General features: G+C 73.0%; 44 protein-coding genes and 1 pseudogene. 16 read left to right on the top strand and 29 right to left on the bottom strand.

What is annotated here, in order from left to right; all coding sequences use genetic code 11:
• From AB0C78_RS42830 to AB0C78_RS42815, 4 genes are all read left to right on the top strand, one after another.
• Window positions 1-567 (top strand): aldehyde dehydrogenase family protein (locus tag AB0C78_RS42830; RefSeq protein ID WP_360759770.1); only part of this gene is annotated, 567 nt, incomplete at its 5' end.
• A gap of 84 nt (window positions 568-651) precedes the next feature.
• Window positions 652-1,581 (top strand): hypothetical protein, encoded by a 930-nt coding sequence (locus AB0C78_RS42825; RefSeq protein WP_360759767.1) that lies wholly within the window; start codon window positions 652-654, stop codon window positions 1,579-1,581.
• Between the two features lie 105 nt (window positions 1,582-1,686).
• On the top strand, window positions 1,687-1,938 hold the full coding sequence (locus AB0C78_RS42820; RefSeq protein WP_151545014.1) for a DUF2630 family protein: 252 nt from the start codon (window positions 1,687-1,689) through the stop codon (window positions 1,936-1,938).
• Window positions 1,935-2,879: an LLM class flavin-dependent oxidoreductase gene (locus AB0C78_RS42815; RefSeq protein WP_225992294.1), complete on the top strand. Its 945-nt coding sequence runs from the start codon at window positions 1,935-1,937 to the stop codon at window positions 2,877-2,879. Before AB0C78_RS42820 ends, AB0C78_RS42815 begins: the two co-directional genes overlap by 4 nt.
• A 5-nt stretch (window positions 2,880-2,884) precedes the next feature.
• Here the strand turns inward: AB0C78_RS42815 and argS are convergent, their stop codons facing one another.
• Together argS and plsX are read right to left on the bottom strand one after the other, a co-directional pair.
• The gene (gene argS, locus AB0C78_RS42810; RefSeq protein ID WP_360759762.1) at window positions 2,885-4,645 is read right to left on the bottom strand and encodes an arginine--tRNA ligase; all 1,761 of its coding nucleotides are present in this window, start codon (window positions 4,643-4,645) and stop codon (window positions 2,885-2,887) included.
• Between the two features lie 275 nt (window positions 4,646-4,920).
• Window positions 4,921-5,961, bottom strand: a pseudogene (plsX, locus tag AB0C78_RS42805) (phosphate acyltransferase PlsX); the annotation flags it as partial.
• A gap of 253 nt (window positions 5,962-6,214) precedes the next feature.
• Between plsX and AB0C78_RS42800 the strand changes: the two are divergent.
• Entirely contained in the window at window positions 6,215-6,610 is a 396-nt protein-coding gene (locus AB0C78_RS42800; RefSeq protein ID WP_360759759.1) for a hypothetical protein, read from the top strand.
• Window positions 6,611-6,638: 28 nt separating this feature from the next.
• Here AB0C78_RS42800 and AB0C78_RS42795 read toward each other — a convergent pair whose 3' ends face one another.
• Genes AB0C78_RS42795 through AB0C78_RS42785 form a run of 3 tightly spaced genes read right to left on the bottom strand, consistent with a single transcriptional unit; the run spans window position 6,639 to window position 8,703 of the window.
• On the bottom strand, window positions 6,639-6,992 hold the full coding sequence (locus tag AB0C78_RS42795; RefSeq protein WP_360759756.1) for a hypothetical protein: 354 nt from the start codon (window positions 6,990-6,992) through the stop codon (window positions 6,639-6,641).
• Window positions 6,989-7,900, bottom strand: coding sequence for an alpha/beta hydrolase (locus tag AB0C78_RS42790; protein WP_360759753.1), 912 nt, complete (start codon window positions 7,898-7,900; stop codon window positions 6,989-6,991). Before AB0C78_RS42790 ends, AB0C78_RS42795 begins: the two co-directional genes overlap by 4 nt.
• The gene (locus tag AB0C78_RS42785) at window positions 7,897-8,703 is read right to left on the bottom strand and encodes a DUF998 domain-containing protein (RefSeq protein WP_360759750.1); all 807 of its coding nucleotides are present in this window, start codon (window positions 8,701-8,703) and stop codon (window positions 7,897-7,899) included. The genes AB0C78_RS42790 and AB0C78_RS42785 overlap by 4 nt, the downstream gene beginning before the upstream one ends.
• A gap of 356 nt (window positions 8,704-9,059) precedes the next feature.
• On the opposite strand from AB0C78_RS42785, the gene AB0C78_RS42780 reads away from it, so the two are divergent.
• Together AB0C78_RS42780 and AB0C78_RS42775 are read left to right on the top strand one after the other, a co-directional pair.
• The gene (locus tag AB0C78_RS42780) at window positions 9,060-10,376 is read left to right on the top strand and encodes a lysine 2,3-aminomutase (RefSeq protein WP_360759747.1); all 1,317 of its coding nucleotides are present in this window, start codon (window positions 9,060-9,062) and stop codon (window positions 10,374-10,376) included.
• 71 nt (window positions 10,377-10,447) lie between these two features.
• Entirely contained in the window at window positions 10,448-10,798 is a 351-nt protein-coding gene (locus tag AB0C78_RS42775) for a hypothetical protein (protein ID WP_360759744.1), read from the top strand.
• Here the strand turns inward: AB0C78_RS42775 and AB0C78_RS42770 are convergent.
• Window positions 10,790-11,995 carry an MFS transporter gene (locus tag AB0C78_RS42770; protein ID WP_360759741.1) on the bottom strand — a complete coding sequence of 402 codons (1,206 nt, stop codon included), beginning with the start codon at window positions 11,993-11,995 and terminating at the stop codon, window positions 10,790-10,792. The two genes, AB0C78_RS42775 and AB0C78_RS42770, sit on opposite strands and share 9 nt — an antisense overlap.
• Window positions 11,996-12,053: 58 nt before the next feature.
• On the opposite strand from AB0C78_RS42770, the gene AB0C78_RS42765 reads away from it, so the two are divergent.
• A complete protein-coding gene (locus tag AB0C78_RS42765) occupies window positions 12,054-13,040 on the top strand; it encodes a winged helix-turn-helix domain-containing protein (protein WP_360759738.1) in 987 nt (328 codons plus the stop codon).
• Between the two features lie 75 nt (window positions 13,041-13,115).
• Here AB0C78_RS42765 and AB0C78_RS42760 read toward each other — a convergent pair whose 3' ends face one another.
• The 7 genes from AB0C78_RS42760 to AB0C78_RS42730 form a co-directional block, all read right to left on the bottom strand.
• The gene (locus tag AB0C78_RS42760) at window positions 13,116-13,637 is read right to left on the bottom strand and encodes a YbhB/YbcL family Raf kinase inhibitor-like protein (protein ID WP_360759735.1); all 522 of its coding nucleotides are present in this window, start codon (window positions 13,635-13,637) and stop codon (window positions 13,116-13,118) included.
• 51 nt (window positions 13,638-13,688) lie between these two features.
• Complete coding sequence (locus tag AB0C78_RS42755; RefSeq protein ID WP_360759732.1) at window positions 13,689-14,591, bottom strand: carbohydrate ABC transporter permease; 903 nt, start codon at window positions 14,589-14,591, stop codon at window positions 13,689-13,691.
• Window positions 14,591-15,508, bottom strand: coding sequence for a sugar ABC transporter permease (locus AB0C78_RS42750; RefSeq protein ID WP_360759729.1), 918 nt, complete (start codon window positions 15,506-15,508; stop codon window positions 14,591-14,593). Before AB0C78_RS42750 ends, AB0C78_RS42755 begins: the two co-directional genes overlap by 1 nt.
• Window positions 15,505-16,581, bottom strand: a complete 1,077-nt coding sequence (locus AB0C78_RS42745; protein ID WP_360759726.1) for an ABC transporter ATP-binding protein — start codon at window positions 16,579-16,581, stop codon at window positions 15,505-15,507. The genes AB0C78_RS42750 and AB0C78_RS42745 overlap by 4 nt, the downstream gene beginning before the upstream one ends.
• A 7-nt stretch (window positions 16,582-16,588) precedes the next feature.
• Window positions 16,589-18,049 (bottom strand): extracellular solute-binding protein, encoded by a 1,461-nt coding sequence (locus tag AB0C78_RS42740; RefSeq protein ID WP_360759723.1) that lies wholly within the window; start codon window positions 18,047-18,049, stop codon window positions 16,589-16,591.
• Window positions 18,050-18,180: 131 nt separating this feature from the next.
• Window positions 18,181-18,978, bottom strand: coding sequence for an ABC transporter ATP-binding protein (locus AB0C78_RS42735; RefSeq protein ID WP_225992297.1), 798 nt, complete (start codon window positions 18,976-18,978; stop codon window positions 18,181-18,183).
• Complete coding sequence (locus tag AB0C78_RS42730) at window positions 18,971-19,870, bottom strand: ABC transporter permease (RefSeq protein WP_360759720.1); 900 nt, start codon at window positions 19,868-19,870, stop codon at window positions 18,971-18,973. The genes AB0C78_RS42735 and AB0C78_RS42730 overlap by 8 nt, the downstream gene beginning before the upstream one ends.
• A 209-nt stretch (window positions 19,871-20,079) precedes the next feature.
• Between AB0C78_RS42730 and AB0C78_RS42725 the strand changes: the two genes are divergently transcribed.
• Window positions 20,080-21,660, top strand: a complete 1,581-nt coding sequence (locus AB0C78_RS42725) for a diacylglycerol kinase family protein (RefSeq protein ID WP_360759717.1) — start codon at window positions 20,080-20,082, stop codon at window positions 21,658-21,660.
• Between the two features lie 254 nt (window positions 21,661-21,914).
• Here the strand turns inward: AB0C78_RS42725 and AB0C78_RS42720 are convergent, their stop codons facing one another.
• Together AB0C78_RS42720 and AB0C78_RS42715 are read right to left on the bottom strand one after the other, a co-directional pair.
• Window positions 21,915-23,084, bottom strand: a complete 1,170-nt coding sequence (locus AB0C78_RS42720) for a cytochrome P450 (protein ID WP_360759712.1) — start codon at window positions 23,082-23,084, stop codon at window positions 21,915-21,917.
• Window positions 23,081-23,524 carry a 2,4'-dihydroxyacetophenone dioxygenase family protein gene (locus AB0C78_RS42715; RefSeq protein WP_360759709.1) on the bottom strand — a complete coding sequence of 148 codons (444 nt, stop codon included), beginning with the start codon at window positions 23,522-23,524 and terminating at the stop codon, window positions 23,081-23,083. Before AB0C78_RS42715 ends, AB0C78_RS42720 begins: the two co-directional genes overlap by 4 nt.
• Window positions 23,525-23,631: 107 nt before the next feature.
• On the opposite strand from AB0C78_RS42715, the gene AB0C78_RS42710 reads away from it, so the two are divergent.
• From AB0C78_RS42710 to AB0C78_RS42695, 4 genes are all read left to right on the top strand, one after another.
• The gene (locus tag AB0C78_RS42710) at window positions 23,632-23,853 is read left to right on the top strand and encodes a DUF6158 family protein (protein ID WP_151545029.1); all 222 of its coding nucleotides are present in this window, start codon (window positions 23,632-23,634) and stop codon (window positions 23,851-23,853) included.
• A 243-nt stretch (window positions 23,854-24,096) separates the two neighbouring features.
• On the top strand, window positions 24,097-24,969 hold the full coding sequence (locus AB0C78_RS42705; protein WP_360759705.1) for a VanW family protein: 873 nt from the start codon (window positions 24,097-24,099) through the stop codon (window positions 24,967-24,969).
• Window positions 24,970-25,022: 53 nt separating this feature from the next.
• Window positions 25,023-25,565, top strand: a complete 543-nt coding sequence (locus tag AB0C78_RS42700; protein WP_360759703.1) for a YceI family protein — start codon at window positions 25,023-25,025, stop codon at window positions 25,563-25,565.
• Between the two features lie 93 nt (window positions 25,566-25,658).
• Window positions 25,659-26,954: a serine hydrolase domain-containing protein gene (locus AB0C78_RS42695; protein ID WP_360759700.1), complete on the top strand. Its 1,296-nt coding sequence runs from the start codon at window positions 25,659-25,661 to the stop codon at window positions 26,952-26,954.
• Here AB0C78_RS42695 and AB0C78_RS42690 read toward each other — a convergent pair.
• From AB0C78_RS42690 to AB0C78_RS42665, 6 genes are read right to left on the bottom strand one after another with little or no spacing between them, the layout of a single operon-like run.
• Window positions 26,951-27,730 carry a hypothetical protein gene (locus AB0C78_RS42690; RefSeq protein WP_360759697.1) on the bottom strand — a complete coding sequence of 260 codons (780 nt, stop codon included), beginning with the start codon at window positions 27,728-27,730 and terminating at the stop codon, window positions 26,951-26,953. The genes AB0C78_RS42695 and AB0C78_RS42690 overlap by 4 nt on opposite strands.
• Window positions 27,727-28,851, bottom strand: a complete 1,125-nt coding sequence (locus tag AB0C78_RS42685; protein ID WP_360759695.1) for a glycosyltransferase family 4 protein — start codon at window positions 28,849-28,851, stop codon at window positions 27,727-27,729. The genes AB0C78_RS42690 and AB0C78_RS42685 overlap by 4 nt, the downstream gene beginning before the upstream one ends.
• A gap of 12 nt (window positions 28,852-28,863) precedes the next feature.
• Entirely contained in the window at window positions 28,864-29,217 is a 354-nt protein-coding gene (locus tag AB0C78_RS42680) for a hypothetical protein (protein WP_360759692.1), read from the bottom strand.
• The gene (locus tag AB0C78_RS42675) at window positions 29,214-29,939 is read right to left on the bottom strand and encodes a hypothetical protein (protein WP_360759689.1); all 726 of its coding nucleotides are present in this window, start codon (window positions 29,937-29,939) and stop codon (window positions 29,214-29,216) included. Before AB0C78_RS42675 ends, AB0C78_RS42680 begins: the two co-directional genes overlap by 4 nt.
• A gap of 13 nt (window positions 29,940-29,952) precedes the next feature.
• Window positions 29,953-31,116 (bottom strand): glycosyltransferase, encoded by a 1,164-nt coding sequence (locus tag AB0C78_RS42670; RefSeq protein WP_360759686.1) that lies wholly within the window; start codon window positions 31,114-31,116, stop codon window positions 29,953-29,955.
• Complete coding sequence (locus AB0C78_RS42665) at window positions 31,113-32,078, bottom strand: NAD-dependent epimerase/dehydratase family protein (RefSeq protein WP_360759683.1); 966 nt, start codon at window positions 32,076-32,078, stop codon at window positions 31,113-31,115. Before AB0C78_RS42665 ends, AB0C78_RS42670 begins: the two co-directional genes overlap by 4 nt.
• A 150-nt stretch (window positions 32,079-32,228) precedes the next feature.
• Between AB0C78_RS42665 and AB0C78_RS42660 the strand changes: the two genes are divergently transcribed.
• Window positions 32,229-32,789, top strand: coding sequence for a sigma-70 family RNA polymerase sigma factor (locus tag AB0C78_RS42660; RefSeq protein WP_360759680.1), 561 nt, complete (start codon window positions 32,229-32,231; stop codon window positions 32,787-32,789).
• On the top strand, window positions 32,786-33,748 hold the full coding sequence (locus AB0C78_RS42655) for a CU044_5270 family protein (protein ID WP_360759678.1): 963 nt from the start codon (window positions 32,786-32,788) through the stop codon (window positions 33,746-33,748). Before AB0C78_RS42660 ends, AB0C78_RS42655 begins: the two co-directional genes overlap by 4 nt.
• A 30-nt stretch (window positions 33,749-33,778) precedes the next feature.
• On the opposite strand, the gene AB0C78_RS42650 is transcribed toward AB0C78_RS42655, so the two are convergent.
• The 3 genes from AB0C78_RS42650 to AB0C78_RS42640 all read right to left on the bottom strand — a co-directional run bounded on the left by AB0C78_RS42650 (window position 33,779) and on the right by AB0C78_RS42640 (window position 38,273).
• Window positions 33,779-35,422 carry an ATP-binding cassette domain-containing protein gene (locus AB0C78_RS42650; protein WP_360759773.1) on the bottom strand — a complete coding sequence of 548 codons (1,644 nt, stop codon included), beginning with the start codon at window positions 35,420-35,422 and terminating at the stop codon, window positions 33,779-33,781.
• A gap of 120 nt (window positions 35,423-35,542) precedes the next feature.
• Complete coding sequence (locus AB0C78_RS42645; protein WP_360759676.1) at window positions 35,543-36,496, bottom strand: hypothetical protein; 954 nt, start codon at window positions 36,494-36,496, stop codon at window positions 35,543-35,545.
• A gap of 76 nt (window positions 36,497-36,572) precedes the next feature.
• Complete coding sequence (locus tag AB0C78_RS42640) at window positions 36,573-38,273, bottom strand: proline--tRNA ligase (protein ID WP_360759673.1); 1,701 nt, start codon at window positions 38,271-38,273, stop codon at window positions 36,573-36,575.
• Window positions 38,274-38,331: 58 nt separating this feature from the next.
• On the opposite strand from AB0C78_RS42640, the gene proS reads away from it, so the two are divergent.
• The gene (proS, locus tag AB0C78_RS42635; protein ID WP_360759671.1) at window positions 38,332-39,780 is read left to right on the top strand and encodes a proline--tRNA ligase; all 1,449 of its coding nucleotides are present in this window, start codon (window positions 38,332-38,334) and stop codon (window positions 39,778-39,780) included.
• A 49-nt stretch (window positions 39,781-39,829) separates the two neighbouring features.
• Here proS and AB0C78_RS42630 read toward each other — a convergent pair whose 3' ends face one another.
• The 5 genes from AB0C78_RS42630 to AB0C78_RS42610 form a co-directional block, all read right to left on the bottom strand.
• Window positions 39,830-40,336, bottom strand: a complete 507-nt coding sequence (locus AB0C78_RS42630) for a DUF6328 family protein (protein WP_360759668.1) — start codon at window positions 40,334-40,336, stop codon at window positions 39,830-39,832.
• A gap of 61 nt (window positions 40,337-40,397) precedes the next feature.
• Window positions 40,398-42,518: a SpoIIE family protein phosphatase gene (locus AB0C78_RS42625; RefSeq protein WP_360759665.1), complete on the bottom strand. Its 2,121-nt coding sequence runs from the start codon at window positions 42,516-42,518 to the stop codon at window positions 40,398-40,400.
• Between the two features lie 129 nt (window positions 42,519-42,647).
• The gene (locus AB0C78_RS42620; protein ID WP_360759663.1) at window positions 42,648-43,550 is read right to left on the bottom strand and encodes an ANTAR domain-containing protein; all 903 of its coding nucleotides are present in this window, start codon (window positions 43,548-43,550) and stop codon (window positions 42,648-42,650) included.
• Window positions 43,551-43,716: 166 nt separating this feature from the next.
• Window positions 43,717-44,139 carry a CBS domain-containing protein gene (locus AB0C78_RS42615; protein WP_151547193.1) on the bottom strand — a complete coding sequence of 141 codons (423 nt, stop codon included), beginning with the start codon at window positions 44,137-44,139 and terminating at the stop codon, window positions 43,717-43,719.
• A 110-nt stretch (window positions 44,140-44,249) separates the two neighbouring features.
• On the bottom strand, window positions 44,250-44,633 hold the full coding sequence (locus AB0C78_RS42610) for an SSI family serine proteinase inhibitor (RefSeq protein WP_360759660.1): 384 nt from the start codon (window positions 44,631-44,633) through the stop codon (window positions 44,250-44,252).
• Window positions 44,634-44,859 lie beyond the last annotated feature (226 nt).

Raw genomic sequence — 44,859 nt, 5'->3', positions numbered from 1 at the left:
ACCGGCGCCTCCAAAACCCAGGCCGCCGCCGAGGTGGACGCCGCGATCGACCGGTGGGTCTGGTACGCCGGCTGGGCCGACAAGATCACCGCCGTGGCCGGCGCCGCCAACCCCGTCGCCGGACCGTACTTCAACTTCTCCACGCCTGAGCCGACCGGTGTCGTCGCCGTCATCGCCCCCGACTCACCCCTGCTCGGCCTGGTGTCGGTGGTCGCACCCGCGATCGTCACCGGCAACACCACCATCGTCGTCGCGTCCGAGCCCGCACCGCTCGCCGCGATCACCCTCGCCGAGGTCCTCGCCACCTCCGACCTGCCCGGCGGCGTCGTCAACATCCTCACCGGACACCGCACCGAACTCGCCCCCTGGCTCGCCTCCCACATGGACGTCAACGCCATCGACCTCACCGGCGTCCCCGACGGCGACGTGCCCGGTCTCCAGGACAAGGCGGCGGAGAACCTGAAGCGCGTCTTCCGCGCCTCGGACGACTGGGCCGGCGACCCCGGAACCGCGCGTATGACGGCGTTTCTGGAGGTCAAGACGGTGTGGCACCCCGTGGGCGTCTGAAAGCGGAAATGCCGCGGAGTGTGTAGAGCGTCACGAACGGTGGAATAGAACCCCCCGTAACTGATCATCACGGGGGGTAGATCAGTGCCTACCAAGACCGCATCGCGTACGACGACGAGCCGAGGTACGGCCGGGCGTACGAAGAGCACCACGGCGAACAAGTCCACGGCCGCCAAGAAGACGGCCACCAAGAGCACCTCGGCCGCCAAGTCGCCGTCGAGGTCCACGACCAGCCGCTCGACCGCGAGGAAGACTCCGGCGAAGCGGACCAGCGCCGCGTCGAGCCGGACGTCCACGGCGGCGTCGACGCGCGTCACCAAGGCCGCCGACCAGGCCAAGGCCGCCGCCACGCAGATGAAGTCGGTGGCGACCAAGGCGTCCTCGTCGGCCAAGGCCATGACCGCGATGACCAAGGCCATGACCACCGCCACCAAGGCGATGACCGACGCCGCCAAGGCGATGAACGCCGCGGCGAAGGACATGGCGAAGCAGAAGGCGGCCACGGCCACCAAGAGCAAGACCGGCACGACCGCGCGCAAGAGCACGGCGTCCGGGACGGCCCGCAAGACCACGTCGGCGGCGAGCCGCTCGCGGTCCACGGCGTCGGCGCGGGTGACCTCGCCGAAGTCGACGGCGCGCAAGACCACGGCGTCCAAGACCCGGCCGTCCACCGCGAAGAAGACGACGGCGGCCAAGCCGCGGACCAGCGCCGCGCGCAAGTCCACCGCGTCCTCGTCCCGGACGACCGCGAGCGCCCGGAGCGGTACGGCCCGCAAGAGCGGCACGTCCCGCTCGTCCGGCACCGCCCGCAAGTCGAGCGCGTCCGGGGCGGGCAAGACCGCCTCGACCCGCCCGCGAGCGGGCGGGGCGACGGCCCGCCGGACCGCCGAGACGGCCGCCACGGCGCCGCCCGCCGGCCCGATGGTCGAGCCCAAGACCTCCAACGGCCTGCAGCACTCGACCAGCACCGACGGCGGCTTCCTGACCGGCCTGACCAACGCCGGCCGGCGCTGACCCGCCCGCGCCCCGCCCGCAGCGGCGCACGGGCGCGGGCGGAGCCGGCCGCGCACCGCGCGCGCCGGCCGGCGATCCACTCTGGCCGCCTCACGGGAGGGCCCATTGGACGAGAAGGACATCCTGGCGCGCATCGACGAGTACGTCGGTGAGGAGCAGCGGCTGCGCGACCGCTACCAGCGCGGCGACCTGGACCGCGACGAGGAGCACCGGCGGCTGGAGGACCTCGAGGTGGCCCTCGACCAGTGCTGGGACCTGCTGCGCCGCCGCCGGGCCCGGATCGACGCGGGCGCCGACCCCGGCGACGCGGACGCGCACGTCCGCCCGCCGGACGAGGTCGAGGGGTACCTGCAGTGACGCAGCCCCTCACCCGGCGGGCGGGGCTGCGCTTCGGCCTGTCGCTGGCGCCGGACGCGTCCGTCCCGCTGGTCCGCATCGCGCAGGACGCGGACCGGTACGGGCTCGACCTGCTCGGCGTCCGGGACCGGCCGTACCTGCGCGACACCGCCGACGCGCTGACGCTGATGGCGACGGCGCTGGCCGTCACGTCCCGGATCCGGGTGCTGCCCGCCGTGGCGTGCCTGCCGCTCCGGCCGCCCGCGCTGCTCGCCAAGGCGCTCGCCACGATGGACGCCCTGAACGGCGGGCGCGTGGAGCTCGGGCTCGGCGCCGGCGCGTCCTGGGACGGCGTGGAGGCCTACGGCGGACGGCGGCTCGACGCGGCCGCCGCGCGCCGCTCCCTGGAGGAGGCAGTGCAGATCATCCGGCTGCACTGGAGCGACCAGAACGGGCTGCGCTTCCAGGGCGAGCACCACCGGTTCGCCGCCGCGCAGGCCGGGCCGGCGCCCGCGCACCAGATCGGGATCTGGTTCGGGGTGACCGGGCCGCGGGCGCTCGACCTCGCGGGCCGCGTCGCCGACGGCTGGATCGCGCCGTCGTCGCTCGTCCCGCCGAAACGGCTGGCCGAGGGGCAGCGCCGCCTCGACGACGCCGCCGCCCGGGCGGGGCGCGCCCCGTCCGAGCTGCGCCGCGTCTACCTGCTCGAAGGCTCCATCGACGCGCGCGACTCGCGCGGCTTCCTGCACGGGCCGCCGCGCCAGTGGATCTACGAGCTGACGGAGCTGGCCGTGGGCCACGGCGTCGACACGTTCCTGTTCGGCGGCGACCCCGGGCAGCTTCCGGTCTTCGCGCTGGAGGTCGTGCCCGCCGTCCGCGAGCAGGCCGCCCGCGAAAGGCGGGGCCTCACCGCCGGTGCGGCGCGGCACGCCGCCCCGGCGCAGGCCGCCCCGGCGCACTGACCTCGCTACATGCGTTCCGGGGTCGGGACGCCGAGCAGACCGAGGCCGGTGGTGAGGGTGCGGAGCGTGGCGGCGCACAGGGCCAGGCGGGACGCCTTGGTCGCCTCGTCCGGGGCCTTCAGGACCGGGCAGTTCTCGTAGAAGGTCGTGTAGGCGTCGGCGACCGAGTAGATGTAGCTCGCCAGCTTGTGCGGCTCGGCCGCGTCGTAGGCCTGCTCGACCGCGGTGCCGAAGCCCAGCAGCTGCAGGGCCAGGGCCCGCTCGGCCTCCTCACCGATCACGATCGGCCCGGTCGCCGACTCCGGGTCGGTGCCCGCCTTGCGGAAGATGGAGCGGATCCGGGCGGTCGCGTACTGCAGGTAGGGGCCGGTGTTGCCCTTGAACGAGATCATCCGGTCGAAGTCGAAGATGTACTCGCTGTCGCGGGCGACGGACAGGTCCGCGTACTTCACCGCGCCGATGCCGACCGCGTCGGCGATCTTCGCCCGCGCCTCGGGGCCGAGCGAGTCGTCGGGGTTGACCTTGTCGTACTCGGCCGCGGAGCGCTCGACGGCCTCGTCCAGCAGGTCGATGAGCCGGACGGACTCGCCCGAACGGGTCCGGAACCGCTTGCCGTCCGTGCCGAGGACCATGCCGATCTGGGCGTGCTCGGCCCGCACCCCGTCGGGCAGCCAGCCGGCCATCCTGGCGGCGGCGAAGACCATCTGGAAGTGCAGCGACTGGTCCGCCCCGACGACGTAGATGATCCGGTCGGCGCCGAGGTCCCGCACCCGGTGCCGGATGGCCGCCATGTCCGTGGTGGCGTAGCCGTAGCCGCCGTCGCTCTTGCGGATGATCAGCGGGATGGGCGCGTCGTCGCGGCCGGTGAACCCGGGCGGGAACACGCACAGCGCGCCGTCGCTGATCTGCGCGACGCCGGAGCTCTCCAGCTCCTCGGACACGGTGTCGAGCATCGCGTTGTAGATGCTCTCCCCGGCCAGGTCGGCGTCGGTGAGGGTGACGCCGAGCCGCCCGTAGACCTTGTTGATGTAGACGACGGTGTCGTCGATGAACTGCTGCCAGAGCCGCAGCGTCTCGGGGTCGCCCGACTGCAGCGTGACGACCCGGCGCCGGGACCGCTCGGCGAACCCGGGATCGGCGTCGAACTTGGCCCGCGCCGCCTGGTAGAAGCGGTTGATGTGGCCGGCCGACAGCTCGGCGGCGGCGGCCTCCTCGCCGACGTCGAGCAGGTGCTCGATCAGCATGCCGAACTGGGTGCCCCAGTCGCCGAGATGGTTCTGCCGGACGGCCTTGTGGCCGAGGAACTCCAGCATCCGCACGATCGAGTCGCCGACGATCGTCGTCCGCAGGTGGCCGACGTGCATCTCCTTGGCCACGTTCGGCGCCGAGTAGTCGACCACGACCGTCTGCGGCTCGGCCGCCTTCGGCACGGTCAGCCGCTCGTCCTCGAGGACCCGCTGCGCCTGCCCGGCGATCCACTCGTTGCTCAGGGTGAAGTTGATGAACCCGGGCCCGCTGACCTCGACGCCGGACGCGACGTCCGCCACGTCCAGCTTCGCCACGATCTCGTTGGCGATCTCGCGCGGGTTCTGCTTCTCGCCTCGCTCACCCTGCAGTCGCTTGGCCAGCGGCAGCGCCACGTTGGCCTGAAGGTCGGCGAACTGCGACGGCCGGATGACCGGGTCGGCGTCCGCGTACGACGGTCCGAAGGCGGCGCTCAGCGCCTCCTGGACCCGGGCGGCGAGTACGAGTTGCGGATCGGGCATGTTCCAAGGTTATCGGCGCGCACGGACCGCGCGGCACGAGTTTTCGGACGCGCTGGGAGCGCGACGCGCTAGGTCGCGGCGGGTGGTTCGGTGCGTTCCGGTTCGGGGGCGGGCGCGGGGGCCGGGGGGTGCGGCGCCGGTTCCGTGGGTTTCGGGGCGTCCGCGGGCCTCTCCTGGGGCTTCGGAGCCCTGTCGGCCTTGTCCTGGGAGTCGCGCTTGTCCTGGGAGTCGCGTTCGCTGTGCGTCCAGCGGCCGAAGCGGGACGTCCGGGTCGCGGCGACCTGCTCGCGGATCCGCTCGACGATCCGCCCGGACGCCAGCCGGTGCGCCAGCTCGCACGCCGAGGTGATCGCGCGGGCGTGCGAGGCGCCGTGCGCGATGACGACCGTCCCGTTCAGGCCGAGCAGGACGCCGCCGCCGTAGGTGTCGGGGTCGAGGCGGTCGCGCAGCTCCTGGAGCCGGCGGCGCTGGAGGAGGGCGCCGACCCGGGCGGGCGCGCTCGCGGTCATCGCGGTGCGGATCTCCGCGAACGCGGTCCGGATCGTGCCTTCCATGGTCTTGAGCGCGACGTTGCCGGTGAAGCCGTCGGTGACGACCACGTTGACCTCGCCGGCGAGCAGGTCGTGGCCCTCCACGTTCCCGGCGAACTCGATGCCGTGGCTGCCGCCGGACAGCAGCTCGTAGGCGCGCTTGGTGACCTTGTTGCCCTTGCCCGGCTCGGACCCGATCGTCAGCAGGCCCACGCTCGGCCGCTCCACGCCGAGGAGGATCTGCGCGTACGCGGTGCCGAGCGCGGCGAACTGGACCAGCCCCTCCGGCTTGACGTCCACGGTGGCGCCCGCGTCCAGCAGGATCGTCGGGCGCGGCGCGGTCGGCAGCGCCACCGCGATCGCGGGCCGCATCACGCCCTGCTGGCCCTTCAGCCGCAGCCGGGACGTCGCGACGACCCCGGCGGTGCTGCCCGCCGACACCAGCGCCGACGCCCGGCCCTGCTTGATCAGGTGGCAGGCGATCGCGATCGACGACCGCGGCTTGCGCCAGCTCGCGAGCGCGCCCTCGCCCATGTCGAGGGCCTCCTCGGCGTGCACGATCGGGATCTTCCCGGCGAAGCCGTGCCGGTCCAGCTCGCGCTGGATCCGCGGCGCCTGCCCGACCAGCACCACCCGCACGCCGTGCGCGCGGACGGCGTCGACCGCGCCCTCGATGATCTCGCCGGGCGCGTGGTCGCCGCCCATCGTGTCGACCGCGATCGGCAGCGGCCGCACCGTCGCCGGACGGCGGGCCGCCGGGCGCGGCGGCTCGCCTTGACCGGTCATGGGTCGCTCCAGGAGGGGAGAGGGACGGGTGGCGCGCGCGAGATCCGCAGCTCATCGCATGGTAAGTCCTCGGTTCGGGTGCCTTGGCGGTGCGCGCCCCGAGGTGGCGAGCCTCACGCGCCCGGGAACGCCGCGCCCGCCGCGCCGGACGGCCCGCCGTGCCGGGCAACGAATGCGCATGATCAGGGAAAAGACCGGCACGCACCGCATGTGACACGGTACGGACGGTGATGTAGCGGACGTGGAAATGGTGATGAATCGCAAGAAGGCCCTGATCCTGGGCTCCGCCGTGCTCCTCGTCCTGGTGGTCGCGGGCGCCGCCGCGTGGCTGCTGGTCACCTCGGGCGGCGAGCTGACGTACAAGACGCAGGCGGCGCTGCGCAAGGCGATGCCGGCGAAGGCCGCCGACGAGCTGAGCGTGCGCGGGGTGACCCTGCAGTCGCCGCTGAAGTGCCAGAACCTGCCCGGCTGGACCAAGCACAGCATGCGGGTGTCCTGCACCGGCACCACCGCCGACAACAAGCAGGTCAAGGTGCTCGGCAGCGGCGAGGAGCAGTCCAAGAAGAACTACTTCACGATCCTGGTGGACGGCCGCCCGGTCGTGGAGAACGCGCAGTGCCTCGGCACCGCCTGCCACAAGAAGAGCTAGGCGGGCGCGACCGGGAGCCGCCGCGCGGTCAGGAGCAGCCGAGGCCGAGGCAGCCCTGGTCGAGCACCTGCCGTCCGGCGACGGTGACGGTGTAGTTCTCGACGGGGTGCGCGCTGTCGGCTTCGCGGGCGGTACCGGCGACCACGACGGGCTGCCCCGCCTTCGTCCGCGCGGTGCAGGACACCCGGACGGTGTCGCCCGTCTTCGGCGTCCGGCAGGACGGGCGGGCCTCCAGCCGGATGTCCCGCTTCTTCAGCTCGGCCACGACCCCGTCGGTGACGGCGTTGCGGTAGGACTCCTCGGAGATCCGCTGCATCACCTTGCATCCGGACACGGCCACGGCCAGCACCGCCGCCAGGACGAGGGCCTGGAGGCGCCTCATACCGTCTCCTCCGCCCGCAGCACCTCGGAGACCGCGTCGGCGACGGCGTCCGGCCGGTCGAGCTGCACCATGTGCAGCGAGTCCGGAAGATCCACCTGGCTGCCGTAGGGCGTCATCTTCGCCAGCCGCGCGTGCCCCTCCGACCATTCGCGCTTCTTCGCCTCCCCCTTGAGGTCGCCGAGCGCGGTCAGCACGACCAGCGGGACGGCCGGGAACGGGCGGCGCTCGCGGAGCCGCACCAGGTCGACGGCCTGCTCCCGGTACGCGATGTCCTCCGCGATCACGGTGCCGAGGACGGTCCCGCGCCCGTACACCGAGCGGACGACCGCGTCCGGGACGGGTTCGTCGCGCCTGCTGGTGTGCTTGAGGACGGCCCGCCGGCCGAGCGGCCCGAGGACCTTCGCCAGGCGCGTCGCGCCGAAGAACACCCCCGCCGCCGTGGCGAGGGGCGTCACGGCCGCCGCGTACCGGACGAGTTCGTGCGGGTGCGGCTCGTAGCTCGGGTCGACGAGGACGAGGCCGCGCACGAGGTCCGGGCGGAGCCGGGCGAGCGCCTCGGCGTGGAACCCGGCCATCGAGTGCGCGACGACGGTCACCGGCCGGCCGGCCCGCTCGGCGAGCGCGGCGAGGACGTCCGCCTCCCGGCGCAGCGTCGGCGCGGCGATCGCGGCGGGGCTGAGGCCGAGCCCGGGACGGTCGAAGGCGATCACCCGGTTCCGGCCGCGCAGCAGGTCGGTGCTGGGCCGCCAGTCGAACCAGGCGCCGCCGAGGCCGGAGCTCAGCAGCAGCGGCGGCCCGTCCGCGGGGCCCTCCTCGACGACGTGGACCTGCTCGCGGCCGACGTTCACGAGCTCGCTCGCGGCGGCGCCGGCGGCGCTCCTCGCGCTTCCCGGGCTCCTGTCGCTCATAGGCACGTCTTCTCCCGTAGCGGCGGCGGGGAGGCCGGGGTCCGCCCGGCGTTCCGGCGGTCGATGTAGAGCGCCCAGGCGATCAGCAGCAGCCCGGCGCACAGGACGCTGATCTGGACGCGCTGGATGATGCCGAGCCAGCGGCCCAGGTACATCGCGAGCAGCGTGCTCAGCGCGAACACGGTCTCGGCCGCCGCGACCACCCAGCCCCAGCGGGCGAGCACGGGCCACCATCCGTAGCGGCGCGCGGCCAGCGACAGCAGGAACAGCGCGATCACCCCGCAGGTGATCACGACGGTGCTGGTGACGGAGTGGAACTCGTGCGAGAACGACACGTGCTCGGAGCGCTCCCGCAGCGCGCACCACGTCTCCAGGTTCGGGGCGCAGTCCAGCGGGAACGAGGCGTCGCCGATCGCCCAGATGCCGAACAGGCCGAGGAACGCCCAGCCGGCGGTGGCGAGCGGCCGGCGGCGCAGCCGGCGCAGCGTGCCGGCCGACACGATGATCGACAGGATCCCGGTGATCAGGTCGCCGCCGCTGTAGACGAGGTGGAAGGGCTGGTCGATCGCCGACAGCTCGCTGACGTAGCCGTTGACGACGTCCAGGTCGGGGCTCAGCCAGTTCTCCAGGAAGAAGGAGGCGTAGAAGAGCGCCGCGAGGAACGCCAGGACGATCACATAGCGCGGGGCGGCCCCGGGGCCGCCGGGGTCGTGGAGGTCCGGTCCGCCGGTGCGGGTTCCGGGCGCGGTTCCGCCCTGGCCGCCGGCCGGCTCGGCCGGACCGTCTGCGTCATGGGAGTGCACACCAGCCCCTTCGCCCGTCCGCGGTGCCGCCCTCGCCAGTATTTCCGAACATCGTGTCAGCGTGTGACCTGGGGCGCGGTTTCCGGAGTATCCGCTGGCCGAAGCGTGGCCCTCCCGTGACGGAGAGGTTGACGTCCCGTAGTCGTTGAACAAGGGGCGCGGCGTCGACGATGATGCAGGGGCGATTTGTCGGGATCCGGGCTGACCAGCTTTTTCCCTACCCTGTAGGGGGTATCAATTCGGTATGAACCGGTCCCAAACGGTTGAATGGGGGTGTCCTGCGGCTTCCTGATCACCGTCCGTGACGACGTGCCCGGGGGCCCGCTTCCCCCGCTGACATCAAGGAGTACCAACACGTGACACTGGTGAACGACGCGGCTCCCGCAATGCGATCCACCGGTCGCAAGTTCCGCGCCTTCACGGCGAAGCACCTGGACGAGCTCACCGCTCGCGCCGGTCTGTCGCCCGAGCAGCGGCTCGCGACCCGCGCGGTCGCGACGGTCCTGCCCTTCCGGACCAACGCCTACGTCATTGAGGAGCTCATCGACTGGTCGGCCGCGCCGGACGACCCGATCTACCGGCTGGTGTTCCCGCAGGAGGACATGCTCCCCGCCGAGGACGTCGCGCGGCTGTCCGACCTGCTGCGCCGCGAGGCCCCGAAGGCCGAGATCGAGGCCGCCGCGCACGCCGTGCGGATGAGGCTGAACCCGCACCCCGCCGGGCAGCTGGAGCTCAACATCCCGAGCTTCGGGGACGGCAAGATCCCCGGGATGCAGCACAAGTACGACGAGACGGTCCTGTACTTCCCCAAGCAGGGGCAGACCTGCCACGCGTACTGCACCTACTGCTTCCGCTGGGCCCAGTTCGTCGGGGAGCCCGACCTGAAGATGGCCGGCGACGAGCCCGCCGCGCTGCGCGACTACCTGCTGGCCAACCCGCAGGTGACCAACGTCCTGTTCACCGGCGGCGACGCGATGATCATGGGCGAGCCGGTGCTGCGCCGCTACCTCGAGCCGCTGCTGGAGCTGGAGCAGCTGGAGGCCATCCGGATCGGCACCAAGTCGCTGGCGTACTGGCCGCAGAAGTTCGTCACCGACCCCGACGCCGACGACATGCTCCGGCTGTTCGAGCAGGTCGTCGAGTCCGGCAAGAACCTCGCCTTCATGGCGCACTTCTCGCACCCGCGCGAGCTCGAGCCGCTCATGGTCGCCGAGGCCTGCCGCCGCATCCGCGACACCGGCGCCGTGATCCGCACCCAGGCCCCCCTCATCCGGACGATCAACGACGACGCCGCGACCTGGGAGACCATGTGGCGGGTCCAGACCCGGATGGGCCTGATCCCGTACTACATGTTCATCGAGCGCGACACCGGACCGCAGGACTACTTCGCCGTCCCGCTCGCCCGCGCCTACGAGGTCTTCCGGGACGCCTACAAGAACGTCTCCGGGCTCTCCCGGACCGTCCGGGGCCCCTCCATGTCCGCCACCCCCGGCAAGGTGTGCGTGGACGGCGTCCTCGACCTGATGGGCGAGAAGGTGTTCGCCCTGCACTTCATCCAGTGCCGCGACGCGGACCTGGTCGGCAGGCCGTTCTTCGCGCGGTACGACCCCGACGCGGTCTGGCTGGACGACCTCAAGCCCGCGTTCGCCGACCGCTTCCCCTGGGAGAAGTAGGTACATTCCGGGCGTCGCCTGAGTACCCGTACTCAGGCGGCGCCACCGGGCCCACGGCGAGCATTGGCGGCATGTTCTCCTCTTTCTCCGCCCGCGCCCCCCGTTCCCCCCGGCCCGCCCGGGGGACGGCCTACCGGGTGCGGCTCGCCATCGCCGTCGGCTACGCCGCCGCCGTCACCGTCGCGACCGGGATCGTCCTCGCCGCCGACCTGTTCGCGGACGACCCCGGGTTCATCGGCGTCTGGCTCATCCTGGTCACCGCGCCGCTGTCGATGGTGGCCCTGGCCCTCCTCGAACTCCCCGGCGAGATGCCGCAGGCCGTCACCAACGTCCTGTTCTACGTCGCGACGACGGGGGCCGGGGTGATCCAGGCCTGGCTGATCTGGCCCGGGAGCCTGCGCCGCCGGAAGACCTCACCGTAGATGGCGCGCCAGCGCCAGGCATGACAGCAGGGACGCGGCGCCGCAGAGGGCGATGACCTGCGGCGCCGGGAGGAGGTCGCCGAGCGCGCCCGCGCCGCCGATCGCGGCGGCCTGCCCGGTCATGATCCCGGTGTTCGCCAGCCCGATCGCCTGCCCCTGCACCGCCTCCGGCGCCGCGTCCACGAGCCGGCGCTGGAGCGGCAGGTCGTAGCCGAGGCCCACCGTCCCCGCCAGCATGAGGGCGCAGGCGAGCGGGAGCGGCGGGTGGAGGCCGAACGGCAGCAGCGGCGCGCCCGTCAGCAGCGCGAGCGGGAACGCGAGCCGGTCGCGCAGGTCCGGCCGGACCCAGCGGCCGACCAGCAGGTTGCCCGCGAACATCCCGGCGGCGGCCGACGACAGCATCAGCCCCGCCGCCGCCGGGTCACCCAGCCCGCTCGCGTACGGGATCGCCATCCCCTCCGAGCCGACGGACAGCGACAGCGGCAGCCAGAAGGCCAGCAGCAGGCCCCGCGTCGTCCGGTCGCCGAGCAGCCGCCGGTTCACCCGCCACGTCTCGCGGGCCACCCCGGCACCGGCCCGGTTCGGCGCCGGCACGTCCGGCAGCCCGAACCGGGCGAGCGCCGTCGCGACGGTGGCGCTCGCGGCGGCCAGCCAGAGCGTCCCCGCCGGGGACAACGCCGCCAGCAGCAGCCCGCCGGCCGCCTGCCCGGCGATCTGCGCCCCGGCGGACGTCATCGTGAACAGCGACCGGCCCAGCACGAAGCCGTCGCCGGGCAGCAGCGCGGGCAGCCGTCCCTGCACGGCCGCGCCGCCGGCCGGCGCGAACAGCCCCAGCAGCGTGATCAGCGCGATCGTCCCGGGGAGCGGGAGGACGCCGCCCGCCAGCAGGGCCGCGACCGCGAGGCGCAGCAGGTGGTAGCCGGTGAGCAGCCGGCGCATCGGGACCCGGTCGGCCAAGGACAGCAGGAACGCGCCGCCCACCACGTACGGGAGCATGCCCGCGCAGAACACCAGCGCCGCCGCGAGCGCGGACCCGGTCCGCTCGAACGCCTGGACCGACAGCGCGATCGTCTGGATCGAGTCGCCCGCCACCCGCAGCGTCTGCAGGCCGAAAAGGGTCCGGAACTCGGGGACGCCGAAGACGTCGCGGTAGCGCGCCGGCGCGGCCGGTTCGGCGGAAGCGGTGGATGCCGTCATGGCGACCAGACTCGGGCGCCGCGACCGGCCTGGATAATGTTTCGGGGAGGAGCGAAACATGTACCGGATCGAGGTGGGCCCCGGCGACCTCGCCGCCAGCCGGTTCGGCATCGCGCCGCTGCACGAGGCGATCACCGCGATCGGCCTGGCCGCGGGGCGCGTGCCCGCCGGCCCGGTCCGTCCCTGGGTGGAGCGGGCCCGGCCCCGCTACGCGGCGATCGCCGCCGACCCGGCCGTCCGCGCGCTGGCGTTCCTGCGGCGCCGCCACGGCTACATGGCCGACTTCATCCAGCCGCCCCCGGGCCGCCCGAACCTCACGGTCGCCGAGCAGCTCGCCGTCGCCCGCGCCACCCCCGCCGGCCAGGCCCGCGAGGAGATCGCCCGGAACCTCGACGGCCTGCCCCCGCCCGAGGACGACATCCGGGCCGTCCTGCACGCCCCCGACGCCGTGCGGCGCCTCACCGACGCGCTGGAGGCCGCCTGGGGCGCGCTCGTCGAACCCGACTGGCCGGTGCTGCGCTCGATCCTCGAACAGGACATCGTGCACCGTGCCGGACGGCTCGCCGCCTACGGCTGGGCGGAGGCCCTCGACGGCCTGTCCCGGCAGGTCCGGTGGCGCGGCGGCGCGATCGAGGTCGACATCCCGGGCGATGACCCCGAAGGGGGCGCGTACCGGCTGGACGGCGCCGGGCTGATGTTCGTCCCGACCGTGTTCTCCGAACTCGGCGTCGCGCTGGAGCGGAACTGGCCGTACACGCTGATGTACCGGGCCAGGGGAGTGGCGGCCCTGTGGGAGGGCCGGGAGCCGCGCGGGGACGACGCGCTCGCCCGGCTGCTCGGCCGCACCCGCGCCGACCTGCTGCGCGCGCTGGCCGAGCCCGCCACGACGACCTGGCTCAGCGCCCGCCTCCGGGTCAGCCTCGGCGGCGTCGGCGACCACCTCGCGGTGCTGCGCGCGTCGGGCCTCGTCACCCGCGAGCGCAGCGGCCGCTCCGTCCTGTACCGGCGGACGGCCGTGGGGGACGTGCTGGTCGGCGCCTCCTGAGGCCGCCCCGGCAGGCGGGACGGCCTCAGCGGGACGGCCTCAGCCGGACGGCCTCAGGGCCGCCTCAGCGGGGCGTCAGACGCCGAACTCGGGGACGATCGTCGCGCGCGCCAGGGTGTGGGCGGTGATGTTGAAGCCCGCGACGGCGGGGGAGACGTCGGAGTCGATCCCGAGCGACTCCACGTCCAGCGCGTGCACCGTGAACACGTACCGGTGCGGGTCGCCGGGCGGCGGCGCGGCGCCGCCGAACTCCTTGTTCCCGTAGTCGTTGCGGGCGTGGATCCCGATCTTGGTGTCGGCGGTGCCCGCGCCCGTCGGCAGCTCGGTGACGTCCGCCGGGATGTCGAACAGCGTCCAGTGCCAGAACCCGCTCCCGGTCGGGGCGTCGGGGTCGTAGCAGGTCACGGCGAAGCTCTTGGTGTTCTCAGGGAACCCCGACCAGCGCAGGTGCGGGGACTGGTTGCCGCCGCTGAACCCCCAGTCGTCGAACACGTGCTTGTCGTCGAGCTGCTCGCCCTCCGTGACGTCGTCGCTGGTCACGGTGAACGACGGGACCTCGGGAAGGTGCTCGTGCGGAAGCGGTGGCCGGCCGGCCATGGCGACCTCCTCGTCAAGGGATCAGTTGTCACTCCATCTCTATCAGGCGGGTCAGGTCTTGACCGCGCCCATGGTGAACCCGGTGACGAACCGGTCCAGGAACAGGTTGAACAGGAACGCGATCGGCACGGCCGTGATCACCGTCGCGGCCTGCAGCGACTGCCAGAAGAACACGTCCCCGCGCACGAGTTGCGTCGGCACGCCGGTGCTGACCACCATCCGCGGGCTCGCCGACACGAACGCCAGCGCGTACACGAACTCGCTGGCGGTGAGCGTGAAGCTGAACACCACCACCGCGACGATCCCCGGGAACACCAGCGGCAGCACGGCCCGGGCGAACGCGCCGAGCCGGCTGTAGCCGTCCACCATCGCCTGCTCCTCGACGTCCTTCGGGACGGCCCGCAGGAACCCGATCAGCAGCCACACCGACACCGGAACGGTGATCGTCGGATACACCACGATCATCGACCAGAGGCTGTCCTCCAGGTGCAGCCACACCACGACGCGGGTCAGCGACAGGAACAGCAGCGACGGCGGCACCAGGTACACCATGAAGATCCCGATGCCCATCGGGGTGCCCCACGGCCGGTCCAGCCGCGCCAGCGAGTACGCGGCGGGCAGCGCCAGCAGCAGCGTGATCACCACGACGAGCGCCCCGACGATCAGCGTGTTCGCCACGAACGTCAGGAACGGGGTGTCGGTGAACAGGAACGTCACGTGGTCGGGCGTCGCCGGCTTGTTGAAGAAGAACGGGTCGCTCTCCGGGTTGTAGAGGTCCTGGTTCTGCTTGAACGCACTGACGAGGCTCCACAGGAACGGCAGCGCGCACACCAGCGCCGCGAGGACCGCCGCCCCGTACACGCCGCACCGCGCGGCGACGTGGCGCAGCGCGTACCGCCGCCGCAGCTTCTCGACCTCCCGCGCGGCGCGCCGCGTCGGCGCCACCGCCGTCATCAGCCCGCCTCCAGCCGCCGGACGGCCCGCAGGATCGCGATCGCGCCCGCGAGCAGCAGCGGGAACAGGAACAGCGCGATCGCCGCGCCCTGCCCGACGTCGCCGCCCTCGATCCCGCGGAAGTACGCCCACGACGCCAGCACGTCCGTGGCGTGCGTCGGCCCGCCGCGCGTCAGCACGTACGGGACGGTCATGTCGGTGAACGTCATGATCGCGCCGAACAGCCCGGCGACCGCGATCACCGGCAGCGTCAGCGGGATCGTCACCTCGAACATCCGCCGCCAGAACCCGGCGCCGTCGATCCGCGCCGCCTCGTCGATGTCGCGCGGGATCGCCACCAGCCCCGCCATCACGATCACCGCGGCGAGCGGCGTCAGCCGCCATGTCTGCACCGCGACCACCGAGCCCATCGCCGTCCACGGCCGGCCGAGCCACACCACGTTCCCGCTGATCAGCCCCGTGTGCCGGAGCACCCAGTCGACCGGCGAGTAGATCGAGTCGAGGAACCACAGCCACGAGATCGTCGACAGCGCCACCGGCGTCGTCCACGGCAGCAGCACCAGGAACCGGACGAACCACTTGCCGTGGAAGTCGGCGACCAGGATGTTCGCCAGGATCTTCCCGAACACCACGATCAGCACCATGCTGGCCCCGGTGAACACCAGCGTGTTCACCAGCGCCCGCCAGAACACCCCGTCATGGAAGATCTCGGTGAAGTTGCGGAACCCGACGAAGTCGAAGGACGGGTCGCCGGTCGTGACGTCGGAGAACGCGAACGCGATGGCCAGCAGGAACGGCACGCCGACGAGCGCGACGATGTAGACCACCGACGGCAGCAGCATCGCCCACGCCAGGAACCCCTCCCGGTCCGCGAGCCCCGCCCTCCCGCGCGCCTTCACGGCGGGCGCGGCCGTCACCGCGCGCCGCCGATCGTCGTCGGCTCCGCCCGCACGCCCTCCGCCGCGTCGAAGAACCGCAGCCGCTCCGGCTCCACAGCGAACGCGTGCGTCTCGCCCGCCGCGATCGGCGTCGCCACCGTCGCGGGCAGCCGCGCGATCACCCGGGTGTCCTCGCCGAGGCCCGTGACCGTCCCGTACACGTGCCGGTCCCCGGACAGGTACTCCAGCCGCTCGACGCTCAGCGGCATCGCCACCCGCCGGTCCGCCGGGACGGCCTCCGCCGGCAGCAGGTGCTCCGGCCGGAACCCGACCAGCCGGTCACCGCGCTTCACCAGGTTCATCGGCGGCGACCCGATGAACGTCGCGACGAACGTGTCGGACGGGTCGTCGTACACCTGCTGCGGCGTCCCCACCTGCCGCACCCGGCCGTGCTCCAGCACCGCGATCCGGTCCCCGAGGCCCATCGCCTCGGCCTGGTCGTGCGTCACGTAGATCGTCGTCGTGCCGACCCGCTGCTGGAACCGCTTCAGCTCGTCGCGCGCCGTCGCCCGCATCTTGGCGTCCAGGTTCGACAGCGGCTCGTCCAGCAGGAACACCGCCGGGTCCCGGACCAGCGCCCGGGCGAGCGCCACCCGCTGCCGCTCGCCGCCGGACAGCTGGCGCGGCTTGCGGCGCAGCAGCGGCTCGATCTCCAGCAGCTCCGCCGCCCACCGCGCCTTCTTCTCCCGCTCCGCCTTGTCCATCCGCTCGGCCCGCAGCGGGAAGACGATGTTGTCCCGCACCGTCTTGTGCGGGTACAGGGCGTACGACTGGAACACCATCGCGATCTGCCGGACCCGCGGCGGCAGCCCGTTCACCAGGTGCCCGCCGATCAGCACCTCGCCCTCCGTCGGCTGCTCCAGGCCCGCGATCGTGCGCAGCAGCGTCGTCTTCCCGCACCCCGACGGCCCGAGCAGCACCAGGTACTCGCCCGGCTCCGCGGCGAGGTCCACCCCGTCCAGCGCCCGCACCACGTCCCCGCGCCCGCGCCGCCGCGCCCGCACATGCCCGTCGAACGTCTTCACCAGCCCTTTGACCTCGACCGTGTTCATGGACGGATCAGCCGCCCACGAGGCCGCGGGCGCGCCAGTTCTTGAAGATCGCGTTGATCTGCCGCTCGGCGTCCGCGACGGCCTGCCTCGCGGACGTCTGGCCGCGGGCGGCGCGGCCGAACATGGTGGGCAGCAGGTTGGTGTTGAAGATCTCGCCGATCGCCGGGTTCGACGGGCCCGGGTAGCCGATGTTCGCGCTCCACGACGTCGCGCTCTTCAGCAGGCTCAGCTTGTTCGCCGGCTTCGCCCCGTACGGGTCGTTGTCGAGCCAGCCGTTCAGCTGCGGGACCAGCGACGGCCAGCCCGGCAGGTCGTACAGCTCCGAGTTGTACGTCACCGACGGGAAGTTCGCCGTGTAGTGCAGCAGGAACTCCTTGGCCGCCGCCGCGTGCGGCGAGTACTTCGGGATGATCCACTGCTGGATGACGTGCTGCGCGGCGAGGGCCGCCTTCGGGCCGCGCAGCGCCGGGGTGAAGAAGATGTCGTCGCCGATCGTCCGGTTGGTGCCCATCGCGGTGCGCCACGCGGAGATCGAGTTGAGGATGTAGGACGACTTGCCGGCGATCAGCGCCTGGTTGTTGGACGCCGGCACCCACGAGAACACCTCGCTGGTCTCCGCCTGCTTGAACAGCTTCGCCATGTACTCGACGGCCGCGACGGTGGCGTCGGAGTTGATCGCCACCCGCTCGTTCTCGTCCTGCACGGACCCGCCGTACGACCACAGCAGCGCCCGCGCCGCCATGTTCGAGTCGGTCTCCGGGGACAGGCCGATGCCACAGGGCACGCCGGTCGTCCGCTTGATCTCGGTGGCACCGCGGAGCAGGTCGTCCCAGCTTGACGGGCCGTTCGGCAGGCCCGCCTTCTGCCACATCGACTTGCGGTAGTCGCCGGGGTCCGGCGACCAGCCTGGGCAGTAGGCGTAGAAGTGCTTGGTGTTCGGGTTGTAGCTGGACTTGCGGCACAGCTCGAGCTGCTGCCCCCAGCGCCGGTTCGCCTCCTGCACCACGTCCGCCATGTCCAGCACGGACGGCTCGTACTGCGAGAACGGCGCGATGTGCTGGATCAGGTCATGGCCCTTGCCCGCCTGGATCTCCGACGCGGCGCGGCGCGGCACGTCCACGGTGTTGATGTGGTCGACGCGGACCTCTACGCCGACCTTCTTGCCCCAGTCCGCGAGGAACTTGTCGAACCACTTGTCGTGCCGCGGGATGAAGTGGCTCCACATGAGGATGCTGAGGGAGCCGCTCAGCTTGGACGCCGGGGCGGTGAACACCTCCTTCGGCGCCTTGCCGGTGGCCTTCGCCTCCGGCCCGCTGCTCTCGCTGGCGCACGCCGCCAGCACGCCGTAGGCGCCCGCCGCGAGCGCCGTCGAGGACAGGAAGCCGCGTCTGCTGAGCCCCTGTGCGTTGAGCCTGTGCGAATCGAGTCCGTGTCGGCTGGGGTCGGGGGTGTCGAGCCGGTCGGCCATGGGGAGTCTCCCTCGCCGCTGGAGGTCTCCCCTCGACGGTAGATCGGCGAGGGCGTCTCATCCAGAGACGATCCGGTAACTCCCCGTAACTCTGGCCGCGCGGGCCACAGCGGCATCCGCTGTGACGCGGATCACTTCCCGGCGGCCTCGGTGTAGGCCGCGATGACCTCTTCCGGGTCGCCGTCCATCCGCATCCGGCCCTCGTCGATCCAGATGACCCGGTCGCACATCTCCTTGACCGTGTCCAGCTGGTGCGCGACGAGGAAGACCGCGCCGGCCTCCTTGCGCAGCTCCTCGATCCGGGCCTTGCTCTTGCGCTTGAACTTGGCGTCGCCGGTGGCGAGCGCCTCGTCGATCAGCAGCACGTCGTGGGTCTTCGCCGCGGCGATCGCGAACCGGAGCCGCGCCCCCATGCCGGACGAGTACGTCCGCATCGGGTACTGGATGAACCCCTCCTTGAGCCCCGCGAAGTCGACGATCTTCTGGTACTGCGCCTTCGTCTGCGCCGGGGTCATCCCCATCGCCAGGCAGCCGAGCACGATGTTGCGCTCGCCCGTCAGGTCCTTCATCAGCGCCGCGTTCACGCCGAGCAGCGACGGCTGCCCGTCGGTGTACACCGCGCCGCTGTGCGGCGGCAGCAGCCCCGCGATCGCCTTCAGCAGCGTCGACTTGCCGGAGCCGTTCGTGCCGATGATCCCGACCGCCTCGCCGCGGTACGCGACGAACGACAGCCCCTTGATCGCGTGGACCTCCTTCATCGAAGGACGGTTCTTGCGGCGCAGCACCCGGGAGAACGCGCTGGCCGCGTTGCCCTTCCCGCCCGCGCCGTAGACGCGGTAGATGATGTGCAGGTCGTCGACGACGACGATCGGCTCGCGCGCGGGGTCGACGTCGATGATCGTCCCGCCGCGCACCTTGGTGTCAGCCACGGCCGTAACGCTCCTCGGCACTGAAGAAGAACAGGAACCCGCCGATCAGCGCGACCGCCGACCAGGCACCCGCGTAGATCCACAGCTGGGTGGTGGACTCGGTCAGCTTGTGCTGCACGAAGTGGCGGTAGTCGCCGAGCAGCTGGTGCCGGCTCAGCTCCACGTACACGTAGGCCGGGTTGGCCTTGAGGATCTCGCCGATCCACGGGTGGGTCTTCAGCGCGTGGCTGCGGTGCAGCAGGTCCGGCAGGCTGAAGATCACGCCGGACAGGTAGAGCCAGGTCCGCATGATGAACGGCAGCAGCTGGCTGACGTCCCGGTTGAACGCGCCGAGCCGGGCCATCACCATGCTGATCCCGACGTTGAACATCAGCTGCAGCAGCAGGACCGGGACGAACATCAGCATCTGGACGCTGATCGGCTCCCCGAACGCGAACACGATGCCGAGCAGCACGATCAGCGACAGCAGCAGCTGCTGGAACTCCACCGTCGCGATGGCGAGCGGCAGCGTCGCGCGCGGGAAGTGCAGGGCCCTGATCAGTGACAGGTTGTCGCCGACGGACTTGGATCCCGACGTGATCGAGCGCTGTGTAAACCCGAACATGAACACGCCCGTCACAAGGAAGGGAATGAAGTCGGGGACGCCGCGCTTGGTGTTGAGGAGGACGCCGAAGATCAGGTAGTAGACCGAGACGTTCAGGATCGGGGTCAGCAGCTGCCAGACCTGACCCAGTCGCGAGTCGGTGTACATCGAGATGTTCTTGGCCGAGGCGAACGCCCAGATGAAGTTTCGCCTGGCCCACACACTCTGGATGTACTTGCGCAGCGGGGGGCGCGCCGCGCTCTGCCTCAATCCGTACCGTGCGGCGTAGGCGGCCAGCGTCTCGTTCACGTGAGGAGACTCCGCGATCGTGCCGACCGACTCGCCACCCGATGAACCGAGCCGTTGCGGGTGACTCATGCCGGGAAGCCTATTGCAGTCGATGATGTGTCAGTGACGTTCACCCGCATGTGACCCCCGAACTGAGATCATTACGGAATCTTGTCGTCGCCCCTGGGGATACCCGGGGCATGCGGTCCAACCATTCTCGGTCACTGCCCGTGCTCCGCCGTCCCGGGGCCCCCTCGTCCGCCCGCACCGCTTCCCCCGCCTGGTCCCGCGGCCCGTACCGGGCGGTGCTGAGCCGGCTCGGGCGCGCCGACCGGTGGGCGTTCGACCGGGTCGCCGCGGCCCGGCTGCCCGGCCTGGAGTACGTCCTGCCCCGGCTGTCGAGGTCCGCCGATCACGGCGTGCTCTGGTTCACCACGGCGGCGGCGCTCGGGCTCACCCGGCGGCCCCGGCTGCGGCGCGGCGCGCTGCGCGGCTCGATCGCGATCGCGGTCGCGAGCCCGGTGGTCAACATCCTGGGCAAGCAGGCGTTCCGCCGGGCGCGCCCGGTCGTGGACCTGGTGCCGCCGATCCGGATCCGCTGGAAGCTGCCGACCTCGCACGCCTTCCCGTCGGGGCATTCGGCGTCCGCGGCGGCGTTCGCGGCCGGGGTGGCGCTGGAGGCGCCCGCCGCGGTGGCGGCGCCGGTCGCGGCGACCGCCGCCGCCGTCGCGTTCGCCCGCGTCTACACCGGCGCGCACTACCCGGGCGACGTGCTCGCCGGCCTCGGCATCGGCGCGCTCGCCGGGCTCGGCACGCGGCTGGTGTGGCCGGCGCGCCCTCCGGTGGCCCGCGTGACCCGGGCCGAGGGCGAGGACGTCCAGGTCACCGCTGACGGGCGCGGCGTCGTCGCGGTCGTCAACCCCGGCTCGGGCGGCTCGGGCGAGGCGACCCGCGGGATCCTGCCGGGCAGCGCCGAGGTGGCGGCCGGGCTGCTGGAGCGCGAGCTCCCGGCGGCGGAGATCGTCGTGCTGGAGCCCGGCCAGGACCTGGAGAAGGCGTTCGCGGAGGCCGCCGAGCGGGCGGACGTGCTCGCGGTCGTCGGCGGCGACGGCACCGTCAACGCGGCCGCGCGCGCCGCGCTCGACCACGACGTCCCGCTGCTGGTCGTGCCCGGCGGGACGTTCGACCACTTCGCCCGGGCGCTCGGCGTCGAGTCGCCCGCGCAGGCGATCGCCGCGTACCGGGCCGGGCGGCTCGGCCGTGTGGACGTCGCCTACGCCGCGCCCGCCACGGCCGGTTCCGGCGACGGCGGCGAGCGGCTGTTCCTGAACACGGCGAGCTTCGGCGCCTACACCGAGCTGGTCGACCGGCGCGAGCGGCTGGAGAAGCGGCTCGGCAAGTGGCCCGCGCTGGCGGTCGCCGCCGTCCGGACGCTGCGGCACGCCGAGCCCGTCGAGGCCGTCGTGGACGGGCACCGGCGGCACGTGTGGCTGGCGTTCGTCGGCAACGGCGTGTTCGGCTCGCACGGCGCCGCGCCCACGTGGCGGAAGCGCCTGGACGACGGGTGCCTGGACGTCCGCATGGTCTCCGCCGGGCGGCGGATGCCCCGCGTCCGCGCGGTCGCCGCGGTCCTCGCCGGGCACCTGCACATGGCGCCCGGCTTCCGGGCGTGGCGCGCCAGTGGTCTGGAGGTGCTCGCTGAGGGCGGCGAGCTGCGGCTGGCGCGGGACGGCGAGGTGGCCCCGGTGCCCCCGGCGATCCGGTTCGGCAAGCACTCCAGGGCCCTCGCGGTCTTCCGCCCGGAGTGCTGACCGGTCTTCCGCCCGGAGTGCTGACCGGTCTTCCGCCCGGAGTGCTGACCGGTCTTCCGCCCGGAGTGCTGACCGGTCTTCCGCCCGACGCCTGATGGGTCTTCCGGCCGGACGCCTGATGGTCTTCCGCTCGACGCCTGGCGGTTTTCCATCCGACGTCTGGCCGGCGCGGGGAGTTCGGTGAAGATTCAGCCGGCCGTAACCGCGCCCGGCGGCCGGTCGCGAGTGTCGCGGCCGGCCGCGGGAGCCGGTCCTCAGCCGAACGCGAGGCCGAGCCCGCGGAGCCCGACGACCACCGGCGAGCCGTTGTAGACGGGCTCGCCGGTGAGCGTGATCGTCCCGTACCGGGACCGGAGCTCTTCGAGGACGAGCCGCATCTCCATCCGGGCGAGCGCGGCGCCCAGGCAGAAGTGCGGGCCGTACCCGAACGCCAGTCCCGGCGCTTCGGGGCGTCTCGTGACGTCGAAACGGTCGGCATCGGGCCCGAATGCTTCCGGATCGCGGTTCGCCGACCCGTACAGCAGCATGATGTGCTCGCCGGCCTCCAGCTTCTTCCCGGCCAGGACGGCCGGGCGTGTCGCGGCGCGGAGGAAGTAGACGACCGGGGACGTCCAGCGCAGGATCTCCTCGATCGCCGTCGGCATCGCCTCCGGCCGCTTCATCGCCTCCCACTGCTCCGGGTTCTCCGCGAACGCCAGCAGCCCGCCGGAGATCGCGTGCCGGGTCGTCTCGTTCCCGGCGACGAGCAGCTGGATCAGGAACATCACCATCTCGATGTCGGTGAGCCGGTCGCCGTCCACCTCGGCCTGCGCGAGCTGCGAGATCACGTCGTCGCGCGGCGCGGCGCGCCGCTCGTTCGAGACCTCGACCAGGTAGACGCCGGCCTCCATGCGCAGCGCGGCGCGCTCCTCGTCCGACAGCTCCGGCGCCGCGCCCGGGATGATCGACTCCGACCAGCGGAAGAACCGCGGCCAGTCGTCCTCCGGGATGCCGAGCAGCAGGCAGATCACCTGCAGCGGCAGCGGGACGGCCAGCTCGGCGACCACGTCGAACGGGCGGCCCGCCTCGACCGGCTCCAGCAGCGCCCGGATCCGCTCGCGGACCGCGCCCTCCAGCCGCCGCATCGCCGACGGCCGGAACGCGGGCGCGACCAGCCCCCGGTACCGGCCGTGCTCGGGCGGGTCCGTGTGCATGATCGTCGGCGGCGTGTCGAACGGGACGCCGATCTCGTCGATCAGGATGCCGTCGCCCGACCGGTACGCCGCCGGGTCGCTCGCCACCGCGTGCACCGCCGCGTGCGACCCCGCCACCCACAGCGGCAGCGCGGGATGCCGGACGAGCCCGCCCTCCGCCCGAACGGCCTCGTACAGCCCGTACGGATGGCCCTGCGCGAAGAACCCGTCCGGAAAGCCGTCCGGGATCACTGGAGGATGCCCTGCGGTCTCGCTATCCCGGCGTCGTCGCACATCGCGTAGTAGGCGTTGAGCGTGGACTCGCCGTCCGTGACGCCGGTGATGTTGCCGTCGGCGTCGTACTCGATGAAGGCGCCTTCGAGGATGAACAGGATGTCGCTGTCCTCCTCGATGGTGAGCGTGTGGACGGAGCCGGGCGGCTCGTAGATGAACGTCCCGGCGTGGTAGTCGATGCCGTACTCCTTGTAGCGCCAGCGCCCGGAGAACGTGTAGGCGTGGACGCCGCCGGTGTGCTTGTGGGTGGGCAGCTGGAACCCCGCCTCGAAGCGGTTGCGCACCACCCAGGTGTCGGGGGAGACCCTCAGGACCTGGAGGCCGACCGGGCCGATCGTGACCCAGGGGATGTCGTCGGAGTGGACGTGGCCGACCAGGGGACCGCTCGTCTCAGTCATAAAGCAAACGCTAGGTAGGTCGTCGCGGGCGCGCAAGACCCGCGATTCGCCGCCCCGCGACCGGGTAGGAGACCGACGCCCGCGAACCGCTGGAGGAGGTACCGCACATGGCGATGGGAGTCAGCCCCGCCGAGCTCACCGACGACGACCTGCTCCGTGAGCTGGGGCACCTGTACGAGACCCGGATGGACGCGCTCCGGCACGCCGCCGACCAGGCCTACGGCGAGCACACCCAGCGGATGGCGCAGCTGGAGGCCGAGTACCTGCGAAGGCGCCCGGCCCGCGAGATCGACCCGCAGCGCCTGCGCGAGGGCGCCCGCGCCCGCTGATCCCCTACCGAGCGCCAGAGACGCCGTCGCCCGGCCGGTTCCGCGCCACCGGCCGGGCGTTCGGCATGCCCGGACGCGCCCGCGCCGGCCGTCCGGCCGCCGTCCCGCCGCAGAGCGTCGGCCTCGGGGCTCGTGTTCGTGTTGTTCCGGCAAAGGCGGGGGTGTCGGGCCGAGGCGGGGAGGAGGGTGCGGTGCCAGGATCCTGACGGGCGAGGACGCCCGGGATCCTCGGGGGGTGGATCGGTGGGACGGACCCGGCTGGGGCGGTACGGACGGACGTGGGCGGACGAGCCGGGCCTCGGGGAGTGCGTGCGGCGCTGGTGGCCGTTCGCGGTCGGCGCGCTGGCCGCCACGGGACTGCTGCTCGGCGCGTACCTGTGGGTTCCGCGCAAGTCGGGCGCGTCGGTGGCCGCCGGGGCGGTCCCCCGCGATTCCGCGCGGCCGGACGCCGGCGCCGCGTCGGCGCGGCCGATGGCGTCCTACACGACCCGGTTCCAGCCGGGGCAGCCGCGCGTCCGCAACATCGAGCTGGCCGCGCGGATGCTGGACGGGCGGGTCGTGCGGCCGGGCGCGACGTTCTCCTTCAACAAGGTGGTGGGGCCGCGGACGCGGCGGCTCGGCTACGTCCCGGCGCCCGCGATCATGGGGTCGCGGCTGGTGAAGGACGTGGGCGGCGGCATCTGCCAGGTGTCCACGACGCTGTTCAACGCGGTGTTCCGTGCGGGCCTGGACATCCGGAAGGCGCGCGCGCACACCATGTGGATGCCGGAGTATCCCGAGGGGCGCGAGGCGGCGGTGGCCTATCCGAACCTCGACTTCACGTGGAAGAACGACACGGACGCGCCGGTGCGCATCCAGGTCGGCTACACGGGGGACTCGCTGACGGTGAGCCTGTGGGGGCACCGCCGGTACGAGGTCCGGTCGCGGACGTCGAAGCGGTACGGGTTCTCGCCGTACGAGGCGGGGTCGGGACACGGGCGCCGGTGCGTCCCGATGGCGGGCCGGAAGGGCTTCAAGATCGACGTGTGGCGGACGCTGCTGTCCGCCGGCCGCCAGGTGCGGCAGGAGAAGTTCCACACCGAGTACCGCGCGCAGCCCGAGGTGACCTGCGTGTAGACCCCGGCGGGGCGCGCGCGGGAGTGCGCGGGGGCGCGTGGCAGTGTGAGGGCATGACCGTTCGAGAGGGAACGTACGAGCTGGGCCCCGGTGACGGGCGGCTGCTGCTCCGCACGAGCCGCAGCGGTCTCGGCCGGCGCGCCGGCCACGACCTGACCATCGAGGCGAGCAACTGGACGGCGGAGGCGGTGGTCCGCGAACCGCTGGAGGAGTCGTCGGGCAAGGTGGTCGTCGTGGTGGACGGCCTGGAGGTGCGGGAGGGCACCGGCGGGGTGAAGCCGCTGTCGGACAAGGACCGGCTGGACATCGCGGACAACCTCGGCAAGGTGCTGGAGGCCCGCCACCATCCGGAGATCACCTTCGTGTCGACCGCGATCGACGCGGGGGCGGGGGAGATCGAGGGCGACCTGACCATCATGGGCCGGACGAAGCCGGTCCGGGTCCGGGCGGAGATCGAGGGGGACCGGCTGCGCGGGGGGCTGACCGTGCAGCAGACCCGCTGGGGGGTCAAGCCGTTCTCGGCGTTCTTCGGCGCGCTCCGGCTCGCCGACGAGGTCGAGGTCGAGTTCGACCTGCGGCTCTCCGCGGCCGAATGATCGGCCGCCGCTGATCGCCCCCACCGGAAGATGATCATGCACTAGGGTGCGAAGCCGCGCATTCCAGGCATCTGATCTTCTGGGGGGGACGGCATGACGGCGGTGAGCAGGAGGGACTTCGGCAGGGCGGCCGGGCTGGCGGGCCTCGGCGCGGCGGCGCCCGCGCTGCTGGCGGGCTGCTCGTCCGGCGGCTCGGCGCGCGCGGCGCAGGCCGCCGCCGCGCAGGCCGCGGCGACGCGGTCGTGGCGGGCGACCGGGTCGGCGCTGGCCGGGCTCGGGGGCTTCGACGCGACGATGAAGAGCTTCATGCAGGCCCGGAACGTCCCGTGCGGGCAGCTCGCCGTCGTCCGCAAGGGAAAGCTCCTGCTGGCGCGCGGCTACACGTGGAGTTCCGACACCGGCTTCACCACGCAGCCGACGTCGCCGTTCCGCGTCGCGAGCCTCAGCAAGCCGGTCACCGCGACGGCGGTGCTGCGGCTCGTCCAGGACGGGAAGCTGAAGCTCACCGACCGCGTCGCGACGCTGCTCGGGCTCTCGACGGCCGCCGACCCGCGGCTGAAGGACGTCACCGTGCTGCGGCTGCTCCAGCACCTCGGCGGCTGGGACCGCGACATCTCGCCGGACCCGATGTTCCAGGACGCGGCGATCGCCAAGGCGCTCGGCATCGCGCTGCCGGTGAAGCAGGCGAACATCATGAAGTACGTGTCGGGGCGCAAGCTCGACCACGCGCCCGGGACGAAGTACGCCTACTCGAACTACGGCTTCATGCTGCTCGGACGCGTCATCGAGAAGGTCACCGGGCAGAGCTACGCGTCCTACGTTCAGAAGGCCGTACTGGCGCCGCGCGGCATCAAGCGGATGAAGCTCGGCCATTCGCTCACGCAGGCGAGCGGCGAGGTCCACTACTACTCCGGCTCCACCGGCACGACCGTGTTCGACAACACCGGCAAGAAGGTGCCGTTCCCGTACGGCGCGTTCAACCTCGAGAACATGGACGCGCACGGCGGCTGGCTCGCCACCGCGATGGACCTGACCCGGTTCGCCGGGATCTACGACGGCGGGACGAGCGTGCTGGCCGCCGCGTCGATCAAGCGGGCGTTCGCGAAGCCGGAGACCGGGATCAACGGCGACGGCTGGTACTACGGCTGCGGCTGGATGGTCCGCCCGGTGACCGGCGGCACCGGCATGAACACCTGGCACAACGGCAGCCTCGCCGGGACGAGCACGCTGCTCGTCCGCCGCAACGACGGGCTGGCCTGGGCCGCGCTGTTCGACCAGCGGCAGGAGGGGAGCGCGCCGAGCTACGACGACATCGACCCGGCGCTGCACAAGGCCGCGAACGCGGTGAAGACCTGGCCGACCGGCGACCTCACCTCGAAGTACTTCTAGGGCACGCGGGCGCGGGCACGGGCGGCGCGGGCGAACTGGTCGTCGAGGCTGCGCGGGAACGGCAGCATCCGGTGCCGGTCCCGCCAGGGCGCGAACTGCCGGACGGAGTTGAACCCGGCGGCGGTGACGATCCGCTCGACGCCCGGCCCGGGCGGGCCGGCGGGATAGACGTCCAGGTGGGCGACCCCATCGGGCAGGCCGTCCGGGCGGTGCGGCGAGACGAGCGTCAGCGGAGGGTCCGCGCCTTCCATGGCCGCCATGTCCCGGGCGTAGGCGAGCAGTTCGAGCGTCTCGGCGTCCGGGCCGCTGTGGACGATCACCCAGCCGTCGACGTCGAGCGGCGCGGACGGCGGGTCGTCCAGCACCAGCGGCGCGACCACGTCGGACACCGCGCGGAGGTGGGCCTCGTGGGCCGGGTCGAGGGGTTCGAGGACGTACGTCCGGTCGAAGCGCGGCGGGTCGCTGGGGAGGAGAGGCCGGTAGGCGTCCCAGCGCAGCAGCCGCGCCAGATGCGTGACCCGGATCCCGGACGGTAGCCGGGTGAGCTCGCCCTTGAGGCCGGCGGGGAACGCGTCCACGACCAGCTCGTCCGGTGCGAGCGCCGCCAGGCCCGTGGACACGGGACGCACCGTCCAGCCGGACGAGACGCGCGGGTCGGCGGCGTACGGCGAGTCCGACAGGACGACGACCTCGTCGTCCACCGCGAGGGTGTGCAGGTACGCGCGGAGCCGGGTGAGGTGCCCGAGCCCGCCGCCCGCCGCGTAGCAGGCGATCAACGCACCTCGCCGAGGACCGCGAGATACCCGGCGGTCTCGGCGGCCGGGGTGAAGTCGCGGGCGATCCGCTCGGCGCCCGCCGCGCCGAGCGCCGCCAGCTCCTCGTCGCTCGCGCGGGCCGCATGGTCGATCGCGGCGCGGCACGCGTGCGGGTCGCCGGCCGGGAACGTGAAGCCGATCGCCTCGTCCGCGACGTCGGCGAGGCCGCCCGCGTCCGAGCAGATCAGCGGCACGCCGAGCGCCGCCGCCTCCAGCGCCACGTTCGGCATCCCGTCGTAGAACGACGGCAGCGCGGCGAGGTCGCAGCTCGCGTACACCGAGGGCAGGTCGTAGCGTTCGAGGAACGGCAGGAACGAGTGCGGCACCGCGTCCTTGCGCTCGGCGAGCCACGCCGTCACCGTCTCCTCGACCTCGCCGACGAGCACCAGGTGGAACCGGCCGGCGTGCCCGGACGCGACGAGGGCGTCCAGGAAGAACCCGACGCCCTTCTTGTTCTTCAGCTGGCCGATGATCCCGATGGTCCGGCGTCCCGGCTCGACGTTCTCCGCCCGCCAGGCATGCCCGCGCTCGCGTTCCGACGGCAGGACGCGCCACTGCGCGGTGTCGACGCTGTTCGCCACGAACGTCACGGCCGCGTCCGGGACCAGCGCTTTCACCAGCGGGATGTGGTTGCGTGCCACCACGCAGACCCGCGCCGACGCGCGCAGAGCGTCCGCCAGGACGCCGCGCCTCCGCATCGAGAACACGCCGACGTCGATGTCGTTGCCGCGCAGCAGCGTGATCAGCGGCGCGTCCACGAGCCGGGCGAGGACGGGCGCCGCGAGCATCGAGTACGTCCCGCCGAACGCGACGACGTGCGTGTACGCGCCGGTGAGGTTCCCGGCGGTCAGCGTCGTCCACAGCCGGCGCAGCGCGTGCTCGGGGTCGTCGCCGAGCGGGGCGGTGAGGAGCCGCCCGCCGTGCTCGCGCGTGACGGCCCAGGGCCGCTCGCGCCGCGTCAGGTGCGCGACGTCGACCTCGACGCCGGCGCCGCGCAGCCCCCGGACGATCCGGTCGCACGAATTGGCCATCCCGCCCTGGCTCGGCGGATAGTGCTCTGTCACCCAGAGGACACGCGTCATCGTGCCGTCCACTCAGCTGTCCACGAACCCGGTGCCGTCGTCCGGACCGAAGTCGCCTTCTCCATACGAGTAGTCGTCGCCGGGGTTGAACGCGCCGCGGTCGTAGGAGTCGAACGACGAGTACCACTGGTTGTCGTAGTACGTCTGCGAGCTGCTCTCGTAGTACCGGCGCCGGTAACCGCTCACGAAGGACGGGTCGTGCGGGTCGGGCGGGCCGCCCGCCTGCGCCGCGCACGACGGGCAGTACCCGCCCTGCACGGCATGTTCGGCGCAGACGGGGCGCCCGCATCCCGGGCACGCCGCCACGGCGGCCTGCCCGCAGCGGCCGAGCAGGAAGAACCCGGTGGTCACGGTGCAGCGCGTCACTGCGCCCTCCTCACAGGTGCGCCGGGCGGGGTCCAGCGGAACGGCTCGGTCGACACGTGCAGGATCCGCTCGCGCAGCTCGTCGTCGTTGAGCGGCCCGAGCAGTTTGGCGTTCGCGCGGATCATGAACCGGTTGCCGTCCTTCACCCGCACCTGGATCCACCGCGGCGGCGGCGTGCCGGGCGGCCGCGGGGCCGCGTCCTTGCCCAGCCGGCGCGTCACGCTGACCAGCTGCACCGTCTTGGTCTTGTGCTTGTACTTGACCTTGCCGCGCGGGTTGCGCTTCTTGTACTTGCGGTGCCGGATCCGGTCGGTGACCGCCAGCTCCACGACGCTGCCGTCCCGCAGCTCGGCGCGCATCCGCAGCCACGGATCGAAGACGAACCACTCGTTCATCGACAGGATCGGCCGCCTCACCTGCACTTGCCGCGGCGTCCCCGTCTTCTCGGGAGTCTCGCCCCGCATGTCCAGCGCGACCGACAGCAGGCCCTCGGCCGGCATGTCCGCCGCCAGGACGCGCAGCATCGGCACCAGGACCCGCGACGTGCGCGGGCTGATCCGCCACCGGCGCCGCTTCACCACGTCCGCGTGCCGCGCGAGGCTCTGGATCACCGGCTCCCACTGGTCGCGCGGCAGCGACACCGAGAACCACCGCTCCAGGACCAGCGCCCGGTGCAGCGGGTGGAATCCCTCGATGGCCGCGCGTTGCTTGCGCCAGAACATGACGACACCCCACCTATCGGTCTGACGGCGCGATCGTACGGTAGACCTCGGCCAGCCGGGCGCGCGACCGCGTCCAGGTCAGGCCGCCGGCGACGCGCGCGCGGGCCCGCGCGCCCATCGCGGCGGCCTCGCCGGGGTACTCCAGCAGGATCCGGACGGCCCGCGCCAGCTCCGCCGGACGGTCCGCCGGGACGAGCCGCCCGTGCTCCCCGTCCGCCATCAGCTCGCGGACCGCCGGCAGGTCCGAGGCGACGACCGGGACGCCCGCCGCCATCGACTCGATCACCTTCAGCGGCGCGCAGCCCTGGTCGAGGTTGCGGGCGCAGCCGGTCAGCGGCGCCACCGACACCGCGGCGTGCGCCAGCCACGCGGCGACCTCCGGGTGCGGCAGCGCGAACCGCCAGTCCAGGCGGTCGGCGACGCCGAGCCGCTCCGCCAGCCGCCGCACCGGCTTCGCGCGCCGCTCCGGCACGGACGAGCAGATCACCAGCCGCAGATCGGCGAGGTCGCCGAGCCGCGCGAACGCGCGGAGCAGCACGTCGATGCCCTGCCACGGCTGGAGCGCCCCGACGTAGACGATGTACCGGTCGGGGGCGCCGGCGGGGCGCGCCGTCTCGTCCGGGAGGTCGGCGCCGTTCGGCACGAGGTGGACCTTCTCCGCCGCCGCCCCGAGCCCCTGGACGGCGTCGCCGATCACCCGCGACGGCACCACGGCCGCGTCGCAGCGGTCGAGGCAGAACCGCTCCAGCTCGCGGATCTTGCCGAGCGTCGCCGGTGAGGCCCACGGCCAGGTGTGGCCCATCTCGATGGACGGCAGCCCGTTCACCTCGAAGACGACCTTGTAGTCACGGCCTTCGGCCGTCAGTGCGGGCAGCGCGCTCCACGGATCCCGGACGTGAACGATCTCCAGGGACTCCACGTGCTCGCGCAGAAGCGCGGCGGCCCACGCCGAATAGGCCTCCGCGCGGTCGATCAGGTTCGGGATCTGCTCCTCGAACCTGACGATCTCCCGCGCGCCCTCCCGCTGGTAGCCGGGGAGTCCGCCGCCGCCGAGCACACCCAGCAGCCCGCCCCCGGACCGCTCGAACAGCTCGTCGGCCATCTGCGCGATGTGCACCGCCGAGCCCTTGCCCGACGGGAACCGGTCGAACGCGAGATAGGCCGCCCTGTGCCTCATCCGACGGCCACCTCCTGCGCGCGCAACGACCGGTGCCACGCGATCTGGTCCGCGAGGCCGTCCGCCAGCGACGTCGTGGCCGACCAGCCGAGCAGCCGCGCGGCGCGCCCGCCGTCCGCCCAGGTCAGCGCCGCGTCACCGGCGACCGGCGCCTCCCGCCGGATCTCCGCCCGCACGCCCAGCACCCCGGTCAGCAGCCCGATCGCCGCCCGCACCGCCACCGGTTCGGGATGGCCGACGTTGACGGCGACGCCCGCCGGCAGGTCCGCGACGGCCGCCGCCAGCGTCGCCGCCACCACGTCCCGCACGTGCGTGAACGACCGCGACGTCCGTCCGTCCCCGAACACCGGCAGCGGGAGCCCGTCCAGCGCCGCTTCCACGAAGCGGTGGAAGGCCATGTCAGGCCGCTGCCGGGGTCCGTAGACCGAGAAGTATCTGAGCACCACCGTGCGGAGGCCGTTCTCCGCGGCGAGCCCCGCGAGCCGCTCGACCTCCGCCTTGCTCGCCGCGTACGGGCTCGCCGGGGCGAGCGGATCGTCCTCCCGGTTCGGCCGGTGGCCCGCCGACCCGTACACCGACGAACTCGACGCCACCACCACGCGCGGACGCAGCCGCGCCGGACGCCGCGCGCACGCCTCCAGCAGCCGCGCCGTCGCCACCACGTTGTCGCGCTCCGCCGCCGCGCGCCCGCCGCCCCACGAGCTGCGCACGCCCGGCCGCCCCGCGAGATGGACGACGACGTCGGCGGCGGCGACCACGTCGAGATCGTCCACCGCCAGGTCCCGCTCCAGCGCCGTGACGCCGGGCCGCGCCGCCACCTCGGCCCACGCGCGCCGCGCCAGATCCGGCGTGGGCGACCGGCCGGGCGCGTCGACGGCGAGCACCTCGTGACCGGCGCCCGACAGGGCGTCGGTCACATGACTCCCGATGAATCCCGCCGCACCCGTCACCACCACCCGCACGCGGGCACCCTATCCATCTCCCCGCGTTCTTGGACAGATCCACAGGAGCGCACTGACCAGCCAAGATCGATCAAGGTGTAGGGAAAGCGGCCCTGCCGGACATCTCTGAGCGACACCGACCCGAGAGAAGCCCGAGAGAAGGGAGCCGGCGTGCCGGATCCAGACGGGGGATTCACCCGGTTGTGGGACGCGCACTACGACGACGTGCTCAGGTACGCCGCGCGTCGGATCGACCACGACACGGCCCGCGACATCGCCGCAGAAACGTTTCTTGTCGCGTGGCGGCGGCGCGGCGACATCCCGCCCGACCGCCCGTTCCCGTGGCTGCTGAACGTCGCCCGCAACGTCCTCGCCAACGAGATGCGGAGCCGCCGCCGGCGCACCCGCCTGTGGGACCGGCTGCGCGGCGACGGCCCGCGCGCCCCCGCCGCCGACGTCGCGTCCGGTCTGGCCGAAGGCGGCCGCATAGCCGCCGCGCTCGACCGCCTGTCCGCCCGCGACCGCGAGGTCCTCCGGCTCGTGGGCTGGGACGGCCTCGACGCGCGCGACGCGGCGACCGCCGCCGGCTGCTCGGTCGAGACGTTCTCCGTGCGCCTGCACCGCGCACGGCGCCGCCTGACCGCCGCCCTCGCCGAGATCGACGCCCGCGCCGGGACCGACGCGGGCCGCCCCGCCCCCGCCGCACCGCTGCAAAGGAGCCCCCAGGCATGAACGACCTCCACGAAGTCCGCCGCGTCATGGCCCCGGCCGACCCCTGCCCGCCCGGCGCCTTCGACGGCGCCGCCCATGACCCGGCCGGACGCGCCGCCTACGAGCGGATCACGGCGTCCGCGGCCCGCCGTCCCGGGCCGTCCCGCCGGACGACGTTCCGCCTCGTCGCCGCCGGCGGCGTCGCGGGAGCGCTCATCGCCGGCGCCGTCGTCGCCACGAGCGACGGCAAGCCGCACCACCCGGCGCCCGCCGCGCCGACGGAGACGCAGCAGGTGCTCAACGTCGCCGCGACGTTCGCGCTGAAGCAGCCGTTCACCGCGCCGCGCCCCGGCCAGTGGGTCTACACCGAGACCCGCTACCGGCGCAGCGGCGTCCCCGGCCGCGGCCAGACCATCGCGCCGGGCGCCCCGCTGAGGACGCAGGTCGACCGGACATGGATCCGGGCCGACGGCAAGCGCATGGCGATGTACGACAACGGCAGGCTCGTCACCTCCGCCACGGGCGGCGGGATGCCGCCGATCGACTACGCCACCGTCGCCAAGCTGCCCGCCGACCCGGACGGGATGCTGGCCTGGGCCCGCAACGGGGGCGCGCCGGGCGGCCGGAACGAGGGCGCGTTCCAGCTGCTCGAGTCGCTGCTGCTGAACAACGGCGCGCTGCCGCCCGCGCAGACCGCCGCCGCCTACCGCGCGCTGGCGAAGATCCCCGGCGTCACCGTGGACCGCACCGCCCGGGACGGGGCCGGGCACAAGGCGCTGTCGGTCTCGTTCCTCATCGAGGGCTGGGCGAAGGACGAGGTCCTCCTGGACCCGTCCACCTACGCGTACCGGGGCCACCGGACGACCGTCGTCCAGGACCATGCCATGCCGGACGGCGGCCGCTTCCTGAAGGGCGCCGTCGAGAGCTACTCCGTCCGCCTGGCCGCGGGCGTCGTGGACCGTCCCGGCCAGCGTCCCTGACCGGCCGCCCTCACGACGAGGGTCGCCCGGTCAGCGTGGCCGGGCGACCCTCGCCTCGTCCCAGACCGGCTCCGAGGACTCGTAGACCGAGCCGTCGGCGCCGAACACCAGGAAGCGGTCGAAGGACCGGGCGAACCAGCGGTCGTGCGTCACCGCGACGACCGTCCCCTCGTACGACTCCAGGCCCTCCTGCAGCGCCTCCGCGCTGGCGAGGTCGAGGTTGTCGGTCGGCTCGTCCAGCAGCAGCAGCGTCGCGCCGCCGAGCTCCAGCAGCAGGATCTGCAACCGCGCCTGCTGGCCGCCCGACAGCGTCTCGAACGGCTGCTCCGCGCAGAACTGCAGCTCGTACCGGGCGAGCGCGTTCATCGCGTCGTTGCGCAGCCGCGCGTGCTCGGTCATGACGATCTCGCACGGCGTGCGCCCCGCCAGGTCCGGACGCGCGTGCGTCTGCGCGAACAGCCCCGGCACCACCCGCGCGCCGAGCCGGGCGACCCCGGTGTGCTCCACCGGACGCACCGGCACCGCGCCCCGCGGCAGCACCTCCGCCACCGCGGCGAGCAGCCGCAGGAAATGCGACTTCCCCGAGCCGTTCGAGCCGAGCACCGCGACCCGCTCCCCGAACCAGATCTCCTCGCTGAACGGCCGCATCAGCCCCGTCAGCTCCAGGTCCTCGCAGATCACCGCCCGCTTGCCGGTGCGGCCGCCGCGCAGCCGCATCTTCAGGCTCTGGTCGCGGGGCGGCGTCTCCGGCGGCCCCGCCTCCTCGAACTTGCGCAGCCGGGTCTGCGCCGCCCGGTACCGCGACGCGAAACCGTCGTTGACCGTGGCCTTCACCTTCAGGGTGTTGACCAGCTCCTTGAGCTTCGCGTGCTCCTCGTCCCACCGCCGCCGCAGCTCCTCCAGCCGCTCGTTGCGGTCCCGGCGGGCCGCCGCGTACGTCGAGAACCGGCCGCCGTGGATCCACACGCGGCCCGCCTCGACCGTCACGATCCGGTCGGCGCAGCGGTCGAGCAGCTCCCGGTCGTGCGAGACGACCAGCACGGTCTTGGCCGTCTCCCGCAGCCGCTCCTCCAGCCACTGCTTGCCCGGCACGTCCAGGTAGTTGTCCGGCTCGTCCAGCAGCAGGACCTCGTCGGGGCCCCGCAGCAGCGCCTCCAGCGCGAGCCGCTTCTGCTCGCCGCCCGACAGCGTCCTCGTCTCCCGCCATCGGCACGCGTCGTACGGGACGCCGAGGGCCGCGACGCAGCACGCGTCCCAGAGCACCTCGATCTCGTAGCCGCCCGCGTCGCCCCAGCCGGCCAGCGCGTTCGCGTACCTCAGCTGCGTCGGCTCGTCGTCGCGCTCCATCATCGCCAGCTCGGCGGCGTCCACCGCCGCGGCGGCCTCCCGCACCCGCGGCGGCGCCACCGACAGCAGCAGGTCGTGCACCGACGACTCGTCCCGCACGTTGCCGATGAACTGCCGCATCACGCCGAGCCCGCCGCTGTGCGCGACCGTCCCGTCCTGCGGCGCCAGGTCCCCGGCGATGAGCCTGAGCAGCGTCGTCTTCCCGGCCCCGTTCGGCCCGACGAGCGCCGCCGTCACCCCGTCGCCGACCCGGAACGACACGTCGTCCAGCAGCACCCGCCCGTCGGGCAGCGCATGGCCGACATGCCCGACCTCCACGTGACCCACGGCCACCCCTCGTCCTTGAGAACCCGCCGCCGAGTCTCCGGAAGGCACCGCGACCCCGTCAAACCCTTTTCCGCCCCCACCTCGCCCCCGAACACGCCCGGCGCGTGAACGGCGACGGCGCTAGCCGTGGTGGAGGACCTTGTAGGCCAGGCGGTGGATCGGGATGCGGACGCGGTACGCGGGCACGAAGTACGACCACGGGAGCTCGGAGGAGTAGGGGCCCATCAGGCGGTACTGCCGGGCCGCGACGGCGGGGGAGCGGCTCATGTACGCCCAGAACGCGAGATGCGTCCGGTCGAACACGGCACGGGCGTGCGGCGGCGTCCGCCTCTCGGCCGCGGGCGTCTCCCAGCATTCCACCGCCCTCGCGACCGCGTCCTTGACCTGCTTGCTCTTCTTGTACCTGCCGATCCTCGGTCCTTCCGGGACGCGCCTGCTCACGATGGCCAGCGCGTATTCGGTCACCGCGAAGACGGGAAGCATGTGGAGAGGGGAGGCGAGGGGTGCGGAGGCGGAGACCCGGTCGGCGAAGTCGAACATCTCCTCATGGGAGCCGCTCCACTTGGCGCAGAGGTACTGCAACGCGTGGTAGTGGCCGCTGACGTGCTGGGGGTCGCGGGCGAGCAGCCCGTCCCAGCGGTGCTGGAACTCGGCGCGCGGTAGTTCGAGGGCACGGGCGATCATGACCGCCATCGCCCACGGAGTGGGATCGTCGGGCGCCAGCCCGACCGCGCCGGAGACGGCGGCGTCGGCGGCGCGGAGCCGATCGAAGAACACAGGCCAGGCCTTCTTGCTCACCTGCTTCGCGTAGGAATTGCCGCGCGCCGCCCACGCCTGGACCACGAGCGCGCGCGCCCGCACCAGGTGAGCGTCCGGATTGCCGGGTTGAGCGGACACCCAGGCCTCGATGGCGGAGTGGCAGCGCTTGTCGAAGCCCAGCCGGTCGACCCTGTGCGCCTTGCGGTCGGGGTCGCGGGCCGAGTCGTGCAGCAGTGCCGCCGCGGGACGCCAGTCACCCGCGCGCAACGTGCTCGCGACCTGCAGGACCGTCCGGTCGTCATACGCGGGATCCAAGCTCGGGCCCATCGCTCCCACCCCTCCTGCGCCGTGAACGCGGCGGTACAGCCTAGAGCGGGGCCGGGCGCGGGCGTCAGGTGTGGGGACGCAGTAGGGGAAGGAGATGTGGGACGACCTCGGGCAAGGGGATCTTGAGGGTCTCGCCGGTGGTGCGGGTGGTGAGTTCGGCGGCGCCTTCGGCGAGGCCGCGGCGGCCGACCGTGATCCGGTACGGGATGCCGGTCAGCTCCACGTCGCGGAACTTCACGCCGGCCCGCTCGGCCCGGTCGTCGATCACGACGTCGGCGCCGGCGTCCCGGAGGGAGGTGTAGATCTCCTCGGCGGCCGCGGCCACGTCCGCGTCGTCGGACTGCGCGATCACGACCGCGACCTGGAACGGCGCCACCGCGACCGGCCAGACGATCCCGCGCTCGTCATGGTGGGTCTCGACGATCGCCGCCATGGCCCGCTCGATCCCGATGCCGTAGCTGCCCATCACGACCGGCACCCGCTTGCCGTCCGGGTCGAGGACCTCGACGCCGAGCGCCCGCGCGTACCGGTCGCCGAGCTTGAAGATGTGCCCGATCTCGATCGCCCGGACGATCTCCAGCGGCTCGCCGCAGCGCGGGCACGGCTCGCCGGCGGTGACCTCGCGCAGGTCCGCCCACGCCGCGCCGGTGATGTCGCGGGCGACGTCGACGCCCCGCAGGTGCATGTCGTCGATGTTCGCGCCGGTGAACATGGCGCGGCGGCCGCGCAGCGCCTCGTCCGCGATCACCGGGAGCGTCACGCCGACCGCGCCGAGGCTGCCCGGCAGCGCGCCGAGGGCCCGCTGGATCTCGGCGGGCTCGGCGGCGCGGATCTCGGCGGCGCCGGTCGCGTCCACGAGCTTCTGCTCGTTGAGCGCGTGGTCGCCGCGCAGCAGCACGAGCGTGAGCGCGCCGTCCAGGATGTACACGAGCGTCTTGATCTGCCGGTCGCCGGGCGCGCCGTACGCGGTCAGATCGTCGATCGTGCGGACGCCGGGCGTGTCGAAACGCTCCGGCGCGGGCAGGCCCGGCCCGTCGGACACCTCCGGCAGCGCCGAGGTGGCGCGCTCGATGTTCGCCGCGTACCCGCAGGCCGGGGAGTGGACGACCAGGTCCTCGCCGACGTCGGCGGGGCACATGAACTCGGTGGAGCCGGCGCCGCCCATCGTCCCGCTGGACGCCTCGCACGGCAGCGCCGGCAGGTCCAGCCGCGCGAAGATCCGCGTGTAGGCGCCGTGGTAGGCGTCGAACGAGACGTCCAGCCCGGCGCGGTCCACGTCGAAGCTGTAGGCGTCCTTCATGGTGAACTCGCGCGTCCGCATGAGGCCGCCCTTGGGACGCGGCTCATCCCGGAACTTCGTCTGGAACTGGTACCACTGCTGCGGCAACTGCTTGTAGGAGCTCAGCTCCCGCGCGACCGTCGCGAAGATCTCCTCGTGGGTCATGCCGAGCGCGTGGTCGGCGCCGCGCCGGTCCTTGAGCCGGAACATCTCCTGCCCCATCAGCTCCCACCGGCCCGACCGCCGCCACGGTTCCGCCGGGTGCAGCGCGGGCAGCAGCATCTCCTGCGCGCCGATCGCGTCCATCTCCTGCCGCACGATCTCGATGATCTTCGCGCGGACGCGGACGGCGAGCGGCAGCAGGCTGTAGTGGCCGGCCGTCAGCTGCCGGACGTAGCCCGCGCGCAGCAGCAGCCGGTGGCTCGGCGCGTCCGCCTCGGCGGGGTCGTCGCGGAGCGTCGGCGCGAACATCTGGGACCAGCGCATCTCGCGAGGGTAGCGAAGCGGCCCGAGCCCACGCCGCCGGTCAGTACCCTTGTTCGCTGTGAGTCGAGAAGGTGTGACGCCGCAGAGCGAGGATTTCTCCGCCTGGTACAACGAGCTGGTCGTGCAGGCCCAGCTCGTCGACCGCGGTCCGGTTCGCGGCACGATGGTCATCCGCCCGTACGGTTACCGGGTGTGGGAGCTGCTCCAGGCGGACCTGGACCGGCGCATCAAGGACGCGGGGCACGACAACGCGTGCTTCCCGATGCTGATCCCGGAGTCCTACTTCAAGCGCGAGGCCGAGCACGTCGAGGGTTTCTCCCCGGAGCTCGCGGTCGTGACGCACGCCGGCGGCAAGGACCTGGAGGAGCCGCTGGTCATGCGGCCGACCTCCGAGACCGTCATCGGCGAGTACATGGCCAAGTGGATCGACTCGCACCGCGACCTGCCGCTGCTGCTGAACCAGTGGGCGAACGTGGTCCGCTGGGAGATGCGCCCGCGGATGTTCCTGCGCACCACCGAGTTCCTCTGGCAGGAGGGCCACACCGCGCACATCGACGAGGGCGACGCGATGCGCGAGACGATGTGGGCGCTCGACACCTACGCCGCCGTGGCGCGCGAGCTAGCGGCGATCCCGGTGATCGCGGGGGAGAAGACGCCCGGCGAGCGGTTCGCCGGCGCCGTCCGCACGTACACGATCGAGGGCATGATGCGGGACGGCCGCGCCCTGCAGGCCGGCACGTCGCACTACCTCGGCACGAACTTCGCCAAGGCGTTCGAGATCCAGTACCAGGACGAGGCGGGCAAGCTGACCCTGGCGCACACGACGTCCTGGGGCATGAGCACCCGGATGATCGGCGGCATGATCATGACGCACGGGGACGACAAGGGCCTCGTGCTGCCCCCGCGCCTCGCCCCCTACCAGGTCGTGATCGTCCCGATCGGGCGCAAGGAGCAGGGCGAGCAGGCCGCCGCGGAGGCCCGCCGGCTCGGCGCCGCGATCAAGTCGATGGGCATCCGCGTGCACGTCGACGACAACCGGCCGCAGCTGTCGCCCGGCTTCAAGTTCAACGAGTGGGAGATGCGCGGCGTCCCGATCCGCATCGAGCTCGGCAAGCGCGACATCGAGGGCGGCGTCGCGACCGTCGTCCGGCGGCTCCCGACCGTCGAGGGGCAGGGCAAGGAGCAGATCCCCCTCGACAAGGTGCCCGAGGTGCTGCCCGGGATGCTCGCCGAGTTCCAGTCGTTCCTGCTGGCCCGCGCCGAGGCGTTCCGCGAGGAGCACACCGCCGCCGTCGACTCCTGGGACGCGTTCACCGCGCAGGTCGCCACCGGCTGGGCCCGCGCGTTCCACTGCGGCAGCACCGCCTGCGAGGACGAGATCAAGGCGGAGACCGCCGCGACGCCGCGGGTCATCCCCGCCGAGGCGCCCGAGGAGACCGGCGTCTGCGTCAAGTGCGGGCAGCCGTCCGCCTACGGCAAGCGCGTGATCTTCGGCAAGGCGTACTGACCCGGCGCCACGGCCGCGACGGCCGGGCCGGCCGGCGGGCGCCGCGCGATCAGGAGTCCTCCTCCGGTTCCGCGCGGCGCCCCGCCGACAGCCGGGTCAGGTACGGCTGGACGAACCACGCCCACCCGCACAGCGCCAGGACGGCCAGCGCCGTCCCGACCGCCGCCGTGTCCACCGCGAGCGTCTGCACGATCAGCGTGGTGGACGCGGTGATCGAGAGCGCCAGCGCGAACGCGCCGAGGATCCCGAACCGGTTCGCCCGCCGGATCAGCAGCGGCTTCTTGTTGAGCTGGAACAGGATCCGGTGCTGGAACACCGGCGCGATGAAGCAGATCGAGGCGAGCGCCGCACCGAACAGCGCCACGTAGAACAGCGCCTTCCCGGTGCCGTCCACCCCGCTCCACCCCCGGGAGAACGGCACGGTCAGCAGGAACGCGAACAGCACCTGCACGCCGGTGGTGGCCACCCGGAAGCCCTGGAGCAGCTCCATCAGCTGCCGGTCGAGCCGCTCGTGCTCGGTCTCGTTGCGCGGCTTGGACGAGGGGTCGACGCTCATGGAACCCCTTTACCCGGCAGAACGCCCATCAGTGCAGGGTTCGGGCAACTCGCCCGAGCGGTCAGGCGAGCGTCGGCGGGTCCACGCGCAGCGCCACCATCGACACGTCGTCGCGCAGGTCGCCGTCGCAGAACTCCAGCAGCGCCTGCTCCACCGCGCCGAGCATCTCCTCCGGAGTGTCGCCCGCGTGGCCCGCCAGCGCCTCCAGCAGCCGCTCCTGGCCGAACTCCAGGCGCGCGTGGTCGCACGCCTCCAGCACCCCGTCCGAATGCAGGATCAGCGTGTCCCCGACACCGAGGTCGATCGTGTCGGAACCGGCCTCGAAGTCCTCGAACAGGCCGAGCGGCACCCCGCCCCGCGAGGCCGACCGGATCACCCCGTCCGCGCGGACCACGATCGCGGGCGGATGGCCGGCGGTGCCGAGCGACACCGTCACCCGCTCCGGGGCCATCTCCAGCCCCGCCATGATCGCGGTGACGAACCGGTCCTCGTCCAGCAGCGCCTCGTTCGCGATGCCGAGGATCTCGCCCGGACGCGACTTCCACCGCGCGGCGAGCCGCATGCAGTGCCGCGCCGTCGCGGTCACGGCCGCCGCGTCCTCGCCCTTGCCGCAGACGTCGCCGAGGACCAGCCCCCAGCCGTCCCCGACGCGGAACACGTCGTAGAAGTCGCCGCCGACGTCCGCGCCGTGCGTCGCCGTCAGGTACCGCGCCGCGACCGTCGCGCCCGGGATCGCGGGCAGCGCCCGCGGCAGCAGGCTCGCCTGCAGCGAGTCGGCGACCTCGGCGCGGCGCCGGTAGAGCCGCGCCGCCCGGATCACCAGCGCCAGGTAGCGGCCGAGCCGCTGCACGACGCCGAGGTCCATCAGGTCGAACGGCCCGTACTCGCCGCCGGACGCGAGCGTGATCGCGCCGAGGCACCGGTCGCCGTCCTCCACGGGCACGCTCAGCAGCGACGTCGCGCCGATCTTCGCGCAGACCGGCACGCCGTCGGCGGCGTTCCCCAGCTCGTCCAGGCTGTCCACATGCGGGCGCAGCGCGCTCTGCCGGGTCGCGAACACGTCGTACGGGAGCGTTCCCGCCGCGGGATGCAGCTCCTGGAGCGTCCGCGCCGCCTCGACGGAATGCTCGTCGTCCGGCCCCATCACGACCTGGCGGTTCAGGACGGGCGCCGCTCCCGCCGCGCCGCCGGACTGCCCGGAGGCGCCGCTGTTCGGGCCCGTCAGGTCGATGAACGCCCAGTCGGCCAGCTCCGCGGCCAGCAGCCGGGCGCACCGCCGGACCGCGACCGTCTCGTTGAAGACCGGCTCGTCCAGCAGCAGCTCGCTCGCGGTGGCCAGCACGTCCATCCGGTGCACGATCGTGGCCACGGCCTCGTCGTCGATGCGGGTCTGCGGCTGCGGTGCCCGCGCCTGCGGCGGCGATGCCGGCTCCGGCACACGCGCCGCGCCCGCAGCGCCCGTGCCGCCCGCGCCTGCAGCGCCCGCGCCGGCCGCGCCTGCGTCCGGCCGCCGCGCCGCGGACCGCTTCCCGCCGTCCCGCTTCGCCGGAGCGCCGCGTCCCGCGGTCTCCGCACCGGCGTTCGCCTCACTACCGCCCGGGGCGTCCGCCGGGGGGCGCGCGGCACCCGCCGCGACGACCACCATCGGGTCCGGCTCCCCGCGGATCCACACCCGCGCCAGCGTCACGACCGCGTCCACCGGACGTTCCCGGCCGAGGAACCGTACGGGCACCCGCCGCCGCCGTCCCGTCCGCACCACCGCGGCCAGCTGCGACCGGACCGCCGCGCGGGTCGCCAGATCGCAGAACGCCGTGAACTGCTTGCCGGAGACGTATCCGGACGAGGTGCCCAGCAGCTCCGCCGCCTGGCGGTTCACCCGCCGGACGCTGGTGTTGCGGTCCAGCAGGAACAGCGGCACGGGCGCGTCCTGGAAGACCGTCCGCAGCACCCGGCGCTCGTTCTCGGCCGCGTTCGAGCCGCCCTGCTCGGCGCCCTGGTCGGCGCCCAGCGTGCGCAGCGCCGTCACCGCCAGCTCGAGCTCCGTCAGCGCGGCGTCCAGGGTGGCCCGCAGGTCGGCCTCGGGCATGCCGGAGGCCTGGCGCAGCTCACCGATGCGCCCCTCGAGATCCGAGATCTCCCGTACCAGGGACTCGGGTTCGAGCTGATCGGGCTGATCGTGCAACGGGTCTCCCTCTGTGCCCCGAGGCGAGGCCGGACAGGACCGGCTTCGCGGCTCCGGTCATCCGGACCGCAGTCTCGGCGACTGCATCTCGCAGCCTATGCGGTCACCTCCGTGCTCCTGGCGCGGGACCTAGCGGAGTCCCTGGTCACCGACGATCCGCTGAGCCAGTGCGGTCAGTTTCACATGCCTGGTCTGGGAGATGCGGCGCATCTCCGCGAAAGCCTCGTCCGCGCCGCAGCCGAGCGCGTGCATCAGGATGCCCTTGGCCTGGTCGACGACGGCCCGCGCCTCCACCGCCTCCTGCAACTGCGCGGCGGTCCGGTGCACGTCGTCGTACTGCTGCGCGTTCGACATCGTCGCGCTGCCCTGCGCCAGCAGCAGCGAGACGAGCGCGAGCCGGTCCGGCCCGAGCGACTTCGGCGTCACCCCGTACAGCGTCAGCGTGACCAGGACGGGCGGGTTCAGGTGCGGGGACGTGGTGAAGCACCGCACGCCGCGGCGCAGCATGTCCGACACCGCCTCCGGCCAGCGGGTCTCGACGAGGATGTCGTCGCAGCTCACCGTGCGGCGGTCCATGACGACGTCGAAGATCGGGCCGCGTCCCCGGGACAGCTGCCGGTCGGTGACCTCGGCGAGGTCGGGGTGGCTGGCGGCCGCGGCCAGCGGCTCGGGGCGCTCGGCGTCCGGCGAGGGCAGCTCGTCCGGCGCGACCTCCCCGGCCGCGTCCGGGAGGCCGGGGTCGGCCGCGCTCCGTCCGGAGGCGTCCTGCTGCTTCGGGACGCGCGGGACGTCCGGGGGCCGCGGCGCCGGATCCGGCCCGGCGCCGAGCGCGGCGACCGCGACGGGGTCCCCGAGGGACGCCGGCGGCATCGCCCAGCGCACGCACGCGGCGCCCGCGCACCCGTGCACGGCACGCGACGCCAGCTCGGCCACCCGGTGCAGGGTGCCGACGTCGGAGGACTCCCCGACCATCCCCAGCCGGGCGATCTCCACGGCGAGCTGGTCGGTGAGCACCGTTTCGGTTGGAGCCACGCTTATGACGTTATCCTGCGCCACGTCATGCCGGGGATGGCCGCCCGCCCCGGAGTACACGGATCGCCGGCGCCGCGCGGGTCGCGCGGGTCGCGGGCGGGGCGGGGGGCGCCGGCGGCGCAGGTGTCGCGGGGGTCGCGGGCGGCGCGGGGGTCGCGGCGGGGGTTCAGTTGTTCGGCGGGGCCTTGCTGATCTCGGGGAGCGGGCCGCGCTGCCCGTCCGCCACCGCGAGATCGCCGATCGAGACGATGCCCACGGGCCGCCGCCCGCCGTCCACCACCGGCAGCCGCCGGACGGACCGCTCGATCATCAGCCGCGCCGCCGTCTCGGTGTCGTCCTCGGGGTGCAGGGTGCACAGCTCCGCGGTGCAGACCTCGCCGAGCGGCGTCAGCGACGTGTCGCGGCTCTCCGCGACGGCCCGCACCACGATGTCGCGGTCGGTGACCATCCCGCACAGCTGCCCCGCGTAGGTGACCAGCACGTCGCCGATCCCCTCGTCCCGCATCACCCGGGCCGCCTCGTACAGCGTCGCGTCCAGCGGCAGTGCCTGTGGGGCCGGGGTCATGACGTCGCTGACCCGTCGTGGCATCGCGCGCACATCCTCTCGAATAACCGGCGGCTCGCGTGGCCCGTGTGCGCGCCTTACCCACGGTCGGCCCGCCTATGCGGACGGTCTTGATGACCTGGGCCGGACGCGTATCAGAACGCGAACACCGTGCCGGTGCGGGAGTGCATCACGCAGTCGTTGGCGTAGTGGGCGTGGAACGACACGGGGTTGCCGTGCCAGCGGCCCTTCGCCTCCGCCACTACGGGCGCGTAGACGTCGGTGCACATCCGTCCGTCCGGCGCGTGCGCGAACTTCCCGCCGGAACCGGCGAGCTCGGAGCAGGCCCGGGCGGCTTCCGGGTGCCGGCCGCCCGGAGGGTCGCAGGTGAGGGTCACCGCGTGCGTCCCCGAGGCGTTGCGCCCGGGATGGGTCAGCGTGAGCTGGAGGGACGTTGTCCCTGCGCCGTGGTGGTGCGCGGGGACGGCGGGCGAAAGGGCGATCACGGCGCCCGTGAGGGCGGCGATGAGGTTCGACATGGCTACTCCCGACGGTCGGAGGGACCATCGCTCAATGTATCCATGTGACTACCGAACGTGCAGGGAAACGGACGATCCCGCGGTCACGGGGTAACCGCGGGATCGAGTCGGAAGGTTCGAAGGTTCGAGAGCGGGGGGCGGCGCCGCCCCGGGGGCGGGGTGGGCCCCGGGGCAGATGGGTAGAGGGGGGGGTGGGGGAGGAGTGGTTGGGTGGTGGGGTTGATGT

The sequence above is a fragment of the Actinomadura sp. NPDC048394 genome (genome assembly GCF_040651755.1).
GTDB lineage: Bacteria > Actinomycetota > Actinomycetes > Streptosporangiales > Streptosporangiaceae > Spirillospora > Spirillospora montaniterrae.
Note: the sequence above shows the minus strand (reverse complement) of the source record. Positions and strands in the feature narration are given on the sequence as shown.

Coding starts and splice junctions, on each gene's coding strand:
- AB0C78_RS42745 (WP_360759726.1), bottom strand. CDS start 16,581: ATGAACACGGTCGAGGTCAAAGGGCTGGTGAAGACGTTCGACGGGCAT.
- AB0C78_RS42610 (WP_360759660.1), bottom strand. CDS start 44,633: ATGTCGAACCTCATCGCCGCCCTCACGGGCGCCGTGATCGCCCTTTCG.
- AB0C78_RS42695 (WP_360759700.1), top strand. CDS start 25,659: ATGACGGCGGTGAGCAGGAGGGACTTCGGCAGGGCGGCCGGGCTGGCG.
- AB0C78_RS42685 (WP_360759695.1), bottom strand. CDS start 28,851: ATGACGCGTGTCCTCTGGGTGACAGAGCACTATCCGCCGAGCCAGGGC.
- AB0C78_RS42670 (WP_360759686.1), bottom strand. CDS start 31,116: ATGAGGCACAGGGCGGCCTATCTCGCGTTCGACCGGTTCCCGTCGGGC.
- AB0C78_RS42790 (WP_360759753.1), bottom strand. CDS start 7,900: ATGAGCGACAGGAGCCCGGGAAGCGCGAGGAGCGCCGCCGGCGCCGCC.
- argS (WP_360759762.1), bottom strand. CDS start 4,645: ATGCCCGATCCGCAACTCGTACTCGCCGCCCGGGTCCAGGAGGCGCTG.
- AB0C78_RS42795 (WP_360759756.1), bottom strand. CDS start 6,992: ATGAGGCGCCTCCAGGCCCTCGTCCTGGCGGCGGTGCTGGCCGTGGCC.
- AB0C78_RS42775 (WP_360759744.1), top strand. CDS start 10,448: ATGTTCTCCTCTTTCTCCGCCCGCGCCCCCCGTTCCCCCCGGCCCGCC.
- AB0C78_RS42770 (WP_360759741.1), bottom strand. CDS start 11,995: ATGACGGCATCCACCGCTTCCGCCGAACCGGCCGCGCCGGCGCGCTAC.
- AB0C78_RS42710 (WP_151545029.1), top strand. CDS start 23,632: ATGGCGATGGGAGTCAGCCCCGCCGAGCTCACCGACGACGACCTGCTC.
- AB0C78_RS42800 (WP_360759759.1), top strand. CDS start 6,215: ATGAATCGCAAGAAGGCCCTGATCCTGGGCTCCGCCGTGCTCCTCGTC.
- AB0C78_RS42655 (WP_360759678.1), top strand. CDS start 32,786: ATGAACGACCTCCACGAAGTCCGCCGCGTCATGGCCCCGGCCGACCCC.
- AB0C78_RS42700 (WP_360759703.1), top strand. CDS start 25,023: ATGACCGTTCGAGAGGGAACGTACGAGCTGGGCCCCGGTGACGGGCGG.
- AB0C78_RS42755 (WP_360759732.1), bottom strand. CDS start 14,591: ATGACGGCGGTGGCGCCGACGCGGCGCGCCGCGCGGGAGGTCGAGAAG.
- AB0C78_RS42615 (WP_151547193.1), bottom strand. CDS start 44,139: ATGCCACGACGGGTCAGCGACGTCATGACCCCGGCCCCACAGGCACTG.
- AB0C78_RS42630 (WP_360759668.1), bottom strand. CDS start 40,336: ATGAGCGTCGACCCCTCGTCCAAGCCGCGCAACGAGACCGAGCACGAG.
- AB0C78_RS42760 (WP_360759735.1), bottom strand. CDS start 13,637: ATGGCCGGCCGGCCACCGCTTCCGCACGAGCACCTTCCCGAGGTCCCG.
- AB0C78_RS42765 (WP_360759738.1), top strand. CDS start 12,054: ATGTACCGGATCGAGGTGGGCCCCGGCGACCTCGCCGCCAGCCGGTTC.
- AB0C78_RS42740 (WP_360759723.1), bottom strand. CDS start 18,049: ATGGCCGACCGGCTCGACACCCCCGACCCCAGCCGACACGGACTCGAT.
- AB0C78_RS42640 (WP_360759673.1), bottom strand. CDS start 38,273: ATGCGCTGGTCCCAGATGTTCGCGCCGACGCTCCGCGACGACCCCGCC.
- AB0C78_RS42715 (WP_360759709.1), bottom strand. CDS start 23,524: ATGACTGAGACGAGCGGTCCCCTGGTCGGCCACGTCCACTCCGACGAC.
- AB0C78_RS42675 (WP_360759689.1), bottom strand. CDS start 29,939: ATGTTCTGGCGCAAGCAACGCGCGGCCATCGAGGGATTCCACCCGCTG.